Source organism: Paenibacillus sp. ISL-20 (genome assembly GCF_018613005.1).
Classification (GTDB): domain Bacteria; phylum Bacillota; class Bacilli; order Paenibacillales; family Paenibacillaceae; genus Paenibacillus_AQ.
In genome coordinates, this window is the sequence record NZ_JAGGRD010000040.1 from 1 (window position 1) to 44,357 (window position 44,357).

General features: G+C 39.4%; 46 protein-coding genes and 3 pseudogenes. 2 read left to right on the forward strand and 47 right to left on the reverse strand.

Annotated features, from left to right (window positions below; genetic code table 11):
• The 16 genes and pseudogenes from J7E85_RS23285 to J7E85_RS23360 form a co-directional block, all read right to left on the reverse strand.
• Positions 1-436, reverse strand: a pseudogene (locus J7E85_RS23285) (GNAT family N-acetyltransferase); the annotation flags it as partial.
• Positions 437-579: 143 nt separating this feature from the next.
• Complete coding sequence (locus J7E85_RS23290; protein ID WP_215161991.1) at positions 580-1,332, reverse strand: hypothetical protein; 753 nt, start codon at positions 1,330-1,332, stop codon at positions 580-582.
• Between the two features lie 246 nt (positions 1,333-1,578).
• Entirely contained in the window at positions 1,579-2,106 is a 528-nt protein-coding gene (locus tag J7E85_RS23295; protein WP_215162063.1) for a DNA topology modulation protein, read from the reverse strand.
• 261 nt (positions 2,107-2,367) lie between these two features.
• Positions 2,368-3,117, reverse strand: coding sequence for a class I SAM-dependent methyltransferase (locus J7E85_RS23300; RefSeq protein WP_215161994.1), 750 nt, complete (start codon positions 3,115-3,117; stop codon positions 2,368-2,370).
• Positions 3,118-3,963: 846 nt separating this feature from the next.
• Positions 3,964-5,019, reverse strand: coding sequence for an ankyrin repeat domain-containing protein (locus J7E85_RS23305; RefSeq protein ID WP_215161996.1), 1,056 nt, complete (start codon positions 5,017-5,019; stop codon positions 3,964-3,966).
• A 171-nt stretch (positions 5,020-5,190) separates the two neighbouring features.
• Entirely contained in the window at positions 5,191-6,741 is a 1,551-nt protein-coding gene (locus tag J7E85_RS23310; RefSeq protein WP_215161998.1) for a hydantoinase/oxoprolinase family protein, read from the reverse strand.
• Positions 6,734-7,837, reverse strand: coding sequence for an S-methyl thiohydantoin desulfurase family protein (locus J7E85_RS23315; RefSeq protein WP_215162000.1), 1,104 nt, complete (start codon positions 7,835-7,837; stop codon positions 6,734-6,736). Before J7E85_RS23315 ends, J7E85_RS23310 begins: the two co-directional genes overlap by 8 nt.
• A gap of 3 nt (positions 7,838-7,840) precedes the next feature.
• Complete coding sequence (locus J7E85_RS23320) at positions 7,841-9,103, reverse strand: cytosine permease (protein WP_215162001.1); 1,263 nt, start codon at positions 9,101-9,103, stop codon at positions 7,841-7,843.
• 130 nt (positions 9,104-9,233) lie between these two features.
• On the reverse strand, positions 9,234-10,763 hold the full coding sequence (locus J7E85_RS23325; RefSeq protein ID WP_483311339.1) for a PucR family transcriptional regulator: 1,530 nt from the start codon (positions 10,761-10,763) through the stop codon (positions 9,234-9,236).
• Between the two features lie 311 nt (positions 10,764-11,074).
• A complete protein-coding gene (locus J7E85_RS34220) occupies positions 11,075-11,404 on the reverse strand; it encodes a DUF3024 domain-containing protein (RefSeq protein WP_251035982.1) in 330 nt (109 codons plus the stop codon).
• Between the two features lie 246 nt (positions 11,405-11,650).
• The gene (locus J7E85_RS23335; RefSeq protein ID WP_215162003.1) at positions 11,651-12,157 is read right to left on the reverse strand and encodes a hypothetical protein; all 507 of its coding nucleotides are present in this window, start codon (positions 12,155-12,157) and stop codon (positions 11,651-11,653) included.
• A gap of 196 nt (positions 12,158-12,353) precedes the next feature.
• Positions 12,354-12,890, reverse strand: coding sequence for a P-loop nucleotide/nucleoside kinase family protein (locus J7E85_RS23340; protein ID WP_215162005.1), 537 nt, complete (start codon positions 12,888-12,890; stop codon positions 12,354-12,356).
• A 714-nt stretch (positions 12,891-13,604) separates the two neighbouring features.
• Complete coding sequence (locus J7E85_RS23345; RefSeq protein WP_076326400.1) at positions 13,605-14,441, reverse strand: carbohydrate ABC transporter permease; 837 nt, start codon at positions 14,439-14,441, stop codon at positions 13,605-13,607.
• A gap of 17 nt (positions 14,442-14,458) precedes the next feature.
• Positions 14,459-15,394, reverse strand: coding sequence for a carbohydrate ABC transporter permease (locus J7E85_RS23350; RefSeq protein ID WP_215162007.1), 936 nt, complete (start codon positions 15,392-15,394; stop codon positions 14,459-14,461).
• Between the two features lie 73 nt (positions 15,395-15,467).
• Positions 15,468-16,640 (reverse strand): ABC transporter substrate-binding protein, encoded by a 1,173-nt coding sequence (locus tag J7E85_RS23355; RefSeq protein WP_251035983.1) that lies wholly within the window; start codon positions 16,638-16,640, stop codon positions 15,468-15,470.
• A 495-nt stretch (positions 16,641-17,135) separates the two neighbouring features.
• Complete coding sequence (locus J7E85_RS23360) at positions 17,136-18,260, reverse strand: GntR family transcriptional regulator (protein WP_215162011.1); 1,125 nt, start codon at positions 18,258-18,260, stop codon at positions 17,136-17,138.
• A gap of 57 nt (positions 18,261-18,317) precedes the next feature.
• Here J7E85_RS23360 and J7E85_RS23365 point away from each other — a divergent pair.
• Positions 18,318-18,656 (forward strand): annotated as a pseudogene (locus J7E85_RS23365) (transposase); the annotation flags it as partial.
• 108 nt (positions 18,657-18,764) lie between these two features.
• On the opposite strand, the gene J7E85_RS23370 reads toward J7E85_RS23365, so the two are convergent.
• From J7E85_RS23370 to J7E85_RS23435, 14 genes are all read right to left on the reverse strand, one after another.
• The gene (locus J7E85_RS23370) at positions 18,765-19,511 is read right to left on the reverse strand and encodes a MurR/RpiR family transcriptional regulator (RefSeq protein WP_215162013.1); all 747 of its coding nucleotides are present in this window, start codon (positions 19,509-19,511) and stop codon (positions 18,765-18,767) included.
• A gap of 315 nt (positions 19,512-19,826) precedes the next feature.
• Positions 19,827-21,203 carry a class-II fumarase/aspartase family protein gene (locus tag J7E85_RS23375; RefSeq protein ID WP_215162015.1) on the reverse strand — a complete coding sequence of 459 codons (1,377 nt, stop codon included), beginning with the start codon at positions 21,201-21,203 and terminating at the stop codon, positions 19,827-19,829.
• Between the two features lie 24 nt (positions 21,204-21,227).
• Positions 21,228-22,781 (reverse strand): PTS transporter subunit EIIC, encoded by a 1,554-nt coding sequence (locus J7E85_RS23380; protein WP_215162017.1) that lies wholly within the window; start codon positions 22,779-22,781, stop codon positions 21,228-21,230.
• A 540-nt stretch (positions 22,782-23,321) separates the two neighbouring features.
• Complete coding sequence (locus tag J7E85_RS23385) at positions 23,322-23,843, reverse strand: phosphotransferase-like protein (protein ID WP_215162019.1); 522 nt, start codon at positions 23,841-23,843, stop codon at positions 23,322-23,324.
• 270 nt (positions 23,844-24,113) lie between these two features.
• Positions 24,114-24,692 (reverse strand): hypothetical protein, encoded by a 579-nt coding sequence (locus J7E85_RS23390; protein ID WP_215162021.1) that lies wholly within the window; start codon positions 24,690-24,692, stop codon positions 24,114-24,116.
• 241 nt (positions 24,693-24,933) lie between these two features.
• Positions 24,934-26,004, reverse strand: a complete 1,071-nt coding sequence (locus J7E85_RS23395; RefSeq protein WP_215162023.1) for a CHAP domain-containing protein — start codon at positions 26,002-26,004, stop codon at positions 24,934-24,936.
• Between the two features lie 242 nt (positions 26,005-26,246).
• Positions 26,247-26,846: a DUF6155 family protein gene (locus J7E85_RS23400; protein ID WP_215162025.1), complete on the reverse strand. Its 600-nt coding sequence runs from the start codon at positions 26,844-26,846 to the stop codon at positions 26,247-26,249.
• A 133-nt stretch (positions 26,847-26,979) separates the two neighbouring features.
• A complete protein-coding gene (locus J7E85_RS23405) occupies positions 26,980-27,618 on the reverse strand; it encodes a DUF2971 domain-containing protein (RefSeq protein ID WP_215162027.1) in 639 nt (212 codons plus the stop codon).
• Positions 27,619-27,799: 181 nt separating this feature from the next.
• Positions 27,800-28,123, reverse strand: a complete 324-nt coding sequence (locus J7E85_RS23410) for a HepT-like ribonuclease domain-containing protein (RefSeq protein ID WP_285228844.1) — start codon at positions 28,121-28,123, stop codon at positions 27,800-27,802.
• A gap of 20 nt (positions 28,124-28,143) precedes the next feature.
• Positions 28,144-28,431, reverse strand: coding sequence for a nucleotidyltransferase family protein (locus J7E85_RS23415; RefSeq protein ID WP_098743515.1), 288 nt, complete (start codon positions 28,429-28,431; stop codon positions 28,144-28,146).
• 652 nt (positions 28,432-29,083) lie between these two features.
• Positions 29,084-29,581, reverse strand: coding sequence for an NUDIX domain-containing protein (locus J7E85_RS23420; protein WP_215162031.1), 498 nt, complete (start codon positions 29,579-29,581; stop codon positions 29,084-29,086).
• 244 nt (positions 29,582-29,825) lie between these two features.
• A complete protein-coding gene (locus J7E85_RS23425; RefSeq protein ID WP_215162033.1) occupies positions 29,826-30,392 on the reverse strand; it encodes a histidine phosphatase family protein in 567 nt (188 codons plus the stop codon).
• A 233-nt stretch (positions 30,393-30,625) separates the two neighbouring features.
• Entirely contained in the window at positions 30,626-31,459 is an 834-nt protein-coding gene (locus tag J7E85_RS23430) for a phosphotransferase (RefSeq protein ID WP_215162035.1), read from the reverse strand.
• A gap of 138 nt (positions 31,460-31,597) precedes the next feature.
• Complete coding sequence (locus J7E85_RS23435) at positions 31,598-31,801, reverse strand: helix-turn-helix domain-containing protein (RefSeq protein ID WP_054403319.1); 204 nt, start codon at positions 31,799-31,801, stop codon at positions 31,598-31,600.
• Positions 31,802-31,972: 171 nt separating this feature from the next.
• Between J7E85_RS23435 and J7E85_RS34225 the strand changes: the two genes are divergently transcribed.
• Positions 31,973-32,230, forward strand: a complete 258-nt coding sequence (locus J7E85_RS34225) for a hypothetical protein (protein ID WP_251035985.1) — start codon at positions 31,973-31,975, stop codon at positions 32,228-32,230.
• Positions 32,231-32,416: 186 nt separating this feature from the next.
• Here J7E85_RS34225 and J7E85_RS23440 read toward each other — a convergent pair whose 3' ends face one another.
• The 17 genes and pseudogenes from J7E85_RS23440 to J7E85_RS23510 all read right to left on the reverse strand — a co-directional run.
• Positions 32,417-32,917 carry an NUDIX domain-containing protein gene (locus J7E85_RS23440; protein WP_215162036.1) on the reverse strand — a complete coding sequence of 167 codons (501 nt, stop codon included), beginning with the start codon at positions 32,915-32,917 and terminating at the stop codon, positions 32,417-32,419.
• Between the two features lie 194 nt (positions 32,918-33,111).
• Positions 33,112-33,738 (reverse strand): Type 1 glutamine amidotransferase-like domain-containing protein, encoded by a 627-nt coding sequence (locus J7E85_RS23445; RefSeq protein WP_215162038.1) that lies wholly within the window; start codon positions 33,736-33,738, stop codon positions 33,112-33,114.
• A 155-nt stretch (positions 33,739-33,893) separates the two neighbouring features.
• Positions 33,894-34,499, reverse strand: coding sequence for a hypothetical protein (locus tag J7E85_RS23450; protein ID WP_215162040.1), 606 nt, complete (start codon positions 34,497-34,499; stop codon positions 33,894-33,896).
• A 165-nt stretch (positions 34,500-34,664) separates the two neighbouring features.
• Positions 34,665-35,327, reverse strand: coding sequence for a hypothetical protein (locus J7E85_RS23455; protein ID WP_215162042.1), 663 nt, complete (start codon positions 35,325-35,327; stop codon positions 34,665-34,667).
• A 224-nt stretch (positions 35,328-35,551) separates the two neighbouring features.
• The gene (locus tag J7E85_RS23460; protein ID WP_215162044.1) at positions 35,552-36,109 is read right to left on the reverse strand and encodes a DUF4240 domain-containing protein; all 558 of its coding nucleotides are present in this window, start codon (positions 36,107-36,109) and stop codon (positions 35,552-35,554) included.
• A 48-nt stretch (positions 36,110-36,157) separates the two neighbouring features.
• Positions 36,158-36,280 (reverse strand): hypothetical protein, encoded by a 123-nt coding sequence (locus J7E85_RS34650; protein ID WP_285228843.1) that lies wholly within the window; start codon positions 36,278-36,280, stop codon positions 36,158-36,160.
• A 93-nt stretch (positions 36,281-36,373) separates the two neighbouring features.
• Complete coding sequence (locus tag J7E85_RS34230) at positions 36,374-36,949, reverse strand: nucleoside-triphosphatase (RefSeq protein ID WP_251035989.1); 576 nt, start codon at positions 36,947-36,949, stop codon at positions 36,374-36,376.
• Positions 36,935-37,396, reverse strand: a pseudogene (locus J7E85_RS34235) (NUDIX hydrolase); the annotation flags it as partial. The gene J7E85_RS34230 and the pseudogene J7E85_RS34235, both read right to left, overlap by 15 nt.
• 248 nt (positions 37,397-37,644) lie before the next feature.
• Complete coding sequence (locus J7E85_RS23470; RefSeq protein ID WP_215162048.1) at positions 37,645-38,067, reverse strand: hypothetical protein; 423 nt, start codon at positions 38,065-38,067, stop codon at positions 37,645-37,647.
• A 262-nt stretch (positions 38,068-38,329) separates the two neighbouring features.
• On the reverse strand, positions 38,330-38,767 hold the full coding sequence (locus J7E85_RS23475) for a GNAT family N-acetyltransferase (RefSeq protein WP_215162050.1): 438 nt from the start codon (positions 38,765-38,767) through the stop codon (positions 38,330-38,332).
• A 221-nt stretch (positions 38,768-38,988) separates the two neighbouring features.
• Complete coding sequence (locus tag J7E85_RS23480) at positions 38,989-39,564, reverse strand: GNAT family N-acetyltransferase (RefSeq protein ID WP_215162051.1); 576 nt, start codon at positions 39,562-39,564, stop codon at positions 38,989-38,991.
• A 232-nt stretch (positions 39,565-39,796) separates the two neighbouring features.
• Positions 39,797-40,126 (reverse strand): DUF3024 domain-containing protein, encoded by a 330-nt coding sequence (locus J7E85_RS23485; RefSeq protein ID WP_215162053.1) that lies wholly within the window; start codon positions 40,124-40,126, stop codon positions 39,797-39,799.
• Between the two features lie 252 nt (positions 40,127-40,378).
• Entirely contained in the window at positions 40,379-40,951 is a 573-nt protein-coding gene (locus tag J7E85_RS23490; RefSeq protein WP_215162055.1) for a class I SAM-dependent methyltransferase, read from the reverse strand.
• 292 nt (positions 40,952-41,243) lie between these two features.
• Positions 41,244-42,008: a P-loop NTPase family protein gene (locus J7E85_RS23495; RefSeq protein WP_215162057.1), complete on the reverse strand. Its 765-nt coding sequence runs from the start codon at positions 42,006-42,008 to the stop codon at positions 41,244-41,246.
• A 568-nt stretch (positions 42,009-42,576) separates the two neighbouring features.
• The gene (locus J7E85_RS23500) at positions 42,577-42,906 is read right to left on the reverse strand and encodes a hypothetical protein (protein ID WP_215162059.1); all 330 of its coding nucleotides are present in this window, start codon (positions 42,904-42,906) and stop codon (positions 42,577-42,579) included.
• 195 nt (positions 42,907-43,101) lie between these two features.
• Positions 43,102-43,737: a class I SAM-dependent methyltransferase gene (locus J7E85_RS23505; RefSeq protein WP_215162061.1), complete on the reverse strand. Its 636-nt coding sequence runs from the start codon at positions 43,735-43,737 to the stop codon at positions 43,102-43,104.
• A gap of 167 nt (positions 43,738-43,904) precedes the next feature.
• Positions 43,905-44,357 (reverse strand): alpha/beta fold hydrolase (locus J7E85_RS23510; protein ID WP_483311340.1); only part of this gene is annotated, 453 nt, incomplete at its 5' end.

Consider the following 44,357-nt stretch of genomic DNA (forward strand, 5'->3'; position numbering starts at 1 on the left):
GTTTGCATACAGGCCCTAGTTCAAGTTCAAGTACATTTTCAGTATGATCATTCTTCACAAATTTCTTGCTACGTAATAAGTCTAGAGTGTGAGTATCCGCATCATTCACCGCAATCCCAAGGCCTTTTTCATTACTAAAAGTAGCAATGGCATATTCCAGTATATCTTTTTCCAATTCTCTATACCCTTGTTTAGTTGCAAAAAATGCTTCGCCGAAATAATGGTCATAAGTTGTTAAACCTACTATCTCGTCATTACAATACCACAAGCCAATCTTATCCATGAAGTCACTATTAAAGTCAGGATGAAAAAACATCCATTCCCACCTTGCCCAATTCCAATTTATATGTTTACGGTCATCCTTTGATAATCCAATCAAAAATTCACAAACTTTATCATAATAAGAATTATCGAAGTTTCTAAAAACAATTTTCATTTCAATCCCCCATAAAACAAAAAAATTTACGACACAATAAAATACTAATGCTTTTCAAAGGCCATACATAAATTATACGCGCATTTCCAATCGTTAGGGGATAAAGTTCAATTATAACTGAAGTAATCTACTCCGGTAGCCATTCACGAAACGCCCCAGACTTTTGGCGACAAGAACATCAGTGACGACGTAGTGACATCAAGAGTCAAACCTGCCTCAAAATCCTCCAATTTATCAAAAACCTTCTTTAGCCATTCCTCGTCCAACCATAAATTGGGATTTCTCATCTCTCTTTCCGCAGGATGACCTGTGGCAAACGTATCCACGCCGTCCTTACTTCCAAAGTAGAAGTCCACAATCTTTAAAGAATTATTTTCGGCGGTAATCAGCATTTTACTTCCCATTCCTGAACCTTCAAATTGAAATGCCAATTCAAGATAGCAAAAGTTATCATCTGTATGTTGTAACTTGGCTTGTTTAAACTCATTTTTCAACCCGTAATTTATAGAATTTCCACTTTGTAAATCCTGTTTTTGCGTTATCTCCAACATTTTATCTGCGAATTTTCGTAGGTTCTTGTTCGAAATATATTTTTCAAATAATACTTTTTCTTGCTCTGCAACTGCACCGTTAAATAAGTTTACAAATGCCTTCCCAAACTCTATAATCGTTTCGTCATCTGCCTTACTAAGATGTTCGCCTTGAATAGAAAAGTCTTGATTTGCAAGTTGGTTTAGTATATCTTTTGTCTTTTTCTCGAGGGATGCCTTACTGGTTTCAGCTGGAACTGATTGAGTTTCTTTGCTTAATGCTTTGTCTTTTATATCATGGGTTTGTTTGCATCCTGTGAGTGCCACTAGCGAAGATATCATAAAAATCAATATTGTCTTTTTCATATCAGAACCTCAATTCATCAAACATAAGTAAACTTTACCCCACATAATTCTAATCTTAAGCAATAGTGAATCCGCTGCGTGTTTGAAACATGTTAAGGCTAACTAATTCAAATTGTTTCATTGTTCCTCCTTATATAAAGTTTTTTCGGCTATTTCTTAAAACGTTTCAGTATCCATGACCCCTCACTGGATTAAGGCACTATAACGCCGGATCCAACCGAAGAGCAGATACAATGTTAGAGGATGTTATTGCCTTCTTCGAATTTGATTTTTTAATTGATCAATTAAGTTAGTTACTTCCTTTGGTGTTTTAAGTATTATTATATTTTTTTCTTTTTCATATTTTTTTAATTTTTCGAGTATTCCTGGTCTTTTATATTTTCTGAAATTCCACACCCATTTGATGAATTCCCAATCTAATTGCTCAGGACATCCCTCATTCAAATCAGGTCTCGTTCTTCCATGGTACTTGATTCTTCGTTTAATGACTCTATAAGTAGTTATCCACGGAGGTAAATCAAAGAAAATTATTGTATCTGCTCTCGAAATTCTGAGATCTATTGTTCTATTATAATTTCCATCAATAATCCATTCATCATTTTGAATAAGCTCTCTTTGAAATTCATCCCATTCATGATTAGGGGTTGCAATCCATCCAGGTTTCCAATAATACGCATCTAAATGATACAATGGTAACCCTAAAACTTCAGAGAGTTTACTTGAAAATGTAGATTCCCCTGATCCTCCAGAGCCAATTATCATTATTCTCTTCATTTTGTTCTCCTGGTTATTAATGGTTAAAGTTACTTCATATGATGCAATAATTTCCTCTAACGTTCCTGTTTTCAAGACGCGAGCCGGCCTTAGATAGCTCCTATCTTAGGTCGGCTCGTGTGTCGTCTGAGTTATCTTCCATGATTTATACATCGGACGAGCAAGGGGATGTAGGCCCCACAGCGCGAATGCTATGTAAGGTGATGCCCCTGCTCTCCTCAGAATTAGCGAAAGAAGTCTTTACATCCCCCGATCACCCGACTACAGCTTCCTCGCTTTAAAAATTGCTGTTAACGGAACCATTTGCGATTTTTTGTTCCAATCACTAAGTTCGCCTGTTAATTGCAAAGTTTCGTCGTTTGTCTGTTCAATCAATTGCTCAATTACAAAACCTGCCTTCGCCAAGGTGTTCACGTAAGTTGATATTTTTCGGGAGCAAAGTAAAACATTTTTCCCGTCAAGATCTCGCTCAGACCATGTTTCATCAAAATAGCTATTTTTAAAAAAGGCTCTTCCTTCTTCAAATGCCACGCTCATATGGATAGGATGCGACCAACTGAAAATAAACACACCATCCTTTTTCAAATATGATGCAACCCTATTAAATGTACCCTGTAAATCCGTTGTCCATCCAATTGCATAAATTGAATAAACATAATCAAAATAATCGGATGGTAGTCCGTGTTCCTCTTCCATTGCCCCACAAATCAGCTTAGCTGTATAGCCACTTTCTGAAAGGCATTTCGCTGACTTCTCAATTTGGTTTTTAGAAATATCTATTCCCCATAGCTCAGCGGCCTTGTTATTGCCATGATATTTAAGAGATTCACCGTTGCCGCATCCAATATCTAAAAGTTTTTTGCCTGCTACATCACCAAATAAGTTTAATTCATTTTCCGTTAAAGTATTACAACCGTAATAAGGCAGTACAATTGCTTCTAAAAAATCATTACCGTTCTCGTCCCAATAAATCTTATTCGTGTTATGTATATTGCTAAAAGTTTTGTTCATATGATTGCCTCCACGTAATATAATGATCTTACTTCACAATCTGCTCCTCGAATTGCCTCTCCCGGACCAAGTGGCCTTCAGCGTTGAATGCGATGTTACCTGAAGTCGTCGATTCTTTGATAATCGTTATTAACTTCTCTGAAAAGCTTGTTAAACAAATTCTCTTCTACAAAGTCAAAGACCTTTGTCAAAGCAGTATGAATCTTTGTCATAACCATTATGTTCATAAAAGGCATGGGCATCTGTGCGTTTGACTCCGCTACATAAGATTATGGTTGAAACCCCTTCCCTTTTGGAATAATCCTCCACATATTTAAGCAGTTTTGGCCGCTTGATCAAGCGCTGCGGCATGCAACGACGGAATGCTGGCTATGCTGACGGAAGACTACGGCCTGACTGCCTCGGAAGCAAGCCTACTCCTGGGCCAGGCTGTGGAATACGAGGTGGCCAATGTGTTCAACCCCGCCTACAGCGTCGTATGTAAAGTTCCAAAAGCCGTGCTATTCATGCTATAAATGAACTGTTTATCTGACAAAATGGCGTTCGCTCAACGGTATAGAGCCGGGAGCGATCGCCATTTTGCTCTGATATAGCCGGGCAATTATATCGATTCTCGTATCGAACATGGGCGCTGATATGATTGAAGACTTCAGTATCGTTAATCTCTCCGTTTGACCAAGAAAATCACCGGTTGCGTATGACGTTCTCAAATATAAGATCGCATCATTCGCATATTGTATTCAATTAAAATTATTCCCCCTTTTCCTAGCTAGAAAGTGCTTAGAAAAAGGGAATGTATTTTGCTTCAAAAATGCTTATTATATACGTTGATAAGTCGAACATATGTTATCGCTTATAGTCAGGCTGTTCCAGAGTAATAGGATTCGGATTGCTGAGTACCCAATGCACTGCCAGTTCGCACAGTCTCGCAGGTTCATCACTACCATTTCCGTTGTGAAGTTCTTTCGCTAATGTTACTGCCTCCTGAAGTGAAACGGGATTTAATGGTGTACCCAAGCTAAAGTAATGAATCAAACTATTAAGCATTTTACGATATTGATTATCCCAGTTAATACCGCCATTATCTAAAATTTCGTATGACACTTTACCAGTAATCCGGATAACCTCCCCCTGTAGGGTTTTCGCATGTCCTTTTGAAGGGATAAGTAAATTCCAGAGTTCATTATGTTGTGCCTGCCATCCCTTTGTTGATACTGTTATTGAAGAGGCGCCGTCGTGCGTCTTTCGCTTCTCTACTGGGAGAATATCAAATAGCTCATATAGATGTAAAAGTGCCTCATCGGTTTGATTCAAATATTCTTTATTAAAACCTTCTCTGTGAAATTCAAAGTCATTTCCGATTCGCTTAACAGAATCTTTCATTTCCGGCGTTACAGTTGTTCCATCGTTAAGCAAAATATCGGCAACTTCCGCCATATTGACAATATCCGCGTTTTTGCACAATGCCAAAGCTTTTTCTAATGGAGTCTGTTTCATCTTATTTTTTGCGCTGATATTTGCGCTTTTAGTAACCAATGTGTGAACCGCTTTTGGTTTAAATGAACCTGCGGCGGCAAATAAAGGTGTCTCGCTTTGATAATCAGTGGCTTCTATATCTGCACCCAAATCAAGCAGCAACTCCGTATTACCACACCAACTCATTGCATGTTTGTGCAAAGGCGTTGCTCCGTAATTATCTCTAGCATTTATATCAGCACCCTGTTCCACGAGCCAGCGAACCAATTCATTCGGTACTTGGTAAAAGCTCAAGGCTGTTGATTTACTGTAACCGCCACGGGCATCCAATTCACATTGGTTAAACACCTCTTTTAATGCAGATAGCTCTCCTGCTTCAATGAGCTCATTAAAATTTTTCGGTAAGGTTTTTCTTTTCTTGCCCATATGTACTTTCTCTCCTTACGTCAGAGTTAATAAATTTCCCATCACCCTATAAACTCTATATTTTACCATCTTATTAATTTTTGTTGTTTCTTACAAGGTTCTTCGGGCCCCACCGATAACAAAAAAAAAGAACCTCACACAAGTTGTATAAACTCATGTGAAGTCTCTCTTCTACTTCATGTTTCCTACTACTTTCACTCTCAGTCTCGTCGCATTTCCCGGATGATAAGCCAGCGGGGTTTCTTCCACTTCCACGAGCTCCACCGTAGCCGGATCAGCGCCAGCCAGCACCGCCTGCTTCACGGCTTTTTCTTGCGCATCTCTTAATGATTCCTCACGTGGCTCTGTAGAATAGATGTAAATTTGCTCATATTGTCCGCTGATTTGGGCAATACACGCCCCAATGGCGTTAGCCACGCCCCCGTTCTCAGGCTTGATCATATGGGATACCCCGCGAATGGTGTCCGGGATCACGACACTGCCTCCACCTACCAAAACAAGCTCAACGTCTCCCGACGATGTCTTCATTTTATCAATAGCCTGCTCAATGATGGTTGCAATTTCAGCTTGCACATTTTTAGCGAAGTCTTCATCCAGATGCGCTACCAAGCTCTTATCCCCGACATCCGCGAGACCCAGCCGAACGGCAATGTCTGTTGTAGTCAGTGTATGCCCGCCAAAGACCAGCGCTTCCTGTCCAATCTTGTATCCTACGCTGTCGGGGCCAACCGTAATTTTGCCGTTCTCCGAGCGCACAATGCTTCCGCCGCCCAACCCAACGGAGATAATATCCGGCATGCGGAAATTCGTGCGAATATCGCCAACCTCGACCGCAACCGAGGATTCTCTCGGGAAGCCGTCCTGCAAAACCCCGATGTCCGATGTCGTCCCGCCCACGTCGAGAACCATCGTATCTTTGATCTTCGCCAAATAAGAGGCACCGCGTATGCTGTTCGTTGGCCCGCATGCAATGGTTAGGATCGGAAATTGTTTAGCGTAATCGATCGACATTAAGGTACCGTCATTCTGGCATAAAAACACCGCTGCGTCTGTGATGCCTTCTTCTTCTAGCGCCTGCACAAACCCTTGGGTTGTCGTTTCTATAACCTTGCACAATGCTGCATTGAGTATGGTCGCATTTTCCCGTTCGATTAAACCGACCGAACCGATCAGAGAAGAGCAGGAAACAGGGAATCCCGGTCCATACACTTGATGGATGAGATCACGAACCTGGAGCTCCTGATCATTTTTAATGGATGAAAACACCCCGATGACTGCGATGGACTCGACACTGCTCCGCCATTCCTCTAAAAGGGCTGTAATTTCAGCTTCATCGACTTCTCCAAGCACTTGGCCGTCATATTCATATCCTCCATGAACGAGAGCATATTTACCCGACAGCTTCTGAACCATATCCTCAGGCCAGGACGTGTACGGAGGAACGGAAGCCGTTGCCGGGTAACCCAGACGAATGACGCCGACTTGGGCCAGCTTTTTACGTTCAACAATGGCATTCGTGCACTGTGTTGTACCTAGCATGGCATGCGTTATTTGGGTTTTATCGATATTCGATCCCTGCAGCAGATTCCGGAGCGAGGTTTCGATACCCGTTTTAATATCCAGGCTTGTCGGTGATTTTACCGCATGAATCAAATGATAATTCTCGTCTAAAATGATGGCATCCGTATTGGTGCCGCCTACATCGATCCCGATTCTATACATTCTCAGCCACCGCCTTTTTCACCAGTTCCTCAATAGCAACATAATCGTAATCATACCCGAAGTATCTTGGTCCTGCCGTCTGGATCCCTTTTTCCGTTCTCCACTTTTCATGCGCAGGCAGTCCGACCACCCGTACGCGCTTACCATATTTCAGGCTCTCCGTGGTCACTGGCAACAAGGTTTCGTAATCGACCAGACAGATTAAATCCGGGGTGATCGCAGCGACTTGACCGTTCTTTTCGGCAACTAGGTTTTCATTTTGAAAATGAACCTTCATCTCTCCGCCTTTAAACGCCTCGATTCCTTCGAGATGCATTCGTCCAAGATTAAATCCGCCCTTGGTTTCCCGGATGACATCCACGATTTTACCTTGGAAAAGTTCATAGCCGGACACAAGGTTCAGCAGTTCTTGAAGCTTATCGCCCGCGTCCCGATTCTTTGATGTAATGATTTCTCCAATCTGTTCGGAGAGGGTCACAATATGATGAACGCCGCTTTGCTTCATTTGAGCACCCGTTGCCGGGTACAGGCTGACTAAAGCACTGGCGCCCATTTCAACCGTGGCCACTCTGGCGAGCCGTTCCGTCCATTTATTATCAATGGTCTCAAAGATGCCGATGTTCCCTTTTTCATCCGAAATCGCCATCGGTGTCGCCGGAATGCCGTCCAGGTTAAAAGTGACCATTTGCAGCTCCGGGAACGCCCGCCCCATACCGTCACAGTCGATCAGAGGCAATCCCAGCTGCGCCGCAACGACGATGGGAATCATGGAGTTGACGCCTCCCGCTTCCATCGGAAACGTGCCGGCGATCTGTTCTTTGCCCAAGTAATTCGCTAGTTTTTGAAACACCTTAACAAACTCGTCCCCTTTAGGGAATTTCTCCACTAATACGGAAGGCGCCCCCATCATCGCGGCCGGAATGAAAAAGTCCTCATCCTTAATCTCATCGGCTGAGCATAGTTTTACAGGTCCAAACTTCTCAATGGCCGAGAGAGCCATCAATTTTCCGATATAAGGGTCTCCCCCTCCGCCGGTTCCCAGAAATGCTGCGCCGACGGCGATGTTTTCAACAGCTGCTTTATCTAAATATCTCATCCATTATTCCTCCAATATAACTGTCTTCTGAGCCGATAAACGATAGCCTGCATAATACACGACAAAAGAAATGACAATCCCGATCAACGGCTGATTCGGTACCTGCGGCAAGCTTGGGAACAAGGATAACACAACAGGGGTACTAGCGATAACCGCGCCCAATAGCCAGGAAACGACGCCCAGTGTATTCACGCCTTCGACCTCATGCCAGCGGCGCTTATCCCCTTTGCCAAGTACCCAGTAAGATGCGATCATCACGCCTGCAACCGGCGGAATCATGGCCGACAGGATGGACATGATCGGAGTAAAATAGTTCAGTATACCGACGACGGCCAATACGGTCCCCATGGTTCCCGCGATGCCGACGGCCCATTTCTCTTTTTCCTTCGATACGTTGAACACGTTAATGAGAGCAAAACCGCCTGAAATAGCGTTCACGAGGTTCGTCTTCCACGTAGCCAGGATCAAAACCACGCCGCCAACAAACGGAGTCGTGATGCTCAAAAAGGTTGCTGTAATATCGCTGGCTTGGTAAGCAATCGTCAGGACAGCTCCTGCACCGATCATCAGCAAGCCTGCCGGAACAATCCCGAATAGAGCGGCTTTCAGGACATCGGACCGTTTTCTTGAAAATTGCGAATAATCTCCCGCGATGACTGCACCCAGGGCAAATGAACCCAGCGTTATCGCCAGCCCATCCGTAAAGGTCATAGCTCCCTCAGGCTTATAATTCTGAATGATCTGCAGGGAGTCACCGGTCAAAGCTTCGATAAGACCAAATATGCTGATTCCCACCAATAAAGGAACGGCAATATAGCTGATGACGCGCAGCACTTTAACGCCATATATCGCCGAGACCACCATCACAAGACCGCAGATGAGAGAAGCCAGCGGAACCGGGACACTCATTCCACCTACGGCTAACAAATTGGCCAAGGCCGCACCGCACACATTCGCCTGAATTCCGAACCATCCGAGGCACGCAATGGCGAGGATGATCGAAAGAATCGCCCGAGATCCTTTTTTGCCAAACACCTGACCTGCAACCTGAACCGTCGGCCTTCCTAAATCCGTGCTTTGAATACCCTGCAAAATCATGAGCAGCACAATAATGGAATAACCTGCTAACGTGACAAGCAATGCCTTCGATAGTCCCATGCCTGCAATAAGCGCATTTCCTACCAACAAACTCGGGATGCTGATTACCGCGCCAGCCCAGATGATCCCGAGACTGAACCAGGATTGATGCTCTTTAACGGCTTTCATATGATCCCCCCAATCCTGTTCGTTCGAATATTGTTTTCTTATTGTAAAAGATGAAGTAGGTCAGCGTCTTTTTCAGAAAACAAAAAAAAGTCCGATGTTTTTGTCTTATTGGACAAAACATCGGAACTTTTTAGTTATGGATGAGACGGTAGACCATGCAGGCGGTATAAACATCGTACGATTCCGAATTGATGGTCACATCATATCCTATGAGCTCGCAAACTTTTTTAATGCGATATTTCACCGTATTTTTGTGGACGAACAACAGCTTGCTGCAGTCATCCATATTCCCCTTCGCATCCAGAAGAAAAGTCATCAGGGTTTTCAATGCGTCTGGGTCGTCCATAATTGGCTCTATGACGGACAAGCATTCTTCAGTGATCTCTTCCCCTTGTTTGCTGAGGTCTATGGCCCGTTTCATGGAACGGACTTCAGCCGCGGTGTATAGTTTGCGGTTATGATAGATGCGGTGAACCTCTTTAGAGACTCCGTTTACGAGCTGGTACATTCGGCGTACGTCCTGTGTGTTCCGCATTCTCGGAGAATATACGATGCTTGATATGTCAGCGGTGAGACTCGTGGTTTCGATATATTCCGCTGCGATTTCAAACTCATTGTATTTATATGAACAATTCCCTAGCAACACGACAACGCAGTGATCGATCGTTTGAATGACCGCGGTTTTATAATATTGCGAGAGATGCGCTTTTAGGTCTTCCCTTATCCTTCTTTCCTCCGACAAATCCCGAATGTAAACGAGCCACATCATTTGGATGGCGGAAACGTCAATATAGAGCAAACTGGCCAATCTGCGCATTTTTTCGCTTTCATCATTCACGATGGCTTTAACCAAAGCGTATTCGCTGACCTCGTTATGCTTATCTCCCCACAAATTGATGGCCACCTGCACCACCTCGCTGATTTGATCCATCGTCTTCGGAGGCAGCTTCGTATTCTCTTTAATGAGAAACAGGTAAAGGACCTCCCCGTTTTTTTGATGAACACGTTTGTATTCAACAAAGCAGGTCGAATCCAGCTCTCCTTCTCCCATTCTGCCGTTCAAAATGGAAGGCGCCATGGACCGGATTAGATTCGCAACATCGAGCGATGAATTGCGCGGCCACATGACACGATTGATGATATCCAGGTTGCTGTTTGTCAGAACGATGTTCGCTTTCATCCGGTCCGACAGCAGTTTAAGGGTAATTTCCACGCTCCGCAAATGTTCCGGCAGCAGCGAGACCTTTTCCAGTGATTCATTCACGAAATGCTCATTCACATTCTGATTGCTTACGATTGCCTCCATGACTTCATAAATGACTTCGTTATACCTAAGCGAGTAATCGTTTCTCGGCATGCAAATGATAATAAAATTCAGAGATTCGGCCAGCTCGAGCACTTCATCGGCTATATCTGGCATGATAATGCCAACATAGTACAAAATCAATCCCACTTCACCAAGGTCATGCAAATATTGAACCGTTTTGCATTGCTGTTCCACGCTGTCCTTAATGGAATAAAAAGAGCTAATGACCAGCTCTTCGGCATACCACTCTTCTTGAACGGTTTGAATAATTTGCGAGAAGAAATTGACATCCGCCACCTCTAAAACAGATAAAGAGGACACGGTCTGATGAAGCCTGCTTGTTCCAGTGACCACCTGAGCTCCTCTAAATGAAGGCAGCTGCAGTAAATCTTTAACGGTTACCCCAATTTAACCACCACTTTTTTGTTCGATTCAAGCTGCTCGCATAACGATGCAGCCTAAGATAGGCTTCATTAATATTAGTATAACCCTCGTTATGATAAGCAACCAAGTAAGTTCCTTGGGCAACTATGAAATTTTTTGCATACTCGGTCGGGTCGTGTAGCGTCCCGAGTCAGCCTCAGAATAATACTTCTAACGACCAAGGGAACGTAAGCTACCGCAGCGTGAATATTATGTTATGAGATGTCATTGACCACTTCGAGTTAACCCCAAAACATTCCGTTATGCCCTTCGTCCACAATCTTTAACTGTATTTCAAAATCTTCATTCGGTTCTATATCATCTATGAAATGCCATTTCCCTTTACTGTCTTGCCAATATATTTTCCATTCATTCTCATCCAATCTGAACTGAGCTACTGGCATCTGCACCCATTGATCGCTTTTGTATCCTTGTCTTTCTTCAATCAATGTCACGTGATTTCCTCTGATCTTATAACTGATTCTAATCTGGCTTTTCACATGTTCTGGTACTGCATTTTGGGTGTATTTGTCCATGATTTTCATAATCCGCTTCTTCGTAAAATCATCCATGGATTCGTCTCTCCTGCCCTTATCGGTTTTGCTTTGATTATATCACGATGATGTCTCATATCGTTATTGTATCTACGAACCCGAGATGCTTAAAAGAGCACCAGCGACTGGGTCCGACGGACTTAGCCTCACAGGGTTGTTCGCTGAATCCACTTCTCTGCTTACCTCTTCTTGCGAACCAAGAGCCGAATGGATCGTAGCGTAGATACGTGTTATATGGAATCTGCGCCATCCTCGAGTTTACTTTCATTGACTCGTTATCCAATCAACAAGTTTATTTATTATTTCCTTTGAATCCCCGTTCATTCTATATTCCTTTTCATGACTAATAATGATCCCCAATTCACGAATATCAACAGAGTAGTTATTACTTACTCCATCCTTTTCCCTATAATCGACTGTCATGATAATTACATCACCAAACCCGCCTCGAAATGTATTAAATTTTCTAGTGTATGTAATCGCACCTAATATTTGAATTACCTCATCAAAGTTTATCCCCTGATCTTTGGCAAACAAGTATTCAGTAGAGTTACCATTAGAAATATAAATAACATGAATCCTCTCAATATTATCCGTATGTTGTAATACATTTTGAATCTTTAATGGGTAAGTGAAATAGAGGATTAATCCGAGTATAGACAAAACAAAAATTATGATTAATATCCGTGATACTTTGAAAAATCTCCTTAGTCTTTCCAGGATTTGCACCTCCTTTTTTGCGTTGATTTCACCTAACGTTATCGTATTCACGACATCGATCCCCCTTAGATAGCTCCTATCTTAGGGGGATCGATGTGTCCGGCTGAATCCACTTCCTGCTGCTGAAATCCCTCTCCGAATCACATCTAACTTCGTGCCGGACCGATGGCTAATGCCTGATGCGTGAATATAGTGTTATATGATGTTAGCGCCTTCATCGAACCTCCACACCATTAGTTCAGTTTGATTATACTTTTGCTTCTATGATAATTTCCCCTTCTCCAGAAGGTATTTCAAAACCCTCTAGGAATGAAGATAATATTTCTTCTGTTATTGTAAATGTTGCATTTGCATCGAATCGCTGGCTCCGAATACGAAGTCGTTCACGTAATTCATTAGGATGAACTTTCAAATATATAAGTTTCCACACTCCTCCTCCATCTTCAATTAACTTCTTATATTCATTTCGTCTCTTTCGTTGCCAAAAACTGAAATCGACAACCACATTGCGCTTTTCATTCAAAAGATTTACTAGTTCATTACGCAACTTTAACTCGGCTTCAACTTTTAATTGCTCATACATTTCAATTGGGTAGTCAATTCCGTAACGACCATGTGTAGCCCATATTTCTTCATCAATGGAAAGACGTACAAAACCTCTCTTCTCTAATCCTTGAGCCAATGTTGTTTTTCCTGATCCTGCTACTCCACACATCATTGCTACTAATGGAGCGGAAATATCTGCTTGGTTAATAAAATCATCTATTTCAAAATTGTCATGCAATTAATATTCTCCTTTCATCCCTGAGTCAAGTTAATAAACAAAAAAGTCTTCATTATATCTATTGTTTAGAAATTGATTTTTATTGATTTGCGTTGATTTCCTATAACGTTCCGTATTAACGACGTCCGACGTAGTCTCATGTGTTCGGCAGCCTCTGCTCCCCTTATATATTATTAGACGAAGAGAGGGCTAATCCTCCATCTCCGACAGGTTGCTTCTCTTGGCTTCATTAAATAATACTTAGTAATGCAAGTGTCAGATTGTCACATTATTGAAAACCTATTTTTCGTAATTAAGGTTTACAATTGTATCAAATCCACAAACTTTCGTTCCATCTGCCTGCGAGCCTCATTATTATGCAGAATGCATTGGTACGCAAAAAGGCAGCTTCTGCTTTACACATCGCTGCCTTTTTGCTTATAACTTTTTTCCAACGGACCTATCGATCGTTATCTACATAAAAATTGCGGTCGCCGATTTGGATATACTGCGAAATCGGCTTTCCATCTTTTCACGGTTGGACGAAGAATACGATTGCTCAGTTTTGCCGTCCGCAAATTTGAGCAATCGTATTTTCGGAAATGCTGTATGTTCTGCGCCGCTTACGCCCCACACCCCTACGTTTAATCAAATTCAGCATCCCATCTCTGCCTTGGTCCGTCCTAACATCCCTGGGGTTCCGCATCGCTGGAGCTTAATTCATACAAATGATGTTCAACCTTTTATACCGCTAAATGTAATGCCGCTAATAAACGTCTTTTGAAGAAAAAAGAACAAAACAATAATAGGTAATGTCATCAAGGTGGATACGGCCATTAATAGACCCCATTCGGATCCCTTTTGACTCTGAAATTGCTGCAATCCAAGCGAAACCGTGTAAGATGGTTCATTGGTTAAATAGAGCAAGGGGCCCATGAAATCAGTCCAGCTCCCCATAAATTGAAACAATGCCACGGCTAAAACGGCGGATTTGGCTAGTGGAAACATGATCTGTAAATATATGCGGAACTCACTAGCGCCGTCTAAGCGGGCCGCTTCGCGCAGGGCATCAGGCAGTCCCATGAAAAACTGTCTCAATAGAAAAATGTAAATTGGCACTCCAAAAAATTGGGGTACAATCAGTGGAAGAGATGTTCCTACCCAACCTAATTTAGTAAACAACAGGAATAGAGGAATCATCGTCACCTGTCCGGGAATCATCATAACAGCGAGGGTAACAAAGAAAAGTATGCCTCTCCCACGGTACTCTAACTTGGCAAAACTATATGCAACCAAGGGACAGGATATGATCACACCAAGCGTACTAACGATTGTTATAATCGCCGTGTTTTTCAGATATGTCCAGAAAGGGATATACTCAACGGCACGGGAATAATTACTCCACAGAATTGGATGCGGAATCCACTCTGGTGGGAATGTAAAGACTTGTGTGAGTGGTTTAAGAGAAGTCGAAAGCAGCCAAATGAACGGAATAATGAAAAATGCAGACGCAACAATTAGACATAAATAGGCTAACGCACGATTGATTCTTTTGATAGCGATAGGATTCATCCCTTACTTCCTCCTCCTTATTTCCCTTGATAATGAACCCAGCGTTTAGACGTAATAAAAATAATTCCGGTTAATACCATAACTATAATAAATAAGATCCAGGCCATTGCGGAAGCATAACCCATTTTGAAATACCTGAATCCGTTCTCATATAAATACATGACGTAAAAAGTCATGGAATTTGCAGGAGTTCCTTGCCCTTTGGTCAACGTATAGGGAAGCGTGAACTGTTGGAATGCACCGATCATTCCCATGACCAGGTTGTAGAAAATAACGGGAGTGAGCAAAGGCAGGGTTACCTTTCTCGTTTTCTGAAACCAGTTAGCTCCATCGATTTGCGCTGCTTCATAGTACTCATCAGGGATGTCTCCTAATCCAGCAAGGTAGATGACGACGGCTTGCCCAATACCCCAAAGCGACATCAAGATGAGTGAAGGCTTGGACCAAGCTTCACCACCAAGCCAAGGAGGCCCATCGATACCGAAATGCGCTAACATCCCATTTACCAATCCGAAGTTTGGATGTAACAGCCACATCCACAGAACAGCCAAAGCCACTTGTGGCACAAGTGTAGGTAGGAAAAAGATCGTTCTGAATACAGCCATCCCTTTGACCTTCATATTCAACATCATAGCGAGTGCCACACCAATAAATATACTTAATGGAACAAAAAATACGGTAAAATAAATCGTGTTGTTTATGGATTTCCAAAACAAAGGATCATGGAAAAGATCTCTATAATTATTCATTCCGACAAATTCACCAGGCTGCAGAATGCTATAAGTAGTGAAGCTGAAGTAGATGGACATTAGCATCGGAATTGCATAAAAGCATAGCAGCCCTATAGCCCAAGGTGAAGCAAACAGCCACCCAATCACGTTAGTTCTGCGGAGTGCTCGTTTCCTTGCCGATGGAATTGCGTTTACTTGAACTGAATCGGCCAGTTTCGCCATGTGCATTCTCCTTCCAATTGTCATTCATTAATAGGCAAGGAGAGAAAGGTTCGCTCCCTGCCTACCGAGCACCCTATTTGTCGTATTTTTCTAAAGCCTTATTAACAGTCTCTGTTACTCTATCCAGGTTCTCTTTCGGAGTACCGTTACCGCGGGTAGCCTTTTCCGTTGCGGAAGCTAACTCATTCCACAGCAGTTGTCCTTCAGGAATAACTGGGCGGTTATGTGAATTGGGTAAAATATTGATAAATTCTTTCATAATCGGATCGTCCTTGTAACCGTATTTGTCGTTAACCGAATCGATAACCGAAATTTGAGAGTCAGCGTTTAATAACGTTTGCCCCTCTTCTTTCCCTAAGAATTCGAGGAATTTCCAAGCAGCAGCGACGTTCTTGGCGCCTTTAGGGATAATAGCGGACCCTCCTCCCGACCATGTCGTAAAATTAGTACCTGTTGGGGTCGGTATTGGTGCAACACCGTAATTTAAATCCGGCTTAAATTTTTCGATACCCTTCACCGTAAAGTTTCCACTTATCTTCATGCTGATTTGACCGGAAATGAACGGATCCATTTCCTCCGAGCCAGCTGCGCTTGTGAATCCGGCAATATCCTCGACATTGTATTTTTTGCCGAAGTCGGTCATCCATTGCAGCGCTTCAACGACTTTAGGATCATTTGCGGTAATTTTGCCGGTGGCAGCGTCCTGGAATTCTCCTCCAAATGCCCATCCCCAAGTATATAGCCAGCCTTGCGAATACCATGGGATGAACCCGATCCGTTTGAAACGTTTACCTTCCTTGATGGTTAACTTTTCGGCGGCCGCTTCAAGCTCGGCGATCGTTTGTGGTGGTTTGTTGGGATCAAGCCCTACTTCTTTGAAATGATCCTTATTGTAAAATAGCAGGCGAGAGTCCGTATCCATCGGCATTGCATAAAGCTTTCCTTGATAACTGGACTCCTCCCAAGCAAATGGATAATACATTTCCTTACGAATTCCGGATTCTGCTGCCATCGAGGATAGGTCAGTCAGAGAACCTTGCGCAGCCCAAGTACCGACTTTAAACCGGTCGAAAAGTGCAACGTCAGGAGGATTGCCGCCTGCGACTGCAGTCAGCAGCTTCTGATCGGATCCCTCGCTGGATTCCGTATAAACCAATTTCATTTTGATGGTAGGGTTTTTCTCCTCAAATGCCTTCACGACTTTATTCATATTATCTAAATCAATTGAGGTAAGACCATGCCACATCGTAACCGTTGTAATTCCCTCTCCCGCCTGGTCGCTTGAGCCTCCCTTCGTTGAGCAAGCGGTTACAAGTAATAACATAGCCAGAAAGTAAACAAGAATTGGAAATGCGAATTTTTTGGATCTCCTCATTCAAAGTCCCCCTTAGTTAAGTTAATTAGTTTACCTTGAATTCCTATAAAACTCACTTCATTTTTCTGATTCACATTTACATGTAGATAATAGAAACATAGTCATATGTAAGCGCTAACATTATTGGTGATATGAGCTATTAAAAACAGAAAATGATGAACGAAGTGAATTTGTTATAAGGAATCTATTGGTTATACTAAGTATGTTAATATACCATTGTGTGATGTGTCAATTGCAATATTACGACATAAAAAATCACGCTGCATGGCTATAATAACTTAAAAAAGTGCCGAAAAGCCCCTGGGGACTTCTCGGCACATTGAACAAGCGATATCCTTGCTTTTGTTGAACTGCAGTTCTATTACCCTATCCGTTACTTTTCACGATCATACGATGTTCAATGATGTTCAGCTCGGGAACTGCTGTTCCATGCAACTGAGAGATTAGCATATCCACTGCCAATTCACCCATCTGCTTCTCATCCTGCTCAATATGAGTGAAGATAGGTTGACCCAGGTGATCGTTCAGGGAGTCGAAACAAACAATCTCGAATTCCTCCAGAGATTTCCCCATCGAGTTGATGACCTGAGCCAGCATGGTAGCTATTAGAAATTCCGACGCGACAAACGCCTTTACATCAGGGTGTTGTGTCAAAAAATGCTTTACTGTTTCTTTATCACTTTCAATCGCTGTTCCGTTTATGTTCATGGGAAGGGTGCCCTTCAAGTTTGTCAATAAATAATCTTTGTTCAAGTTCATTCCTTCTTGGGTGAAGGCAAACGTATATCCGAGCAGCCTTTCCTCCAATGTTGAAGTGTTCTCTTCCGGCGGAGATAAAAAGGCAATCTTTTTATGACCTTTGTTAATCAGATGGCGCGTAAGATCCATGGCTGCTTTCTTATTGTCTGTGTAAACCGAACAAACCGGAATTCCTTTTAGATATCTATCGACCAAAACAATTGGAAACCGATCCAATACAAGACGAAGCAGCTCCGAATTATAGTGTTGACCATGAATGGGGGTCACGATTAATCCTTTGATGCCTAAACGAATAAATAAGTCGATCGCGCGTTTTTCCTCATCCCGATCCCCGCAAGTTCGCTTGATAATGAGTTGATAATTGTGCTCAGCACTCCGTTTTTCCATCGATCTAAGAAGTTGTAGGCCAAACTCGTCAGAAAAATTCGGTATAATAAACCCGATCAACCGCTTATCATCCTCCGGAACCAAGGTCGTTCTTACCTCTGAATAGTGCTTCGGTTCTTGTCCTCCAATTATACCATCGGCCACATATGAACCTTTTCCTTGTATTCGTTTGATAACCCCAGAATCCGCCAATTTCTCCAGAGCCTTTTTAGATGTAATACGACTGACGCCAAATTTTTCAGCCAACTCTTTTTCAGAAGAGACTCGATCTCCTTCTTTTAATCGGCCTTCTTTAATCTCTTGTACAATATAGATATATATCTGCTCGTATAAATGCAATTCCACAAAACCACCCTGACATCATAATATTAATATACTAAGTATATTACACAAGAAGTAATTCGCAAAGTTACTCAGATTACCGACGAATTCTGTGGCATGGAGTTTTCCAAGTCTACGGTGTCAGACCTCTGCATACAGTTAGATCCCATTGTAGGGGCATGGAATAACCGGCCCTTAGTCGACAGCCGATTCCCGTTTATCTTAGTGGATGCGATCGTTGTGAAGGTCCGTGAAGAAGGTCGAGTGCATCCTAGAGGAGTGATGATTGTACAGACGTCAATTCCGAAGGTTATCGGGAGATTCTAGGTTTAATGCTCGGTGATACAGAATCTGAAGCGAGCTGGGGCGAATTTTTTTGCCTCTCTTAAAAGCAGAGGACTTCGCGGAATGGATCTCCTAAATGGTTATTATCTATTATATTTCGTTCACTTTTTCACAATATTAGTGCTACATGACGAAACATTTTCCTTCATTTCCTCACCTAACATTTCAGCCTTTTATTTGCGGTTAAGTTTTACTATTTTCAGTTAGTTGATCAATTATCAAGTCAATGATTATGAAAAAACCAATTCTAGAGATTTTATCATTCCACTTCGTATCTGCCGAGTCCGTGTAGCAATATAAGTTATTCTTTGTATAATTGGACAACGTATTGGACTGGAAAGACGTCATACTAATCATGTTTGCTTTTTTCAATTGCACTTTTTGGGCTGATTCAATAATTTTTTTCGTGTTTCCAGACAGGGAAATGAAAATAACCATATCACTTTCTGTCACAAAATTTGTGAATAATTCCGATAAATTATAATCCTTGATAAAGATGCATTGTATACCAATGGATATGAGTAAATGTTCTAAATAGTAACCTGCAGCTTTACTCGTTCCTCTGGCCATAATAAAGACATTTTTTGACGAGCGAATCATCCTTGTACAATTTTCGAGGACATTAGGATCAACTAATGAAATCGTTTTAGAAATACCCTTTTGCAAACGATCTTTGTAAGAAGTTTTATGATTCACTGTTTCGATAATTTCATCCTTAACAAGACTGCTTAGATGATATTTTAATTCTTTAAAGCCACTATATCCCATTTTCTGAGCAAGGTTAATAATGACCGTCTTTGAAACAAACGTGGCTTCAGCCAAGTCATTAATTTTTAAATAAGGAATCAACTCTGTATTTTCTACGATATATTTTAAAACTTTTTTTTCACTCATTGTCATATCTTCATAATTTTCAAAATAGTTGAGCATAAATAGCTCCCCTCTTTTTATTAAAAATGTTTTATACGTAATTGGTAAACATAAAATTAAGCGTTTGTATGGATTTACATATTTTTATTGTAAGATAGGATGGCACTCTATGTCACGCAGCGGCTGTAAACTAAATGATTGGTGTGGTTATCATTCCTTTTTATCAACTAAAGTATATCAAATTAAAATAGCAACTAGCTATGGTGTAAATCATTGGTATTACAAGCCTATTGAAATCTATCTTGCACAAAAAACGAGAGAAGAAAAAACACCTTTTTCTTCTCTCGCGTATATTTTAGGAACACTCAGCCTTTATCATTCCTCTTTATATTTTTCAAAAATAGTTTGGGCTGTCTCTGTCGCTCTACCAGCTTCTAATTCTGCCAATTTAACGGATAAGCCAATATAATTTCTAGGATCAATCATTTCTTTTACTTCATCTTCTGAAAATTCACTGGCAATCTGTTCATTAGCTCGCAGATTTGTATAGAAATCTTCACCTTCGGCTGCAGTTTTCATTGCAATTTCATACATTAATGAATGTGCTTTATCTTTGCCTAGTTTTTTAGATAATTTCATCATCACATACTCACTATTATCTAAGCCTTTGTTGCGCATGACATTATGAAGCAAACGCTCGTTATGAACAACGATCGTCCGTGTTAATTCTTCACAGCGCAATAAAACCTCGGTTGTTAATTCTAAAGCTTCTTCTAAAATACCATCAAAAAGCATATATGAGCTGCTGTCGCCTTCATAAGGGCGTACAGCTGAATACATTCCTACACCAGGTAAAGAATATAGTTTTTGTGAATTGGCAATGATGCCTTTTGCTAATTTAGGATTAATTTTATGCGGCATCGTACTGCTGCCAACTGTCCCTTTGCTAAAGCCTTCAGAAACCTCTGCAATTTCCTCTAAAGTTGTACTATATACTTCTTCCGCCATTTTATGACAAACATTAGCTAAAAGAGACAAATTCATCATGTATTCAATTTTATGTGTACTAATATTTCTTGAAGGGACTTCCATTGGATACATTCCTACGAGTTCAGCCACTCGTTTTTGCACGTCTATTCCTACTTCTGGCATCGAACTGAAGGTTCCAACCGCACCGCCCATCATAATTTTAAAGACCCTTTTTTCCGCTTCAACCATGCGCTCGTAGCAAGCAATCAAATCACTAATCCAAACAGATACTTTATAGCCGTAAGTGATCGGTATTGCATGACGGCCATGTGTACGGCCAGGCATAACAGCATCTTTATTATCTAATGCCAATTTCCCAAGGTTTTCAAGGATTTCACCTATTAATTGCATAAACTTTTTATGAACATTTTTCACCATATAAAGTTGGGAACTTTGTTGGATGTTTTGCGTTGTAATCCCATAGTGTACATACTTGCCACTATCCCCAGGACATGCTTTTACTAAAACTTTTAAGAAAGGGACAAAGCCATGTCCAATTTTTCTATAAATGCAATCCATTTCTTCAAAATCAATATTTTCTGTTTTAGCCGCCTCTTTAATATCTTTAGCTGCTGACGCAGGGATAATACCGGCTTCTGCCTGCGCTTGTGCTAAGGCTGCTTCGAATAATAGCCATGTTTTATATTTTTCTTCTTGCAAAAAAAGCTGTTTAATTCCCCGATCATCCATTGTTTTACTTTTGGAATCATATAATGCTCTCATATAAATACCTCCAAGCATGGATAGCTATCTTAATTTTTCATCGACTGCATTTTTCACAAACTCAACTTGCGGCCCATATACAATATGGATATGTTTAGCTGATGGGAAGAAAAATCCTGTACAGCCTGATGTTTGTAATTCATCTTTGTTTACTGCACTGACATCTGCTAAATCAATCCGCAATCGGGTAATACAGTTGTCTACGTTTGTAATATTCGCTTTTCCTCCTAAGGCTTGAATAAGAATTTCCGCAATTTCACCGTAACGTTTCTCTCTGATTAATGTGTTATCAAGGTTTTGCTGTTCTTCTCTACCAGGAGTCTTGATATCAAACTTAATAATTGCCCAATAAAAAATGAAATAAGTGATAACTGCTAATATCGTTCCAATAAGTACTAAGAAAATCCAATTTGAACGTTCATATAATAATCCGAAAATAGCGAAGTCAAAAATAGTACCGCGGATGTAGCCAATGGCAACACCTGCGAACGACAATAATACTGCTCCAATCCCTACGATACAAGCGTAAACAATATATAATAACGGTGCTAAAAATACAAAAGTAAACTCTAATGGTTCCGTTACATTTCCCAATATTGCTGTTAACACCATTGTAATTAACATGGACTTAACAACAGCCCTATTTTCCTTATGAGAAGCTTTATACATCGCAGCAGCAATCGCTGGAAATAAGAATAACGTAACCAACATCTGTTGTTGCGCCATAAATCTCGAAAGTTTTGGCATTAGTCCCCAATATTCACTGTTCGGTCCTTGATTAAAGAGAACCTCAGTCATTGCTGGTACAACACCAACATACGTTTCCCCATTGATGACATAACTGCCACCAGCTTCCGTAAATCTAAACAGAACGTTCCATACATGGTGAAGTCCAAATGGGATGAAAAGCCTTTCACCTGCGGCTGTAAAAAATGGTCCCATACTGCTTAGAAAAACGACTGAAAGATGCATTAATAAACCGACAAAAAATGACCAAATAAATGGAAGAATAAAGCCGGCACCAATCATGATGCCTATTGTAATAATCGGTACCGATTTCTTTCCTGAAAAGAAAGCAAAAGCAGTGGGAAGCTCTAAATTATAAAAACGATCCGTAGCCCAAGCAGCAATTAATCCTGTAAGGATTCCTCCTGCGGCACTAATATTCATTGTCTGCATCCCTAAAACATTAATTTGTCCAAATTGCGTCATTACTTCTGGATCTGCCATCTTACCTGTTACAGTAAGCCATACATTCATCGTGATAATTAATGTTAAGTATCCAACTGTTGCGGCAAAAACGGAAATACCTTTATCTCTTTTACTCATACCATAGGCGACACCCATCGCAAATAATAAGGGAATATTGTTAAAGATGGCACTGGCAATCGTTCGAATACTAGTAAGAGTAGTATTTACCGCATCATTACCTAAAAAAGCAAACCTTTCAATCATATACGGTTGAACGAGTGCACCGCTTATTCCCAATATCATCCCAACAGGCGCTAGTACACCAATTGGCAAAAGCAGCGTTCGTCCAAACTTTTGAATTGAGTCACTCCATTTTTTCTTTTTCATGATACCCTCCTTGCTGATTATGTACACGTTCATCTTATCAATGAAGTACAGGAGGTGAAAGCGCTTTCGATTATTTCTTCATTACATAGGTAAGATTAATTGACCTAGGTCATTAGCTTGCTTAGGTTTGAAAACACACCCTAGATCTTTCCAACTGACAATTATTATTTTTAGTAAACTTGTTATCCGAGATAAAAATAGCCACGATTTACGTGGCCATAACTCTGATCTGTAGGCTGTGCTGTTTAAAATATGAATTACATCTCTTCAATGAATTACATCTCTTCAATGAATTACATATATAAAAGCCTTTGGGCTCTTTTCTTTTTATTTAGACCCTGTCGTATAACGTTCTTGTATTCACGACATCGATCCCCCTTAGATAGCTCTTATCTTAGGGGGATCGATGTGTCTGCCTGAAGCCACTTCCTTGAAATCTCCTCGGGCAGACCAAGTGGCGAATGGCGCGAAGCTGGAACACGTTGTTATCCGATGCCCCTGACTTCTTGAGTCACTTCAATAATATTCTTCTACGATTGTTTATCGTTCTTTTTGAATCAATGATGTAATAATAATTTCTGCACATTCTTCTGGTGTATTCAAACTCGTGTCCACTGAGCAGCTATAATGAATGTTTAGTGACATAATTTTATTTTGCTCATCTGATTGTTCTTCTCTTCTATCACCACGTTCTATATTTCGCTTACGACAAAGCTCTAGAGGACAATACACCTCGACTATCTCCAGAGGATACCCATTAAAAATCTCTTTGACTTTATCATAATGTGGTTTTAACTCTGGCCTTTCAACTAGTATCCCATCGATTAATACATGCTTTCCACTATCCGAAAATAATTTTGCTGTGTGATACATTATAATTATTGCTTCACTTAAATACTTCCAGTAATCTGTCTGCAGATGTTTATCACCAATCGTATTTTCAAAAAGATCATTGGCAACTACATAAAAAAATAGTTTAGAGTAAGATTGCATAGCTTCTACAATTGAAGTTTTACCTGAACTTGTTACGCCATTCAAAAATATAATTTTCCCTTTACCCAAATTGCTCAACTTCCTTTGTATGTTTTATACTCTCTCTTATGTTTTATAAGATTTCGGGGGTTTCAGATAACGTTTCGTGTTCACGACGTCCCACCACCTTAAGCGAACGATAGTGAGCGGTCGCGATGCGGTTAGGTGGTGCGGATGTGTCGCCTGAATCTACTTCCTCGACTTATTTTCTGGCGACCGAGGCGGCTTGTTCGCCGATGTGTGAACGCATTGTTATAGGATGTCAGTGCCTTCTTCGAGATACCTGCAAAGCACGTTCCATCAATCTTTAATATAGCTATAAAAATCATTCCTACTTAACTCAATATTATTTGATCGTGACGGAACATGACATTCTATATAATTCAAAAGTTCTTGAAATGTGGTTTCAACATCATTCTTTGAATTCAATATTCGATATTCATTTGGAAGAGTATTCCTCCCCCTAATAAGAGAATTCGTTTTTATGGATTTTTCCCAATCAAGATAACTATTCCCATTATTTCTGTTTAGAATTCTCTGTTTAATCACTTCGTCTTCATCACTGTAAAGTGTAAAAATAATATAGTTGTATCCTTCAAATACAATAGGAATATCCAGCATTCGAACGTCATCCAGATCTGTAATTACAACATTCTTAAACCCATGTCGATTATAGTTTTTAGCAACCAGTATCAAATTCTCAAAAGCCAATTGTTCTTCATGTCTTTGAGTGATTTGCACTGACGGTGTTAAAGAACGAAATTCCGGAATCCAACCAAATTCAAAATAAGGTGATTTAAAATGATTATGCAATTTCCGAGATAATGTTGTCTTTCCATTCCCAGGTGATCCGTGAAGAATGATGAAATCAATGTTCAAAGTTATCGCCTGCTTTCAAGAAACTAAAAAAAGTATTTTTTTGTTCTTGCGCCGATTTCCTATAACGTTCACTGTATTCACGCCCCCCGACGAATGCCGGGGTGTCCGGCTGCTCCTGCTTCCCCGAACTCCCTCAATGCCGGACCAAGGGCGTATGCCCGATGCGTGAATATAATGTTATCGGATGTCAATACCTTCTTCGATCCAGCTAGCATAAGATTAATGAATATCACAATAGCAGCTAAAGAGTAGGGTTGTAGATAGCATTGAAATTAAATTGGTATTCATTATCAATACGGATATAGCCAAGAATACAGTGTTTTCTATTCCTTCGAAAAATACTAGAATAATTCTCATTATCTTTATTGCCTTCAGCAACTAGAATCTCATGCTCTTCGCACGAAATCACAATTCCTATATGATCATGCGGATTATCAGATAAAAGTCCTTCGTAGACTACAATATCGCCGCGTTCAGGTACAAAGTCTCCCTGACCGTCATAATAAAAAAATCCAGTCTCAGGCAGTTTCGCCCATTCCAATATCGCACCTACCCCCGCTAAACGATGATTTCCATTCGGATAACGTATAGGAAACAGAAATCCAGATGACATACAGCAATGATAAACAAATGCAGCGCCCCAATTATTCTTAAGTACTTTATAGATATCGGGATCAGGCCAATACTGGCAAATTTCCCGATATCGTTTGTCACCCGGAATGCCCATAATCTTCTGCTTAGCAAGATTTTCCGAAATATCAGCCAATAACTGACGTTTGTCTTTAATGACGTTAGGAAAATTACCGTGGGTTATAATTTCTTCCTTTACGCAAGCAGCTTCGATTGAAAATTCGTCCAGCAAATTTAAAAGTCTCTTTATATCCAGATGAGGCACGGTTTGATCCATATTCTGCAAAAACTTATGCAACACAATGGCATCCTTGATTAATTCATCATATAGACTATGAGTTTGTTCCCTCTGATCCTGATAAAATATTGCTCGCAAAATAACAAGCTGCTCTTCCTTTGAGAAAATACCTAGATCTCTTATGATTGGCCTAACCGCCTCAGCGCTATTGATTCCAGGGTAATGAATAATGCCGGTTTTATAATGGTAAAAGTAATGAAGTAAACCTGCGACTGCAGCAATTTCCGGTTCGATCCCTCTTTTCATTGCAATTATTGATGCAATAGATGATACCCCATACAGTCGAACAGAAGCTTCCTGTTTTTTTAGCGTACTGTCCATACTAGATATCATTTCATTAACAAGTATACGAATACTTTCTACCCGTGATTTCAAATTCCCCAAGACCATCCCTGCTTTCTTGACTTGGTAATGCTGAACTAAACTACCTGTAATGCACTTCAGATACGATTTGATAATATGTATTGATTTCCGATAACGTTCTTGTATCTACGAACCCGAGAGGCTTAAGAGAGCGTCAGCGAACGGGTCTGAAGGACTTAGCCTCGCAGGGTTGTTCGCTGATTCACTTCTTTGCATAAATCTTCTCGCGAACCAAGGGCAAAGCCAGCAGCGTAGATACAGTGTTATGTGATGGATCTGTCTTCTTCGAGATGCCCAAATGCTTCATTGTATATATCGCTCATATCAAAGCCAAATCCCCATCCAATGTCCTGACTGGAAACCATGAGCTTATGGCACCATTCTATATAATTATCTTTTTCATGTTTGACTATTATTGTAACTGCTTGATCATATATGCTTGCTATTGTGTGATAAAATTTCTGATCTATGTCCCCAAAAGTATTAGTAAAATTTATACCACAATCTACTGTGAATAACATTATATCTATAACTTGCTCTTGATTCGTAGTTAACTTGCTAAAATCTTGAATAGCTTTCTTAATAACTGGATATCTCAAAATTTCTCTACTTCTTGGATTAAATTCTTTTTTTACTATTTTTTTATATTTTTCCAGCAAATCTTCATTATCAGGATTAAGCTTAGCAAAATAGTAGTCCTGTATTTCTGAATGTGTTTTAACTATAGAAATAATCTCTTTCTCGAGTTGCTGCCTATCAAGTAGTTTTAAGTATTTTTTTAGATCGTTTATTTTTAATTTTGACATCATAGTACCCTCGCTTAATTGTATTTCAAATCTTTCACATAACGTTCTCGTATTCACCACGCCTGGCGGATGCCAGGTGTGTCCGGCCGCTTTTGCTTCCCTGAAATCCCTCTGCCGGACTGAGGGCGTATGCTCGATGCGTGAATATAATGTTAAGCGATGGTAATGTCTTCTAAGTGATACCTTAAAATCAAAAAATAATTGGTCTTAGACAAACAATTCCTGCAATTTTCTTCAACAAATCGTCTTTATCGTTATTCACAAACCATTTATAAGCTTTCTCATTAGAAACTAGTAGTACCGCCTCTGATATATCAAATTGAAAATCACCTTTGACCCTCCATTCTCTCTCGTGAGTCCAGTCAATAATATTTGATCTATCACTTAAGTTAAAATTAACAATTCTCCAATGTTCATCCTTGGGTAACATTTTCTTTGCTATTTCTGTTTGTTCATATATAGCAGGACGAACACCTTTTTCATATGCATAGATTTTTCTAAATGCTATACCTGCCGGCAAGTAACGAACTTTTATTTTTTCCTTAGGCATACCGCTTTCTACTTGCTTTTCTCTATAACCTTGCTCATGTAGTATATTTTGAACTAGAGAAACTGGAGGGGTATCCTGAAAACAAACTGCGGGGTTATCTCCCACAATAAATCCTGGGGAACCGGGTTTACTCCCAATAATTTTTCCATCCTTTAATATTTTCATTAAGACTTGACCTGTCTTCAAATCACCTGTTGCTCTAGTTAGATGAGTAATATAAGTCGTGAGGTCTGTTTTCCCGCTAATCCTGTTATTCCATTGATCTATTGTATAAGGCATTCAATCACGTCTTTCTTTATAGTGTTTTTACATTACTTTCACTTAACGTCCTCGTATTCACGAAACGACCCAGCCTTAGATAGCTCTTATCTTAGGCTGGGTCGTTTGTTGTCTGAGCATCTTCTTCGATTGTTCATCTGACAACCAAGAGACCGCAAGGTATCGCAGCGTGAATATTATGTTAAGTGAAGTCTCCCACTTCCTGAATAGCTTTCATAATTATTGGTTTTATTTCTTGCAAATTTCTTGTAGATACTTCCCAAATGATGCTTTCATCAATACCAAAGTATTCATGAATCAAGATGTTCCTTAGCCCAATCATATTCCTCCATGGAACTTCCTGATACTTTTTCTTTATTTCATCATTAATGTTTCTAGCCGCTTCTCCAATTATTTCTAGATTTCGTACTACTGCATCCAAAAGCATTTGATTTGATAAAAAGTCCTCATACTCAACGTTCAAGAGATACGATTCTATCCGATGAATTGACTCTAAAATGTCCATTAATGAATTTATTGGCCGTTTCACTGATATTGTACCTCACTAAGTATTTCATCCTTCATATAAGGTTTAATGGCATTAGGAGTAACAAGATCAACGTGGCGGTTAAATATAGTCTCCAAATAATGCTTCAGCTCCAGGAATTCAAAGCCAACAGGACGAGAAAATTCAACTAACAAATCAATATCACTGTTTTCTGTCTGTTCATCACGAGCAAAGGAACCAAATAGCCCGATCTTCTCGACATAAAAATGTTCCTTCAAATAATGCTTTTCGGATCTCAATTTATTTTCAATATCTTCTCGCTTCAATGAACTTCCCTCCTCTGAATCATTATTATGCTTTCATTATAACCTAAAGAGTTATTTTTGGTTCCTAGTGTCTTACGGGAGATTTCACTTAACGTTTTCGTGTTCCTGAGCCCGAGAGGCTTAAAGGAGCGTAGCGACTGGGTGGCTCTGCCGCCTAGCTTCGCAGGGTTGTCTGCCTGCTCAACTTCTTCGAAAACCCTCGGGCAGACCAAGGAGCGAACGCGACGCAGCAGGAAAACGGTGTTAACTGATGTCAACGACCTCTTCGAAATACCTCAAAACAGTCTTCCAACCTACTTCACTGAATCGCCTTCAAACACCGTCCTTCAACCTACTCCACTGAATCACCTTCAAAACACTGCTCTTCAATCTACTTCACCGAATTGCCTTCAAAACACTGCTCTTCAACTGCTTCATTGAAAGATCTTCAAACCATCGTTCTTCAATCTACTTCATTAAACTGCATTCAATACAATCCCGTTGATTTCAGTTAACGTTCTTGTGTTCCTGACGTCGGTTCCCCTTAGATAGCTCTTATCTTAGGGGAATCGATGTGTCTGCCTGATTCGCCTTCGAAATCCATCGGGCAGACCGAGCGGCGACAGCCGCGAAGCTGGAACACGTTGTTATGTGATGGTGATGCCTACTTTGATTAACTCACAAAGATTTCGCCTCTATATGGTTCCGTTATTTGATCTATAAAATATTCCTTGATGAAATATTCAGTTACTCTTGGGAATTTATACGGTTTTAACAGTTCATTCGACTGCGTTATTGCTTGTAATATTTCATTAATAGGTAACCATTCTATTCCGATTTGTCCGACATCAGCCTGAGAACTACTTAACTGGTTGCTAATTGGATTAATGTTACATTCGTATATAAAATCTACAGCATGTACTTCCTTCATAATATTTGAGTATTCGTGGTTTTTAGATATGTATTCTCTGACGCACACTAACTTGCAGTCTAGTAGATCCACCCCAAGTTCTTCTAAGCATTCACGCTTTAAAGTCTGTTCCAAAGTTTCATCTAGCTCTTGAGCCCCACCAGGTAAAGCATAATAGACACCTACATCTGGTCGCTCTTTCTTAATGGTGAGTAACATTTCATCCTGTATAATTAATGCACGAACTGTATTTCTAATCATTTCGAATACCCCTCTCCGTCAAACTAATTATTGCATCACTTTCACATAACGTTCTTGTATTCACGAACCCGAGAGGCTTAAAGGAGCGTATGCGACTGGGTGGTTAGCCACTTAGCCTCGCAGGGTTGTCTGCCTGCTCATACTTCACCGAATTGCTTCGGGCAGACCAAGGGGGGCTTGTCCCCCGCAGCGTGAATACTCTGTTATGTGATGTCACAGTCCTCTTCGATAAACCTTAGGAAATCTAATCATTCCACATTCTTGTTACTTCTTCTAATTCTAAGTCCTCGAATTGCATTTTATAAATATCTGGTTTCTTTAATTGATTCAAAAACTCCAAGCCAAAAGCTGAATCAAAATGATTCATCATCAAAGTCATTACAAGACCATGAGTCCCAATTGCTATTTTCTTCCCTCTGTGCTCTTTTAATATGGGTTTTAGAACTGAGGTTGCTCTTTTCTGACTATCAGCATTAGACTCTCCACCCGGCAAGGTATAATCAGGGTTATTAAAACTCTCTCTGATACTAGACATTAACTCTGCATTTTCAATAATATAAGATGCAAAATGTCGTTCTCTAAGATCTTCAAATACTTTAATATCTAACTTTAAGTGCTCGGCCAATCCCTCAACACTAAGAATTGCTCGAGTATAGGGACTTGATATAATCATGTCTATTCCTTCACCTATAAGTAACTTCGTTACTTTTTCAATATCGATCTTTCCTTTTGGGGTAAGCCCTCTTGTTCTTTCATTTCCTTCATTGTATGGTGATTCTCCATGCCTAACCATATAGATAATTGTCTTCATACAAGCCTCCTTTATATGCTTTCATTAAGTGTCACACTGTGATTTCACATAACGTTCTTGTATTCACGATGTCCCACCGACTTAAGGCGACGAAGTCGCCGGGCGCAATGCGCTTAGTCGGTGCGGATATGTCCGCCTGAATCCACTTCCCCGAACCCCCTCGGGCGGACCGAGGGCCTAATGGCCCAAGCGTGAACATATTGTTATCTGATGGAGCACGCTTCGAAGCGATACTAAAAGAAATTATATATTCCGTCTTCGAAATAGTGATATTCTTCATCAGTTATTCTTAACTTTCCATATGCGTTAAAGAATATTTCTTTATCTCTTTCATTATCGAAAGCATTATGTTTCGGCCTGATTGCTAATGCTACATCATATCTTGGATCACCGTAAGCAGCTCCTGACCAATCAATAACTCCAACTACGTTGCATTCATTAACTAGTACATTATCTATTGTATAATCGCCATGAATCAAAGTGTTATCTATTGGGTTGGGTCTTACTTCTTTCAACCGTTTAAGTAGTTCCTCTGATCCGTCTACTTCATAGTGAGTTAGATTATATTCAGCTTTACTAAGTATTGTATCTATCCAAAGAGTATCATGCTTCTGCAATTCAATTGGGCAAGGGCATTCATGTAATTTCTTTAAACAAAGTCCAAAGTTAGAAATAGCTTTTTCTTTATCTTTGAGATCAGGCTCTCTCGATAGAAATTCTCTCAAACTTATCCCCTCAATATAATCCATTAAAACCCATCTTGATTTATTCTTGACATGATATGAATATGCTTTTGGAACCGGTAGTCCCGTATGGTAAAGATATTGAAGTACTTTGTATTCTTCTGATAGCCACTCATTGTATAGATCGTTTTCCGTCTTCTTGATTATGTACTTTTTATTTGACGTATCCAGTATAGCCACGATAGAAGTATGACCTTGTCGAGGAAAAGTAATTTTCTGGACCTTTCCAATTTGTTCAATTATCTCAATTGGTACATCCTGAATATTCATGATTTCATCCTTTCTTGTACTTCGTGCACTTTCAGATAACGTTCTTGTATTCATGAACCCCAAAGGAGTTGTCTGCTGAAATTCCTCCTCGAAATCCATCCGCAGACTAAGGCTCCGAAGGAGCCGCTGCTTGAATATTATGTTATACGACGGAATCTCATCTTTGAGTAACCAGCAGATATTCTCATCCCATCATTGATCTGCTATATGCTCCAATAGATCTCCAGGCTGGCATTCCAATGCCGTACATAATTTATCAATTACTTCTAACGATACATACTCATTCGTATTGAGCTTTGCCATCGTTGCCGATGAAATCCCCGTCATTTTTAATAAATCTTGTTTCTTAATCTCCCTGTCAATCAATAATTTTTGAAATGGTTTATAACTTATCATCTGGTACCCCTTCATATCCGAATTGAATTTTTCTTTAATTATATGAAAGTATATTTCCTTAATCAAAAATAACTTTGATATGTCTTGACTATAAATTTCATTATGATAAAATAATGTTCAACAAGTTAAATTTTTGTTCGTAAAATAAAACATAACGGACGGTGATCATCCATGCACAATTCTTTAGAAGTTTTACTGGATTCGTTGATTCGTAATCGAATTGAAGCTTTATATAGCGACCTTCTCAAAAACAACTCCATCTATAATCAACAGTTACATGAGCTTTTACCTAAGGATATGCATAAAACTCTATTTCTTTACGATGACGCAGACCTTTCTGTTCATACAATATTAGAACGAGAAATCTATTTACAGGGGTTTAAGGATGCTCTTCAATTACATAATGAATTAAATATATCATCTAATTGAGAGCCAAACGGCTCTCTTTTCATTTGAGTCTGTCGTATAACGTTTCAGCATTCACGAACCCGAGAGGCTTAAAGGAGAGTAGCGACTGGGTCGAAGACTTAGCCTCGAAGGAGTTGTCTGCCTGAATCCACTTCTCCGTATTATCTTCAGCAGACCAAGGGCGTAGCCCGCAGCGTGAATGTTGTGTTATACGAAGACTTGCTCTTCATCGAAAAACCTCACTAAACCTCTTCGAATGTACTTTCGAAAAAAAGGCCCTTCAATATTATTTATATAGTTTTCAATAATCTTTCTCATTGGTTGAGGAAGAAGGTTATGTCGGTCCATCTCATTTATGGGTATCCAATAAAATTCTAAATGGCTCTCTTTTGATTCTGGATTCTCTCTATAATCTGCGTTTTCTAATTTAGTAATAAAAACATGATTTATCTCTTGATGATATGTTCCTTCATCTTCGTGTTCAGCTTCTACTGCTCCTATGTACGGCCCGACTTCACTTATTAAACCAAGTTCTTCATTTATCTCTCTATACAAAGAGGTTCTAATACTTTCATGAAACTCAACATGTCCTCCTGGTAAAAATGTGTTATCCATTCCTATACAATGGGCAACGAAAAGATGGTTATCGGTTAATATGACTCCTCGAGCCAGCACGTGGTACTTTTGTGGTTGTTCTTGCTTTTTCATTTTGAAGTCTCCTTCTAAAATTGTTGGTTTTTAATAGGGGTTAGCAAGTTTTCGTATAACGTTCCTGTATTCATGACCCAGCGCATGCTGGGTGTCCGGCGAATGCCGGACCAAGGACGAATGTCCGCAGCGTGAATACGATGTTAGCAGATGTCAGGGGCTTCTTCGAGCTACTTGCAATGAATTTACGACTTTCAATGTGCTTGGTTCATTAAGATTGAGATATATTCTTCCTCTTTAAGCCTTGTCACCTTACAGTTCTCATTGGATTCAAATTCTACTATTCTCTCTTCAATTGTTTTATTAGTACGATCTTTAAATACGTCCTCTCTATCATAGTGAGGAAAAATAAGCTTGTCGGTTACACCTAATGCCTTAAAATCCGTTAAATCCATTGTGTTCATCTGTGGAGTAAAGAAATCGACAATGTTAATATTCGGCCCCAGTACTAACGCTCCAGCACTTACTCCAATTATAATTACATTCTGTGCGGCCAGTGTTTTAATAATTTCATCAGCACCACTTTTCTTAGCGTAATACAATAATGTAAATGGATTTCCACCATTGATATATATAACATCTCTATGTATGAGAATTTGCGGGTCATCAAATTCTATATCTACAAAATTAATATGCTGAAACCCCATGTCCTTGAAATCTTGCATTGCCCTTTGTGCATATCTATTATTTTCTTTCATAGGGGATGCTGTTGTAATAATAGAGACCTTTAATTGAGAAATATCTCTATCAATAAAATCCAGAAATTGATTTTTAATATCTTCAGTATAAAAACCACAAGAGGTTAGTAACAAGCTGCTCATTGAAATCCCCGTCCTTAAATAGTTTATCTAATCTTTATAATTTAATTAAGCATTCCCCTGATTTCTGCTAACGTTCCTGTATTCACGACCCAGCGTATGCTGGGTGTCTGGCGGATGCCAGACCGAGGACGAATGTCCTATGCGTGAATATTATGTTATCGGATGTTCCGGTTTTCTAATGAAAATACCTTCAAAATTTCATGATCCAGTTTTTCTTCCAAAGGTTTTTCTAAGAATTCATGCTTTGAATCTTTGTCTACTTCGTGTAAAACATTTCTAATATGCTGCTTAAATTGTTCTTCTAATATGTGAAGTGATATGTATTCACTATTATCTTCACTGATTTTTATTTCTTTAAATCCATTAAGTTCTTTCACTATTAGAATCGCTTCAAACTCGTGAATATCCCAAATATTAATGTATGCTCCAAATCGGTAGCTAAGGGTTCCACTCATCCAATGATTTTCAATTTTTTCTATATCGCTATATTTAGCATTATGGTCTTTTTTAGCTTCTACAACTAGCAAATTAAAACGATTGCTCACCCGTTTGTGAAAAATAATATTTCGATTATAGTTTAGTTTTGTTACATCTAATTCATTGTTAAGCCAGAAAATATATTTACTAAGTTCATTACATAAGTGGTGGGTTAAATTCCATTCTGTCATACCTGTCTGACTTGTATATTTAAAAAAGTCATTTTCGTTCTGAAAAAAGTTTTGTATTGATGAATAAATCACATTTTTCATTAGTTTTTCCATCATTTCACTCCTTTAAGGAATTTCCGATAACGTTTTGTATTCATGAACCCCGTAAGGGGTTGTCTGCTGAAATCCCTCTTCGAAATCCATCCCCCTGACCCAGGCTCCAAAGGAGCCGCAGCTTGAATATTATGTTATATGAAGGTTGCAACTTCCTCGAGATTTCTAACTAAAATGCCCTTGCATAAAAAGCCTTACCCAGCCAATAAACGCTCTTACATCATCTTGTGTAAATTCACTCCAATTACCGTGAGCCGCTTTATTTCTTAAATCAGCAAATGCGGTTATTTGTTTGTGCGTTAATTTATTGTATATACCTTCCTTTGCCAAATCAGCATTCATTTTATCTAATTTTGGTTTGGCATCAATCTCAATTTGATGACGATCACATAGTTTCCTTAACCCATCTTCTAATATGCAGCCAGTAATAACTGCAGCAGGTTGAAAGTATCCCGCTTCTAATAAATACTCGGACTGCTCAAGAAAATCATCAAACACTTCAGCTTCTATTATTGTTTTCAAGTCAAACAGGAAATCATGTTCAAAATCATCTTTTGCTGCTTTCAAAATACCAAGGATTCTAACCGCTGGAGAGTATGTAACGTACTTTTCCGCAATTTTATTGATATTTTTTAAGTGAACGCTATCTTTTCCGAATACTCGTTCTATTAAATTTTGAGTACTTGTTGCCCATTGAGAAGCTATTTCCGCATCCACTCTATCATCACCAATAACGTTTGATCCAGGACTTTTTCGAGTATTCATTACTTGTTGTCCTAAGTTTAATAACTCTTCAAATCTTTTAACTATTTTTTCAGTTACTGTCATCTTTTCATCTCCAGTATTTGGTTTATTGCAACTTTCATATAACGTCTTTGTATTCACGAACCCTCACTGGCTTAAGGGGCGTATGCCCCGGGTCCGACGGACTTAGCCAGTGCAGGGTTGTCCGGTTGACTCCACTTCCCCGAAATCCCCCTGCCGGACCGAGGGCCGGACGGCCCGATGTGTGAATACGGTGTTATAAGATGTACCCGCCTTCTAAGGGTTACCTATGTAAGTGGGTTTTCTCCGAATTTTCCCCATAATAATGGATATCTTTCCTCAAGGTCTTCTTCTTCCCAATCTAATTCAATTTCTATTGGTTCAAATTTATATCCTCTGGCTTCTAATTCATCTAAAAACTTTGTATTAATTTCGTCGTCATACTCAATTTCACCGGTATTTTGATAAGTGTAGGCATCTGATGCCACTGATAATATCTCTTCCAATTGGGGTGCAAATACATCTTCTTGTAAATTATCTTCCGTGAAATATTCAGCCAAATATTCAGGATTCTTTAATGCCTTATTGAATAGTTCTTCTCCTCTAGAAATTAACCAACCTCTGAAGTAGTCAATTCCATCATCGGAACACCCCCCCATTATTACGAAAGCAGCTCCCCATAATGAAGGTGTATAAGACTGATCCATCTTGTTCCTAAACTCTATTTCAAAATTAAAGATCTCATCAGTTTTTTGTTTAGTTAATTCATTGGTTAACCATTCTACCTGTTCTTCACCATGTTCTTTGGAACGATTTATCAATTCCCAAAAGTTATTATTATTCATTGAATAAACCACCTTTTATATTATTTTATTTCTCTTTGCGGGGATTTCTTATAACGTTCCCGTATCCACGACGTCCCACCGACTTAAGCGACCAACGGGAGCGGCCGCGATGCGGTTAGTCGGTGCGGATGTGTCCGGCTGAATCTGCTTCCTCGAAAACTGAAATGCCACTCCGAATCCTCATCTAACTTCGTGCCGGACCAAGGGCGAATGCCCGATGCATGAATATGGTGTTATATGATGTCAGCGCCTTCTTCGAGATCCTTACAATGTATTTGAATCTAAAGCTTTCAAAATATCCTTCACTAATAATTCAGTTATCATATCACGTGTAGATTCATTAATACTTACTAGCTGTACTTCCTTGTTATATTTGATTTTGTCAATTCCCGGATGACTATCTAGCGGAACTGTCCCTAAAACAATTCGATTATCATAAATGATTTCTTGTACTTTTCTTTGGAAAGATAAGGATAACATCTGCAGGAATCCAATTTCATCAATTACAATAATCTTTTTAAATGTCATGGCCTCTTGTAATACTCTCAAAGCAAATTTTTCGAATTTTTCTATATCGATTCCGTATCTTCCAATTCGAGTTTGACTGGGACTCTCTACATGCGCAATTTCCACACTCTCTCCATCAACGGATACGCATCTGAAACCAATTCGCTCATTAATTGAATTAGTTATTTCCTCAGTGTAAAATCCACCCCAAGTTTCTGATCCAATCTCATTTATAAGTTTTTTTATCAAAGTTGACTTCCCTGCTCTTGGCTTTCCCGTGAGCAAAAATACTCTTTTAGAGCTCTGCTGTTCCCCGTCTATTCTTGACAACAACTTATAGTCAGGTGGATTCAAATTCCACGTCTCATAGGGAACAGAGCGTGCCACACGTAGCGTATCTAAAATGCGAGATTTTAAATGAGGCCGTTTAATGTATTCATCCATTGTAGTTTCATCCAAGTGTAAAAACTTCGCATCAAGTATCTCTTCGGGTTGAATTGTTATTTCACCGCTCACATAGTCCGCATTAAAAACCACAGACAATACGTGAAGTCTTTCATTATAGTAGACGCCGGACACTCCGATGGGGCGGATGACAACTCCGGTTTCTTCAAGGAATTCACGACACACCGCTAGTTCTAATGACTCCCCAGCATCAACAAATCCTCCCGGCAATTCCCAAGTATCAGCTCGTAAATGTGTTCGAACCATCAATACATGCCCCATCTTATTCTGAACAAATGCAGATACAGCAACTAAATGTTTTGACTGTTCTTGCATTGTCAAACACCACCGATCAAAGATTGTGTATTCTGAAGTTTAACATTGAGGGTTTGCGCTGATTTCCTATAACGGTCTGGTACTCACGAACCGAGAACCTTAAGGCTCCGGAGGAGCCGACCGCGATGCGGTTAGGTTCGCAAGGTTGTCCGCCTGAATCTACTTCATCGAAATGCCTCTGACGGACCGAGGACCGAATGGACCAAAGCGTGAATACTATGTTAGATGATGTAGTTGCCTTCTTAGCCTTACTTTCTAAATTTAAGGTTGTTTAATTTTTTTGTAGTTTTCTCTTCTAATGCGATCTCAACTAATCCTAGTAGCATATTTCTAATAAGTAATTTAAAAGATACATTAATAAAGAATAAAAGAGCTCCAAACAAAGGAACACAGTACAAGAGAAAAAAAGGAAGCCACGTGAATTTATCACGTGCCGACTTCATTAAAATAGTAGCCACTGAAAAAATAAATGAAAAAATAATCCCTATGTACTGATTATTTTTATATAGTTCAATTGCAGCTTGGTAACTCACTTTTGTTATTTTAAGTTTTTCCTCACTAAAACTTCTGTAATGGTTTAATAATTCCTTATCATATGACAGATCTGAGTTTTTATTGCGTTCGTTTTTTATAACTTTCTTTGTTATGTATCTTGAAATAATTTTTATCATGTATGCTTATCCTTTCTTAAATTATTTGCAGCTATTTCATATAACGTTACCGTATTAACGACGCCGAGAGGCTTAAGGATTCCTTAGGTCAATCCGATTCCGGATCGGCCCGGTCCGGCTGCGCTTGCGCAGTTAGCCTCCCAGGTGTGTCCGCCTGACTCAACTTCTCGGAATGCCTCGGGCGGACCTAGGGGCAGCGTCAGCTGGCCCGCTGCGTGAATATAATGTTATTCGAAGCACTTGCCATCTTGAAAATGCTAACTTATCTTGTCATTGTTATTGTCCACATATTAAATCCATTCTTTAAATAGTATTCAAATACTTCCTTCCAGTTTTTGTTTGCCGAACTTACTAATATTCTTTTGATTCCATCTTGTTCAAGTTCGTCAATTATTGTCTGGATTAAAGTTTTTCCTTTACCTCTTCCTCGATACTCTCTAACAATATAGATTTCTTCTAATTCAAAATACTTTTGTTCATCTTTATCAAATACAGAGAAACCGGGGTTGCTTTTCAATTGACCATAAGCATATCCGATTATTCTATTTCCATCACTCACTACCCAGAAATAGCCACCTAAATAGCTATTTAATGTTTCATTTGTATTAGCAACAAGTCCATAAGTGATATCTTCTTGCTCCCACTCGAGAGACAATTGTGCTATTTGAACAAGATCTGATTGTTCTGCTCTTCTTATCATATTTATTGATCCTTTTAAATTGTGGTATTATCAAGCATTGCAAGTATTTTGCATAACGTTGTTGTATTCACGAACCCGAAAGGCTTAAGCGCGCAAGCGCGGGTCCGACGGACTTAGCCAGTGCAGGGTTGTCCGGATGTAACCGCTTCCCGAAATTCCCCTGCCGGACCGAGGGCGGATGCCCCGATGCGTGAATATGGTGTTATTTGATGTCATCGCCTTCATTGAGGTACATTCAGATATCTGTTTTCATAACTTGGATTGTAATATCTAAAATAGTTATACTCCATTTGTTCACCCACGGATCCGAGTTGTTTCTTTCCGTAGTTTATGAAACCAGCTTTCTCAATCACTTTTAACGAGTGGGGATTATCGTCCACAATTGTCGCTATTACATAGTGAATATTAAATGTGTTGAGAGCCCATTGGGTTAAGGCTATTGCAACCTCAGTGGCATACCCAAAACCTCTAAAATGTTTGGAAATACCATAGCCAATTTCAGTTTCAGAGAGCTCCTCAATTACTCCGACATGACAATGCCCTACAAAAATAGAATCATCCCTTGTTACCACTGCAAAATAAACCGCATCAGATACAACATTAAAAGTTTCGTATTTACTTATCTGCCAATCCAAAAAGTCTGAAGCTTGTTGTTTATTCATTTTCCATCCTGAAGGCCAATCATTTGTATACGCTTGTAAACAAAGAGCGTAAATATGTTCGAAATCATCTCTCGTAAGTCTTCTTATCATTAGACGATCAGTCAGTATAGGTAATGAGGCTTCTGCTTTATTCATTCTTCCTCCATTTGAGATAGATAATTTTATTAGTTTGCGCTGATTTCATATAACGTTCTTGTATCTACGAACCCTCACCACCTTAAGGGACGTCAGTCCCGGCCGCGGCGCGGTTAGGTGGTGCAGGGTTGTCTGCCTGATCCAACTTCTCCGAATTATCTTCAGGCAGATCAAGGGGGCTTGCCCCCCGAAGCGTAGATAATTTGTTATGAGATGTCAATGCCTTCTCTGACTAACCCCAAAACATTCCTCTTTCATCTTTATCTTCGATTTCCAATTGTTTTTCAAAGTTTTCATTCGGTTTAAAATCATCTATATAGTGCCATTTTCCCTTGCTATCTTTCCAATAAATCTTCCACTGATCTTCATCTTTACGAAACTGAGCAATAGCCATTTGCACCCACTGATCGCCTCGGAATGCTGGTCGTTCCTCAATTAATGTCACATTCTTTCCTCTAATTTTGTAACTGATTCTAATTTGGTTTTGTAGATGTTTTGGTATTTTATCTCTTGTATAATTATGCATGATTTTACTTATTCTTGTTTTCGTAAATTCGTCCATGAGATTACTCCTTGCTTGAATTTAGATACTTTGACGTTATTATACGTGTTTCTAATATCGAATTCATTGATTTCTCATAACGTTCCCGTATTCACGACGCGAGCCGGCCTTAGATAGCTCCTATCTTAGGTCGGCTCGTGTGTCGTCAGAGTTATCTTCCATGATTATACATCGGACGACCTCAGGGGGTAATCCCCGCAGCGTGAATATTATGTTAGATGATGTCTCAGCCTTCTTCGAGATACTATCCAATTATTTCTTTTTTGCATCAATAATTAACGATGAAAATCCCAAATTTCCGTTCTGGTTTCGATGGTCAAATCTCTTAGACCTATAGATAAATCCATTCTCTGGATTCCAGTCTTTAAAATAAAACTCCCCATCTTCATCACAATATTCTAATAACTCTACTTCAAAGCCTGCTTCCTCAAACATAGTAGTTATAGTCTTATAATTATGTACTATCTTATGACTTGCTGCCTGGTGATCTAGTGGTCCTGGCCCACCAATCTTGACTATGTTCTGATACTCTTCATTTGGAAAATATCCATCAGGAACTGCACAACGAATATAACCTCCCGTATTCAAATACTTGTAACAAATTTTTGCAGCTTGAACTCCTTCTTCGTAAGTCAAATGCTCCCAAACGTGCTCTGATAGTATTGCTTCAATTCTACGATCTTTGAAACTTTGTTCCCAATCTTCTAATCTTAGTAAATCCAGTTCATCCTCTTGTGTTTGTATCCATCCTTCATAGTTCTGCGATGAAGCACCTATAATGATTTTAATTGGTTCTGTTAATGCTAAATGAGAAATATTTATCATAGATTCTTACCCTCTCTACTTAGAATTACTTAAAATAAATATTGCAGAGATTTCATCTAACGTTTTTGTATTAACGACGTTCAATCCCCTTAGATAGCTCTTATCTTAGGAGATTGAATGTGTCCGGCTGCTTAGCTTCTTCGAATCTCTTCTGCCGGACCGAGGGACGAATGTCCTGAAGCGTGAATACAGTGTTAACTGATGGTCAGCACTTCTTCGACAACTCACATACCCTGGCAATAGACTTATTGTTTTTTGAAAGTTTCGATGTTTAGATTTAATGAAGAACTGATTATATTAAACACGTTGTCCCAATCATGTTTTGTGTATCTATAATAATCGATTTGATGGGAAGATCCTTCAAAATGTCTAATTCTAGCGATTTTCGGTTTGTATAATATTTAATTGTTTCTGCAGTCCACCAATGAGGCTTTGATCGTATTTGAGTTGTGTGTTCTAATGACTCGCTGACACTGTTCTGTGACAAATAAAATAAAACTGGATTTAGAGGACGAAGGATCTCTGCAAGTCCTGTGATGTACTCATTGATATCAGAGGCTGCTATTTCAGGATATAATCGATTGATATCATGAATTTGATGTTGGAACAGGGCACTTTCTAGGATAATAACTTCTTGGTTATTCATTGCAATATCAGCGTATCGCTCGAATCGACGTTCAAATACAGTTTTAAAATTAGTGAATGATACAACAGGTTTATCAGAATAACAGAATTCTTTGGCACCCAGGAAATCTATAAGTTCAGCATGGAATGGTTCTGGTTCTGGAGTTTTATATGGAATTAAGATATACCCCTCCTCAATAATGGAGTGCCTATTAAGCCACTCCTCTTGTTCTGGATAGTTATGTAGCAATTCTTCAAATTCGTTCTTGTGAAAATATGCGTGAAACGGAAGATCAATGGGATGCTCTGACCCTTCAATAAAAACACTAGCTTCAATACCAATAGACATCATGTATTGTTGTAATATCTGTGCAGTTGTCGTTTTCCCTGATCCGGGGATACCTTCAAATAGTATGAGTCTATTACTCTTCACTTTAAACACGCCCCCCAATCACAAACTACCTCTTGTTTTGGTTTTGTTCTTGCTGACTTTCAGTTAACGTTCCCGTATTCACGACCCAGCGCATGCTGGGTGTCCGGCATATGCCGGACCAAGGGCGTATGCCCGCAGCGTGAATATTATGTTATCGGATGCCACTTGGTTTTAGATATTTTTACTTATTTCAATTTGTTTTTTTCGTAACTTGTTTTAAAGTCACCTTCTAATTTCTTTCTGATAGCATCTAATCGAACAATTACATCATTATGCAAATCATAAAAGTCAGAACTATGAAAAACGACTAGTTCTCTATTAAAATACGATCTGAATTCTTCATCTACTATTACTTTTTTATTGTTTACAGAATCCATGACGTAATTTAAAACCTTGTCATAAAGTTCTCGATAAATATCAGTCAATTTTTTTTGGAAATCAAGCATAACGTAGTAGGCATCTGCGTTAATTTCGGAAGAAAATTTTTTTGTTTCTCTTAATTCATTAAAAATGATGGCGTCAAACTGTGTTTCTAAATCTACGAATTCAACATCGTTAGGAGGATCGTTTAATTTCTCAATCCCAATAGCAAATTTATATCTATTTCATGCATTAATTCGTCTAACATTCTCGCTTTGATTCCAAAGTCATCTAGCGTTTTATTCATCTGTTCTCTCTTGATAGCCATTAGAACACCTATAAGCGTAAACAAGCCAGATATTACTCCGCCAAAGTAACTCCCAAAAAATCCGATCCATATGTTACTTGTATCAACTTTTATTAAATGATTAGGAATTATCATTAATATATTCGTAAGAAAAGGTACAACACAAAGAATAATCAATAAGAAAATCAGTATCCTATACCATTTTGAAATAATAAAATGATAAAACTTCATATGTTTATCGCCTCTATCTTTCTTTTAGTGGTTTCCGATAACGTTCTCGTATTCACGATGTCCCACCGACTTAAGGCTGCGTCAGCAGCCGGCCGCGATGCGGTTAGTCGGTGCGGATGTGTCCGTTGAATCAGCTCCACAGCCAAATGCTTCTCGCGGACCAAGGGCCGAATGGCCCGATGCGTGAATATAATGTTAGAAGACGTTACTTGGCTTCAGAGCGATTTCCCACATGACCTTCTTATTCTGGTACCTTAAAAGTTCATATTCTTCTATGTACATGTACTCCCACTTATCTTTGCTGAAAAACCGCTCTATCTCACTCTGATCAAAGAATCTTCTATTAATCCCTTCATTCTTGTATAGATACTTGTCCTGGCTTTGTTGAACTTCACCTTTATTTACTATTTCTTTTGTCGAGTTTAATCTACACAACAATAGTCCTTTCGTATTTAACGCACTATGTATGTTATTTATTATTTTATTGGTCGTATCTTCATCAAAATAATGCAGACTGAGATCCGCTATTAATATGTCTATGGATCCTTTATCAAAGGGTATCGCCTCACTCATGTCAAAGCAATGCGTCGCACAATCAGGAATTGATCCCTTAAGTTTTCTCAGTGCTTCCTCAGAGATATCACATGCTATTGGATTAAATCCTCTCTCTGATAAATAAAGGCTGTTATTCCCTATACCACATCCTAAATCAATAATCCGCATATTAGCTTCATTGAATTCTTTTGAATATTTATCAAGCCAATTATCATAGGTGGGCTTCATGTTTGGTCTTTGAAATGAATGATTCCAATATTCCTTTAAGCTTTTCATAGTAATCTCCAATCAAGTAATGTCGTCTAACGTTCAACGTATTCACGACGTCCGACGTAGTCGGATGTGTCTGCTGAAACGCTTCTAAGAAATCAAAACCAGCAGACCAAGGCTCCTTCGGAGCCGCAGCTTGAATATTATGTTATACGACGGAATCTCTTCTTCGATTAATCTAAAAATCCCTTTATTGTTTCATATAGTTTTGATCTTTCATTTCTTCTTATATCATGTCCACTCTCTTTAAATTCTTCTATTTGAATTTCCGGAAATTGTCTTTTGTATTGTTCTAATCCTTTATTGGATAATAGAGAATCCTTTTGTAATCCACGCATTACAAGCACTGGTTTTGAAAATTCGAATGTGATCTGTTCTTGTATCGAGTCTCGTTGAATTCCATATACTGCTTCCGGCCTAATATTATTGATCCTTCTATAGGGTATTATATAGTTGTCAATATAATCATGTGCCCATTCGACTGGCATGGCCTTATGTTCAGGTGGATAATCTTGAATAATTAACTTTTCAATTCGTTCTGAATACAGTCTTGTATAACCTAAAGCATAAGATACACCTCCTGAGTAACCAAACAAATAAAAATGATCTATATAGGCTGAACTTAA

Excerpts from the sequence above, each read along its gene's own strand:
- J7E85_RS23290 (WP_215161991.1), bottom strand. The coding sequence starts at position 1,332 with ATGAAAAAGACAATATTGATTTTTATGATATCTTCGCTAGTGGCACTC.
- J7E85_RS23295 (WP_215162063.1), bottom strand. The coding sequence starts at position 2,106 with ATGAAGAGAATAATGATAATTGGCTCTGGAGGATCAGGGGAATCTACA.
- J7E85_RS23300 (WP_215161994.1), bottom strand. The coding sequence starts at position 3,117 with ATGAACAAAACTTTTAGCAATATACATAACACGAATAAGATTTATTGG.
- J7E85_RS23305 (WP_215161996.1), bottom strand. The coding sequence starts at position 5,019 with ATGGGCAAGAAAAGAAAAACCTTACCGAAAAATTTTAATGAGCTCATT.
- J7E85_RS23310 (WP_215161998.1), bottom strand. The coding sequence starts at position 6,741 with ATGTATAGAATCGGGATCGATGTAGGCGGCACCAATACGGATGCCATC.
- J7E85_RS23315 (WP_215162000.1), bottom strand. The coding sequence starts at position 7,837 with ATGAGATATTTAGATAAAGCAGCTGTTGAAAACATCGCCGTCGGCGCA.
- J7E85_RS23320 (WP_215162001.1), bottom strand. The coding sequence starts at position 9,103 with ATGAAAGCCGTTAAAGAGCATCAATCCTGGTTCAGTCTCGGGATCATC.
- J7E85_RS34220 (WP_251035982.1), bottom strand. The coding sequence starts at position 11,404 with ATGGATGATTTTACGAAGAAGCGGATTATGAAAATCATGGACAAATAC.
- J7E85_RS23345 (WP_076326400.1), bottom strand. The coding sequence starts at position 14,441 with ATGAATCCTATCGCTATCAAAAGAATCAATCGTGCGTTAGCCTATTTA.
- J7E85_RS23350 (WP_215162007.1), bottom strand. The coding sequence starts at position 15,394 with ATGGCGAAACTGGCCGATTCAGTTCAAGTAAACGCAATTCCATCGGCA.
- J7E85_RS23355 (WP_251035983.1), bottom strand. The coding sequence starts at position 16,640 with ATGTGGCATGGTCTTACCTCAATTGATTTAGATAATATGAATAAAGTC.
- J7E85_RS23370 (WP_215162013.1), bottom strand. The coding sequence starts at position 19,511 with ATGCTCAACTATTTTGAAAATTATGAAGATATGACAATGAGTGAAAAA.
- J7E85_RS23375 (WP_215162015.1), bottom strand. The coding sequence starts at position 21,203 with ATGAGAGCATTATATGATTCCAAAAGTAAAACAATGGATGATCGGGGA.
- J7E85_RS23380 (WP_215162017.1), bottom strand. The coding sequence starts at position 22,781 with ATGAAAAAGAAAAAATGGAGTGACTCAATTCAAAAGTTTGGACGAACG.
- J7E85_RS23405 (WP_215162027.1), bottom strand. The coding sequence starts at position 27,618 with ATGCCTTATACAATAGATCAATGGAATAACAGGATTAGCGGGAAAACA.
- J7E85_RS23410 (WP_285228844.1), bottom strand. The coding sequence starts at position 28,123 with ATGGACATTTTAGAGTCAATTCATCGGATAGAATCGTATCTCTTGAAC.
- J7E85_RS23420 (WP_215162031.1), bottom strand. The coding sequence starts at position 29,581 with ATGATTAGAAATACAGTTCGTGCATTAATTATACAGGATGAAATGTTA.
- J7E85_RS23425 (WP_215162033.1), bottom strand. The coding sequence starts at position 30,392 with ATGAAGACAATTATCTATATGGTTAGGCATGGAGAATCACCATACAAT.
- J7E85_RS23430 (WP_215162035.1), bottom strand. The coding sequence starts at position 31,459 with ATGAATACAAGAACGTTATCTGAAAGTGCACGAAGTACAAGAAAGGAT.
- J7E85_RS23435 (WP_054403319.1), bottom strand. The coding sequence starts at position 31,801 with ATGATAAGTTATAAACCATTTCAAAAATTATTGATTGACAGGGAGATT.
- J7E85_RS34225 (WP_251035985.1), top strand. The coding sequence starts at position 31,973 with ATGCACAATTCTTTAGAAGTTTTACTGGATTCGTTGATTCGTAATCGA.
- J7E85_RS23440 (WP_215162036.1), bottom strand. The coding sequence starts at position 32,917 with ATGAAAAAGCAAGAACAACCACAAAAGTACCACGTGCTGGCTCGAGGA.
- J7E85_RS23445 (WP_215162038.1), bottom strand. The coding sequence starts at position 33,738 with ATGAGCAGCTTGTTACTAACCTCTTGTGGTTTTTATACTGAAGATATT.
- J7E85_RS23450 (WP_215162040.1), bottom strand. The coding sequence starts at position 34,499 with ATGGAAAAACTAATGAAAAATGTGATTTATTCATCAATACAAAACTTT.
- J7E85_RS23455 (WP_215162042.1), bottom strand. The coding sequence starts at position 35,327 with ATGACAGTAACTGAAAAAATAGTTAAAAGATTTGAAGAGTTATTAAAC.
- J7E85_RS23460 (WP_215162044.1), bottom strand. The coding sequence starts at position 36,109 with ATGAATAATAATAACTTTTGGGAATTGATAAATCGTTCCAAAGAACAT.
- J7E85_RS23470 (WP_215162048.1), bottom strand. The coding sequence starts at position 38,067 with ATGATAAAAATTATTTCAAGATACATAACAAAGAAAGTTATAAAAAAC.
- J7E85_RS23475 (WP_215162050.1), bottom strand. The coding sequence starts at position 38,767 with ATGATAAGAAGAGCAGAACAATCAGATCTTGTTCAAATAGCACAATTG.
- J7E85_RS23480 (WP_215162051.1), bottom strand. The coding sequence starts at position 39,564 with ATGAATAAAGCAGAAGCCTCATTACCTATACTGACTGATCGTCTAATG.
- J7E85_RS23485 (WP_215162053.1), bottom strand. The coding sequence starts at position 40,126 with ATGGACGAATTTACGAAAACAAGAATAAGTAAAATCATGCATAATTAT.
- J7E85_RS23490 (WP_215162055.1), bottom strand. The coding sequence starts at position 40,951 with ATGATAAATATTTCTCATTTAGCATTAACAGAACCAATTAAAATCATT.
- J7E85_RS23500 (WP_215162059.1), bottom strand. The coding sequence starts at position 42,906 with ATGAAGTTTTATCATTTTATTATTTCAAAATGGTATAGGATACTGATT.
- J7E85_RS23505 (WP_215162061.1), bottom strand. The coding sequence starts at position 43,737 with ATGAAAAGCTTAAAGGAATATTGGAATCATTCATTTCAAAGACCAAAC.